This is a genomic window from Pseudochrobactrum kiredjianiae, from assembly GCF_030362795.1.
Taxonomy (GTDB): domain Bacteria; phylum Pseudomonadota; class Alphaproteobacteria; order Rhizobiales; family Rhizobiaceae; genus Pseudochrobactrum; species Pseudochrobactrum kiredjianiae.
This window is the reverse complement of sequence record NZ_JAUCBM010000002.1, coordinates 171,932-229,602: the sequence shown is the minus strand read 5'-3', so window position 1 is coordinate 229,602 and position 57,671 is coordinate 171,932. Positions and strand designations below refer to the sequence as shown.

Sequence of the window (57,671 nt, the reverse complement as noted above, 5' to 3'; positions counted from 1 at the left end):
TGCGCAGTTTAAAGACGAAACCGGCCATGATGTATGGATGGTTGGTCCAAGTCAGGCCGATGCGGCCGCTCAGGTGCAGATTGTTGAAAATCTGATCGCACAGGGCGTTGACGCAATCACCATCGTGCCGTTCTCCGTGGAAGCGGTTGAACCGGTTCTGAAAAAAGCACGCGAACGCGGTATCGTGGTTATCTCCCACGAAGCTTCAAACATCAAAAACGTCGATTATGATATCGAAGCTTTTGACAACAAGGCTTACGGCGCCAATCTGATGAAGCAGCTTGGTGAATATATGGGCGGCAAAGGCAAATATGTTGCCACCGTCGGCAGTCTGACTTCCAAGTCCCAGATGGACTGGGTTGATGGCGCAATTGAATATCAGAAAGCCAATTTCCCGGAAATGGCGCAGGCTACCGAGCGTCTGGAAACCTATGACGACGCCAATACCGACTATACCAAGCTGAAGGAAGCGATGACCACCTATCCGGATATTACCGGTATTCTGGGTGCGCCGATGCCGACGTCTGCCGGTGCCGGTCGTCTGATCGCTGAAGGTGGCCTGAAAGGTAAAGTCTTCTTCGCAGGTACAGGTCTGCCATCGGTTGCCGGTGAATATCTCAAGAACGACGATATCCAGTATATCCAGTTCTGGGATCCTGCCGTTGCCGGTTATGCCATGAATATGCTGGCCGTTGCCGCTCTGGAAAAGAAAAACGACCAGATTAAAGCTGGTCTTGACCTCGGCCTTGCCGGTTACAATGCGCTGCTCGCACCGGATGCAGCACAGCCAAACCTGCTCTATGGCGCAGGCTGGGTTGGTGTAACCAAAGACAACATGGCTGAATACGACTTCTAATCAAGTCACGCGCCGGAGGCGGTCGCAACCTTGTTGCCGCCTCTGTTTTTACCAGCTCTGCGGGAACATATCCGTTCTGTCACAGGCAGGAATAATATGACTGAAAATCTGATAGAACTGCGCAATATTGGCATGCGCTTCGGGGGCGTCAAAGCCCTTGACGATGTGTCGCTGACCATCCGCCGCGGTGAAATCCATTGCCTTGCCGGTGAAAACGGTTCTGGAAAATCAACGATCATCAAAGTCATGTCCGGTGTTTATAATCCACAGGACGGTGAAATTCTGATCGACGGCAAGCCTGCCGGCAAACTCAATCCTGTCAAATCTGTACATCACGGTGTGCAGGTGATTTATCAGGACTTTTCTCTGTTCGGAAACCTGACGGTAGCCGAAAATCTCGCGCTCAATACGTTTCTGATTGAGGGGCGCAAAACCGTTAACTGGAAACAGGTGCGAGACCTGGCACAAAAGGCGCTTGATCGTCTTGGTGTGAGCATTAATCTTGACGCCACAGTTGATACTTTGCCAACTTCCGGCAAACAAATTGTTGCCATTGCCCGCGCAGTCATGGCCGATGCGCGCCTCATTATCATGGATGAGCCGACAACAGCGCTGACCCGCCATGAGGTGGATGCGCTGTTCAAAATCGTGCGCGATATTCAGGCACAGGGCATTGCTGTGCTGTTTGTCAGCCACAAAATGCGCGAAATGCTTGAAATCAGCGAACGCCTCACCGTTTTCCGTAACGGCAAAAAAGTGGCCGAAGGTCCGATTGTCGATTTTGACGAACCAGCCATTACCCGCGCGATGACCGGCCTTGATCTGAAACCGGACAGCTATGTGTGGCAGGCAAAAGACCAGAGCGCACAGCCGGTGCTTAAAGTCGAGAATCTGAAAGCTAAAGATCGTGCGACCGGCAATGTGCTGCTCGACGGGGTAAACCTGTCACTTCAGGCCGGTGAGATTGTCGGCATTTCCGGCCTGATTGGTTCCGGCCGTACAGAGCTTGCGTTGTCGCTATTTGGTATGCTGCCGCAATGCACAGGAACAATGCAGCTCAATGGTAAAACCATCCACCCAAAATCGGTGCGTGAAGCCATTGATCTCGGTATTGCCTATGTGCCGGAAGACCGCCTCACGGAAGGTCTGTTCCTCACTCAGTCGATTGAGCGCAATATCATTGTGACCTCGCTGGACAAGATGGTGAGCGGCTTGTTCATCAACCGAAAAAAGGTCGATCAGGTCACGCAACAAATGTTCGGTGCCATGCAGATTGCAGCACCGGGTCCGCATACGCCGGTCAATCATTTATCCGGTGGCAATGCACAGCGTGTGGTGCTTGCCCGCTGGCTGCTGACTGGCGCGAAAGTGCTGATCCTCAACGGCCCGACGGTCGGTGTGGATGTCGGCTCCAAGGCGCAAATTCATGCGATTATCCGCAAACTTGCGACTGATAACGGTCTTGCTGTGCTGATGATCTCCGATGATGTGCCGGAACTGGTGCAGAATTGCAATCGTGTTGTCGTGATGCATCGCGGCAAGCTGGTGGATGAATTGTCCGGCAGCATCATGACTGAAGATGCCGTCAATGACCGGCTGAAAACACTGAATTGAGGAACCGGTCATGAAATTCTATCAAACAACAGAATTTATCATCGCCTGCGTTCTGCTGCTGGCTATGATTACGATCGGCTTTATCAATCCGGCCTTCTGGTCGCTGGATAATATGTTCGGCCTGCTGCGCTCCAATGTCGTGATCGGTATTATGGCGCTCGGCGTGCTACTGGTGATGATCTCCGGTGGCATTGACGTGTCTTTCACCGCCTTTGCAATTGCCGCAATGTATCTGACGGTTAAAGCCATGGTAGCCATCGGTTATGATGGTGTGGTCATCCCGTTCATTGCGGCAACATTAATCGGCTTGATCCTCGGCGCTTTCAATGCGGCCATCATTTATAAATTTCGCATGATCCCGCTGATCGTGACACTCGGCACCGGCTCCATCGTGCGCGGCTTGGTGCTGGGTCTCGTCGGCACCAGTATTGTCAATATCAACAAGATGCCGAAAGAGCTGATCGAATTCGGCAAGACTGATATTGTCTCGATGACATCAGCAACCGGAACCAATTTCGGCCTCACAGCGATGGTGCTGGTTTATCTGGGCATTGCGCTGCTCATCCACCTGATGCTGAAATATACCATGACCGGCCGCTCAATTTATGCCTATGGCGGCTCGCCGGAAGCTGCAAAACGCGTTGGTTTCAGTACGGCCAAAACTATTTTCGTTGTCTATTGTGTGGCTGGTGCATTGGCCGGATTTGCAGGTCTGCTGCATTCCTCAATGATCTGGCTCGCCAATCCGCGTGACTTTACCGGCCTTGAGCTGGAAGTCATTGCGGCAGTTGTGCTGGGCGGCGCGTCGATCTTCGGCGGACGCGGCTCGGTGCTTGGTACATTGTTCGGCGTTTTCATGCTGGTGATGGTCAAGAACTCGCTGATTATCATGAAAGTCGACACCACATGGCAAAAAGTTGTCGTTGGTCTCATCATTATCATCGCCACGGCAATTACCGCATGGCGTGACCGGAAAAATCTGGTGTGAGCGGCGGGGATAAAGATATGAAAAAAAATATTGATACGCGCCGCTTCCTCAGCCCAGCCAATATGGATCGCAATATCCTGCAGCTGGTGATTATCACCGTGCTGGTTTTTGCGGCGATGAGCTGGCTCAATCCAGATAAATTTCTGCGCTATTACAATTTTGAATCCATCAGCTACATCATGCCGGAACTCGGCATTCTGTCGATTGCCATGATGATTGCCATGCTGACCGGCGGTATTGATCTGTCGGTTGTCGGCATTGCCAATCTTTCCGGTATTCTCGCCGGTGTCTACTTCCACTCTACCATGGTGCAGGCTGCCCAATCCTCCGACAGCAATATGCTGCTTTATACGGTGATCGGTGTGGTACTCGCTTTGCTGGTGGGGCTGGTGGCAGGGTTGGTCAACGGAATATTGATCGCTAAATTGCGCATCACGCCCATTCTTGCTACGCTCGGCACCGGTCAGGTGTTTATGGGCTTGGCACTGGTGCTCACCGGCGGCCCTGCAATTGTTGGCTTTCCTGATGCATGGAACATGATCGGTAACGGCAAAATCTTTGGTGTTGCCACCCCTTTCATCATTTTTGTCGGGGTGTCCGGCCTTGTTGCGCTGCTGCTCAGCCGTACCACGCTCGGCCTCAATCTGATGCTGATCGGCACTAATCCCAAGGCGGCCGTTTTCGCAGGTCTGAAAAAGGATCGCATGATCCTCTATTCCTACATGCTCACAGGTATGCTCGCCTCGCTGGCCGGTATCATCCTGTCCGGCCGTACCAATGCTGCAAAATCTGATTACGGTGCATCCTATCTGCTGCAGGCCGTGCTGATTGCTGTGCTCGGCGGCACCAATCCGGCAGGCGGCAAAGGACGCGTACTCGGTGTGGGCATTGCACTTGTGGCACTAATGCTGCTGTCATCCGGCTTCCAGATGCTGCGTTTCTCCAATCATCTGATTGATTTCATCTGGGGGGCATTCCTCATTCTGGTGATTGCAATCAATGCCTTCCGCAATTCAGACAGGTAGTGCCATGCAAGATATTTCCATTCAGCTGCGCCGTCAGGATTTCACAGACAAACCGCATGAAATTGCATCCTCCGACGGTCTGACCGTCACTGCATTCCGCTATGCCACCGGCGTTGAAGCACTGATAATTGAAAATCAGCGCGGCCATCTGATCGTGCTACCCTATATGGGGCAGATGATCTGGGGTGCGGAATTTGACGGCGTTGATCTGACGATGGGCAACAGCTTTGCTATGCCGCGCCCTGCCAAAACGATTGCCGAGACCTATGGCTGTTTTGCTTTCCATTCCGGCCTGCTGCGCAATGGTGTGCCTTCTGCACAGGATACTCATGCGGCGCATGGTGAAATGCCTTGTGCCAATATGGACAGTGCCGGTCTGATTTTCGGTGAAGACGAACAAGGTGCTTATGTCGAAGTGACTGGCGAATATGAATATGTGATGGGTTTCGGCGCGCATTATCTGGCACGGCCGAGCGTGCGCCTTTATGCGGATGACACATTATTCGACATCGAAATGGACGTTGAGAACCTCTCCTATGCCCCGATGGAGCTGATGTATATGTGCCATGTCAATTTCGCATATAATGAAGATGCACGTATTGTTCAGCCAACTTCCTTCTCGCCGGAAGATACCAAAGTGCGCACTGCCGTGCCCGCGCATGTAACACCAAATCCTGACTATCTGGCACTGATTGATGAGCTGGCTAAAAATCCAGCTGCCATGGAAGTGCTAGATGATCCAGATCGTTATGATCCTGAGCAAGTCTTCTATTTGCGCAATCTGAAGCAGGACGACAATGGCATCATTCACCAGATGATGAAACTGGAACAGGGCGAGGCTTTTGCCATTTCCTATCCGGCAGCAGATTTCCCGAAATGTGTGCGTTGGGTTCTGGTCAATGGCGATGCACAGGTTGCAGCTTTTGCGCTGCCATCGACCTGCGAACCGGAGGGCTATCTGGCAGAGAAGGCCAAAGGCAATGTGCGCCTGCTGGCTCCGGGGGAACGTGCAAGCTTCCCTGTCCGCCTCGGCTATCTGGCACCTGCAGAAGCCGACGAATTTGAACAGATGATTACCGCACTTTAAGGCTCTTCCCCGAACGGTTTGCGCCAATCGGAGCAAGATAAAGAAAAGCAGAGAGATAGAGTATTTTCGATGTCGAAAAAAATCGCTGTTGTCGGTTCTAACATGGTCGATCTGGTTACCTATATGGATCGTATGCCTTTCTTGGGCGAAACGCTGGAAGCCCCTTTGTTTGAAATGGGCTGCGGTGGCAAGGGTGCCAATCAGGCATTTGCCGCAGCACGCCTTGGTGCCGATGTGATGATGGTGACCAAAGTCGGCGATGATATTTTCGGTGACAATACTATTTTCAATCTGCAAAAAGCGGGTATCGACACCAAACATGTCGGTGTCATCAAAGGCAAATCCAGCGGTGTCGCACCAATTTTTGTCGATAAGAGCGGTGAAAATTCCATCCTCATCGTGAAAGGTGCCAATGCCGATCTGTTGCCACAGGATGTGGATGACGCTGCCGAAGATCTGAAACAATGCGGCCTGATCCTGATGCAGATGGAAGTGCCGGTCGAGACGGTCTACCACACCATCGCTTTTGCAGCGGCAAACGGCATTGAAACCATTCTCAATCCGGCACCTGCTGCGGCTGATCTTGATCCAGAGCGCATCCGTCAGGTATCGTTCCTTGTACCGAATGAGACGGAACTGGCTCTGCTTTCCGGCATGCCCGTTTCAACCGATGATGAGACCACTGCTGCTGCCCGCTCACTGATTGCCAAAGGCATCCGCACGGTCATCGTGACGCTCGGTGGTCGTGGTGCGCGTTTGATAACCGCTGATAATGTGGTCAGTATCGCACCCGTCACAGTCACGCCGAAAGATACAACAGGCGCGGGTGATGCCTTTATCGGCTCTTTCGCTCGGTTCTATGCCGAACACGGCAACGTGGCGGAGGCTCTTAAAAGCGCCAGCCTCTATGCTGCCGACAGCATCACCAAAACAGGTACGCAGAAATCCTATGCGTCTCTCGAGGAATTTGCAGAATTCTGTAAAAACCATAGCTGAACCTCAATCTGCTGCACCCACAGATATGGTGGTGCATTAATTTAACCGGTGCAATCATCGGATCAGACAGGTTCCCGGCTTCCCCCGTAGGCGGGAACCTGTCAGAAAACGGTTTTATGATTAAAACCGCCGATTGCACCCAAACTATACGGATATACGATGAGCCCTTCTCATACACGTAACGCCGGAACACCGCTCAAAACAGAGTGGTTTGACGATATCAACGTCAACCGTTCAGCACTTGAGCGCCGTGCCGCGACACTTCCCGCCCGCCGCTCGGTGAAAAAGGAATATCAGGCCGCGTGGTTGGTACGTGCCGTTCAGTGTATCGACCTGACAACGCTGGCCGGTGACGACACGGCAGGTCGTGTGCGCCGCCTTTGCGCAAAAGCGAAAAACCCGATCCGTGCGGATATTCTGGAAGCACTGGGGCTGAGTGATGCCAATATCACCACCGGTGCAGTCTGCGTTTATCCGACCATGGTACCGCACGCGGTTAAGGCACTGGAAGGCAGCAATATTCCGGTTGCTTCCGTTGCGACTGGTTTTCCGGCGGGCCTTATCCCGCTGCCGCTGCGTCTGGCAGAAATCCGCTATGCGGTTGAAGAAGGCGCAAAGGAAATTGATATTGTCATCACCCGCGAGCATGTTCTGACCCAAAACTGGCAGGCGCTCTATGATGAAATGGCTGCCATGCGCGAGGCCTGCGGTGAAGCGCATATGAAAGCCATTCTCGCCACCGGCGATCTGCAAACCCTGACCAATGTCTACAAGGCATCTATGGTTGCAATGCAGGCTGGTTCCGATTTCATCAAAACCTCAACCGGCAAAGAAGACGTCAATGCAACCTTGCCGGTCAGCCTGACAATGGTGCGCGCACTGCGCGATTATGGTGAGCGCACAGACCAGATCATTGGCTTCAAGCCTGCCGGTGGCTTGCGTACTGCCAAGGAAGCCCTCGTCTGGCTGTCGATGATGAAGGAAGAACTGGGGCATGACTGGTTGCAGCCGGATTTATTTCGCATCGGCGCATCCTCATTGCTCGGTGATATTGAGCGCCAGCTCGAACATTATATGACCGGCCGTTATGCCGACCTCTCCCGTCACGCTGCGGCATAAGGAATTTACGACTATGGCACAGATCAAGGATATTCTGAATACAATGGAATATGGCCCGTCTCCCGAAGCCAATGGCGATGTAGTTGCATGGCTGAAAAATCATTCCGCTCCGTTCGGTCATTTCATCAATGGCCGCTTTACCGATGCAGGCAGCGAGCAAATTATTGACGTAATCAACCCGGCAACCGAACAGCGCTTAGCGGGTATTGCCAAAGGTACCGCGGAAGATGTTGATATGGCTGTCAAAGCCGCCCGCGCCGCGTTCGGCAAATGGTCGAAACTCTCCGGCCATGAACGCGCCAAATATCTCTATGCGATTGCCCGTCATTTGCAGAAACGCGAGCGTTTCTTCTCCGTGCTGGAGAGCATGGATAACGGCAAACCGATCCGCGAAAGCCGTGATATTGACGTGCCGCTGGCTGTCCGCCATTTCTATCATCATGCCGGTTGGGCTGAGATGGTGGAGGATGAGTTCCGTGGCTTCTCACCTCTCGGTGTCTGCGGTCAGGTCATCCCGTGGAACTTCCCGCTCTTGATGCTGGCATGGAAAATCGCGCCTGCGCTCGCTGCCGGTAATACGGTTGTGCTGAAGCCTGCCGATCTCACGCCACTGACTGCTATTGCCTTTGCGGAAATCTGCCATGAAGTCGGCCTGCCTGCCGGTGTGGTCAATATTGTGCAAGGCGACGGTGAAACCGGTGCATTGATTTGTGGGCATGAGGATGTGAACAAGGTCGCCTTTACCGGCTCAACCAATGTCGGCCGCATTATCCGCGAGCAGATTGCCGGTTCCGGCAAGAAACTGTCACTGGAGCTCGGCGGCAAGTCGCCATTCATCGTTTTCGAAGATGCCGACCTCGACAGCGCTGTTGAAGGCGTTGTCGATGCGATCTGGTTCAATCAGGGTGAAGTGTGCTGTGCAGGCTCGCGCCTTCTGGTGCAGGAAGGCATTGCGGAACGCTTCTATGCCAAGCTGCGCAAGCGCCTTGAAACCATTCGCGTTGGTGATCCGCTGGACAAATCCACCGATGTCGGTGCCATCGTTTCACCAACGCAGGTCAAACGTATTTCCGCGCTGATCGCCAAAGGCGTAGAAGAAGGCGGCGCGCTGTGGCAAACGCCAAATGCCCTGCCCACAAAAGGCAATTTCATCGCGCCGGGCTTCTTCACCGAAGTTGATCAGGCTTCAACCGTTTGTCAGGTCGAGATTTTCGGCCCGATTGCAGCCGTAACAACTTTCCGCACACCTGCTGAAGCAATTGCACTGGCTAATAACACTGCATACGGGCTGGCTGCTTCCATCTGGTCGGAGAATATCAACACGGCTCTGGATATTGCAGCTTCCGTTAAAGCCGGTGTTGTCTGGATCAACTGCACCAATATGCTTGATGCCGGTGCCAGTTTCGGCGGTTATCGTGAAAGTGGTTTCGGTCGTGAAGGTGCGCGCGAAGGGCTTTATGAATATCTGGTCAGCGACTGGGAAAAAGCTCTGCCGCTCGCTGAAGAAACCGAAAGCGTTTCTTTCTCCGCTCTGCCTGTGGCCGGTGAAAAAGTGGCTGCCGGTTCCATCGACCGCACGATGAAAAACTATGTCAGCGGCAAGCAGGCACGCCCTGATGGCGGTGCAAGTTATGCTGTCTACGGCAAAGGCAATATCGTTATCGGTGAGGCACCACTCAGCAACCGCAAAGATATCCGCAATGCCGTAGAGGCAGCAGCAAAAGCAGGTTCATGGGGTGGCGCGACCGCGCATAACCGTGCGCAGGTGCTGTATTATTTGGGCGAAAATCTCGAGCAGCGCCGTGCTGAGTTCATTAAACTGCTGGTGAAAAGCACCGGCGTTACGGACAAGAAAGCAGAAGAAGAGTTCGACGCTTCAATCCGTCGTATTTTCTACTATGCTGCACAGGCCGATAAGTTTGACGGCGCCGTTCATTCGACCAAGTCGCGTCATGTCACACTGGCAATGAACGAACCATGGGGTGTCACCGGTATTGTCTGCCCAGATGAACTGCCGTTGCTCTCGATGATCTCGCTGATCTTACCCGCAATCGCTATGGGCAATCGTGCTATGGTTGTGCCGTCCAGCCGTCACCCATTGATTGCCGGTGCCTTCTATCAGGTGTTGGATACATCAGATGTACCGGCAGGTGTTGTCAATCTCATCACTGGCGAGCGTGATGTGCTGGCCAAAACACTGGCAGAACACGATGCTGTGTCCGCGCTCTGGTATGTCGGGTCCCAGGCAGGCAGTGCCATGGTTGAGAAGGCCTCTGCCGGCAACCTCAAAGCCACATGGGTCAATAATGGCCGTCAGCGTAACTGGCTGGATACAGCACAAGGTCAGGGACGTGATTATCTGCGCCGTGCTGTGCAAGTTAAAAACATCTGGGTACCTTATGGTGCATAATCCGAATACGCACTGAATAAAAAAGCCGCCATTTGGCTCCAAATGGCGGCTTTTCCAATGACGTTCTATACTAACTAAGTTTAGCCACCCTGCTTCTGCTGTTCATAAGTGAAACTGCCATCCGGCATTTTCTTCCACTCATACATCACATAACCCGGCAATTTGGCATCGCCTTTTTCGTCAAAAGCCAGATCACCCAAAGCGGTTTTGAACGGACCTTTTTCCTTCATCGCCTTGGCGACTTCCTGCGGATCATTAGAACCGGCAGCTTTGGCAGCTGCTGCCAAAGACTGTGCTGCCGCATAGGAATAAAGTGTATAGGCTTCCGGTTCGAAACCGCTGTCGCGGAACTTCTTCACCAGTTCGGCATTGGCCGGATCAACACGCGGATCTGGTCCAAATGTGTTGAGCGTACCGACAACCGCATCACGGGCAATAGAAGCCAGCTCGTTGTTAACAATCGCATCACCGGAAATGAACGTGACCTTCAGCCCCTGATCTGCAAGCTGACGGATAATCAAGCCGCCCTCAGTATGCACGCCGCCCCAATAGAGAACATCAATACCGGCCGCTTTGGCCTTGGTAATCAGTGCCGAGAAATCCTTCTCGCCGGTGTTCACACCTTCATACATGACCTCTTTCACGCCGAGTTCATTAAAGGTCTTTTTGGTGGCATCGGCTAGTCCCTGACCATAAGGGGTCTTATCGTGAATGACCGCGATTTTTTTATCTTTGAAATGATCGTTGATGTAATTACCAGCAACAATGCCCTGCTGGTCATCACGTCCGCAGGTACGGAACGTATTCCAAAGACCTTTTTCCGTATAAGCTGGATTAGTAGCACCCGGGCTAATCATCAGGATGCCATTTTCGGCATAGACATCTGATGCCGGAATAGTCACGCCGGAATTATAGTGGCCGATGACGAATTTTACGCCATCCGCAGCGAATTTATTGGCAACAGAAATCCCCTGTTTCGGGTCAGAAACGTCGTCCCCAATGACGATTTTCACCTGTTCACCGTTAATACCGCCATTGGCGTTAATTTCAGCAATTGCAGCTTCTGCTCCCTTCAGAATCTGCTGCCCGTAAGTGGCATTCGGGCCGGTCATCGGTGCTCCCACACCCATAAGTAGCTCTGCCTGCGCGGTTGCTGTCCAGGCTAAAACGGCTGCAACTGCAACACCGGACAAGAATTTCAAGCGCATAAAATATTCCTCCCACTTAAACTCAATATATTCTAAATCATGTTATTCCCGTATGCTGTATGCTCAGATATTTACGTTTCATAAATATCTGTATTCATTGTCATTTTTAATAAAATAGTACAGATATGAATATCAAATACTACAAGGATAAGAGTATATTTAAATTTTCACAATATAACTCTTATTACGGCATCTTCGCCATGATACAGGTCGCTGTCAACTTACTTTCCAAACACTGACACTTTGCCTCACTGATCCCAGAAAGTGGGAAACTGAGACCAGCAAACCAAGGCAGCATTACAGGACTTTATTCGCGTCATGCTTCATCTCAGGATTTTTTACCAACCCGAACCCGTTTACGCCGCAGCTCTCCCGGCGTTATCATCCGACATTTTTTCAGAGCCGTTGTCATATGGCTCTGACTGGAAAAGCCTGCCCTGTCAGCAATTTCAGCCAATGAAATATCCGTATTCGTCAACATATCCTCAGCCGCACTTAAACGAAGCGCCAGCAAAAACTGATGTGGTGTCTGCCCAAAGCTCTCGCGAAATGATGTCAGAAAATGTCCGCCAGAAACACCCAATATATTGGCCATTTTGGAGATAGACAGTTTGCGCATATAGTTTTCACGCAAATATGCTTCTATTCGGCGCGATGCCTGATAGGAGAGCCCACCGTTTTCCTGCTTAGCCCCGGATGTTCTGAGAAATGAATGGTTTTGCACCAATTGAACGATCAAAACGGCAAGCAGCGCCTGAAGATAACCGGCACTCACCGGCGCATTTTTTAACAATTCGGCACGCAACAAGTTGGCAATCAGCAAGGCTTTGGGATTAGGCAACCTTGAGGGGTGCGGAAACAGTTCCGAGAGTGACAAACCACCACTGATATCCCTCAAATCACGTAGCAAATTATTATCAAGGGCAATCTGGAGATAATCGGTTTCTATCGGCCATTGCAGGGTATATTCAGTGCAAGCCGGTATAATCAGCACGGTACCCGCAGGCGCATCAAAACTCTCACCGAATTTGCCTTGCAGCGACCAGTGCAGATCCTTGATTGCTGCGAGAACGATGATTGCGGTGCAATGATCGTGGCGATAACTGAATTTACCGCGATGACTAACAATATAAGCGATTTTATTTTGATGATGAACTAAGTTTTTGAATGTATCTGAAATACCTTCATTCAAATTTTCTACAGTTTCGTGAAATAAAAACCCTTGTTGATGCGCAACGGAATTAGCATCTGTATTTAAGTTTAAATTATTCATTTCTCACCCCAAATGATTAGTTCTTATTTATTTTTAAAATCAAAAATGGCTGCCGCCACAACGTCCTGCTCTGTCACCCCGAGAGCACTCAACAACACAACCTTACACCTGCTATCATGCAAAATAACTACCATAGGTTGTATTTTTATTGCAACCAAAATTTACTGGAAATGATATTTTTTAACTTCGAGATGTTGTTTTTATTAATCCATTGATTAAACTACAAATTTATAGCCAAAATAAATTCATCTCAACGCCAAAAACAGATATTTTTAACTTATAAGCAAAGCTGACTATAAAGATCGAAGCAATCATAGGTTGCAATTTAATCGCTTTCCTAACTGAGAGCGCACAGGATTAAACTGTGAAATCCCACCTCCCACCTCATTCACGGACTTACAGCCGTTAGAGCGCTTCCAGTTAATCAGTCAGCCTTGAGCCGCTCTCTCCATTTGTTTTACGAAAATCTTGTTCCGAAAAGTCTTTTACGCCGTTCGGGATGCACTCTAATTTCAAATTTTGCTATCTCAGCACAGCTGGTCTATGAAATGTCCTGCTCAAATTCATCTCCCACAAAACCGGTATTCTGTTCAAATAAGAACTCCTAATGATTAAAAGGGTAGCAGGCCTATGGTTGCACAGACTGTCATCACCGACTTGCTGAACGGACAAGAATTGCGGGCTGCCGGTTTCATCGTCACGGTCTACGGCGATATTGTTCTGCCCCGAGGCGGTATTCTCTGGACAGGCTCGCTGATTGAAATTTGTAACCGCGCAGGTTTGAGTGAATCCGTGGTCAGAACCGCTGTTTCTCGCCTAGTCACCGCCCAGCGCCTGAAAGGCGAACGCAACGGTCGGCGCAGCTATTACAATCTTGATGCTTCTGCGCAGCAGGAATTCGATCAGGCAGCAAAACTGCTTTATCAACCCGATACGGTCATCAATGGCTGGCAAATCATTTTTGCCCCTGACTTGCCTGATGCAGCAGCCTTGCGCCTGCGCATGGGACGCATGGGGTCTTCCGTCTTTATCCGGCCGGATCGCGGACAGGCTTTGCCGGAAGGCGCACAGCTTTTGCGGGCTGTTGATCCCGATGATATGAACTGGCTTGCGCAGTTCTGGGATCTCTCCATCCTGCATCAACGCTATTGTGATCTGCTGACACGGTTTGAACCGCTGTATAGCAAAATCCCGCAGCTCTCCGCAGAAGACGCGGTGATGGCGCGACTTTTGCTGGTACATGCCTATCGCAGCGTCTTATTACGCGACCCGCGTCTGCCAGCCGAGGCTCTGCCTGATGACTGGCAGGGGCACAATGCTCGTGATCTGTTTCGCAGTCTGTATCAGGCACTATCGCCTAAATCTGAGGTGTGGATTGCCTCACAATGCGAAGGTGTGGATGGCCTCTTGCCCGCAAAAACCCAGCAAACGGCCGCCCGTCAACACGGACTTTCCTTGTCAGAACAAGGGTAAAATTTGTTTTACCTCAAAACATTACAATAATTCTAAAAAATCACTTGCGCTGTAATGTTTAATGGCCGTATAATCCTGACCAAGCGGTCGATGAATGAGGAGTTCACTCGGCTTTCTCAGGGTAGGAAAGGACAAGGCAATGCAAGATGCCTTTATCTGCGATGCAGTACGTACACCAATTGGCCGGTATGGCGGGGCATTAGCTTCGGTACGTGCAGATGACCTTGCAGCATTGCCTCTCAAAGCCCTCATTGAAAGAAATCCGGGTGTAGACTGGTCTGCCGTTGATGATCTCATCTATGGTTGCGCCAATCAGGCCGGTGAAGACAACCGCAATGTCGGCCGTATGGCTGTGTTGCTGGCAGGTCTGCCGATCAGCGTTCCCGGCACCACCGTCAACCGGCTTTGCGGTTCCGGTATGGATGCCATTGGCATGGCCGCACGCGCTATCCGCTCCGGCGATTGCGACTTCGTTATCGCGGGCGGCGTTGAGAGCATGACACGCGCGCCCTTTGTGATGCCGAAAGCTGACAGCGCCTTCTCTCGCAATAATGCGGTTTATGACACCACCATCGGCTGGCGCTTTATCAATCCGGCGATGAAGGCAAAATTCGGCGTCGATACAATGCCGGAAACCGCTGACAATGTGGCCGCTGACTTTCATATCTCCCGTGAAGATCAGGATGCATTTGCAGCACGCAGTCAGGCGCGCTGGGCAAAAGCACAGGCTTCAGGCCTTTTTAAAGATGAGATCGCTCCGGTTACAATTACACCCCGCCGTGGCGACCCGATAATCTTTGCCGAAGACGAACATCCCCGCCCAAGCACGACCGCAGATGCACTCTCCAAACTGAAAGCCATTAACGGCGTTGATCTGACCGTGACCGCAGGCAATGCCTCCGGCGTCAATGACGGTGCGGCAGCGCTGACTATTCTTTCAGGACAAGCCGCAAAAGCGCAAGGACTGACACCAAAAGCGCGAATTGTGGCCATGGTCGCAGCTGGTGTTGAGCCGCGCATTATGGGTATCGGCCCATCGCCCGCAGCCAAAAAAGTTCTGGCGCGCGCCGGCCTGACCATCGATCAGATGGATGTGATTGAACTGAATGAGGCTTTTGCCAGTCAGGCATTAGCCACACTGCGTGATCTGGGTCTGCCGGATGATGCTGAGCATGTAAACCCGAATGGCGGAGCCATCGCCATCGGTCATCCTTTGGGCATGTCCGGTGCGCGTTTGGTCTCAACAGCGATGTATCAGCTGCATCGCACCGGCGGCCGCTATGCCTTGTGCACAATGTGCATCGGTGTTGGTCAGGGTATCGCCATGATTATCGAACGCGTCTGACCGGAAAGGACAGCCAGCTATGTATGCACAGCTTGTAACGTCTGAAGGTGCAAAAAACCGCGCCGAGATGAGCCCGCAGGAAATCGCTTTTCAGGAGCGTATCGACCGCGGTGAAAAGATCGAGCCGAAAGAATGGATGCCGGACGGCTATCGTAAGACGCTGATCCGCCAGATCGGCCAGCATGCCCATAGTGAAATTGTCGGACAGCTGCCTGAGGGCAACTGGATCACCCGCGCGCCGACACTGGAACGCAAAGCGATCCTGCTTGCCAAGGTTCAGGATGAAGCCGGTCACGGCCTCTACCTCTATTCTGCCGCTGAAACTCTGGGCGTCTCACGCGATGATCTGCTTGAACGCCTGCACGAAGGCCGGATGAAATATTCCTCAATTTTCAACTATCCGACACTGACATGGGCCGATATGGGCGCGGTTGGCTGGCTGGTTGACGGCGCGGCGATTATGAATCAGGTGCCGTTGCAGCGTACATCCTACGGCCCTTACAGCCGTGCGATGATCCGCATCTGTAAAGAGGAATCCTTCCACCAGCGTCAGGGCTATGCCGTGATGATGAAAATGGCTTCCGGCACACCTGCACAAAAACGTATGGCTCAGGATGCGCTGAACCGCATGTGGTATCCGTCATTGATGATGTTCGGCCCGTCCGACAAGGATTCCGTGCACTCTGTCCAGTCTATGGCCTGGAAGATCAAGATGAATACCAATGACGAACTGCGTCAGAAATTTGTCGATCAGACAGTTCCGCAGGCTGAATATCTTGGTCTGACAGTTCCCGATCCTGATCTGAAATGGAATGAAGAAAAAGGCGGTTACGACTTTACCGAGCCGGACTGGACTGAATTCTTCGATGTCATCAGTGGTAACGGCCCTTGCAATACGGATCGCCTCGGCGCCCGTGTCAAAGCATGGGACGATGGCGCCTGGTTCCGCGAAGCACTGGTTGCGCATGCCGACAAGGCTGCCAGTCGTTCTGCCCGCGTTGCAGCCGAATAACAGCCCTCAAGATAAGGAAGAATAGCATGTCCAAAGAATGGCCGCTCTGGGAGATCTTTATCCGTGGTCAGCACGGGCTGAACCATCGTCATGTCGGCAGCCTGCATGCACCCGATGCTGCAATGGCGATCAATAATGCGCGTGATGTCTATACCCGCCGTAATGAAGGCGTTTCCATCTGGGCGGTACGCTCGGATGATATCGTCGCCTCCAGCCCGTCGGAAAAAGGCCCGCTTTTCGAACCTTCCAACAGCAAAGTGTATCGTCATCCGACATTCTTCGACATTCCAGAAGAAGTAGGGAGCATGTGATGAGCGCTGCCCACGGTAAAACAGCGCCGGTACTGGATCGCGCTAGACAGGAAGAAATCGTACGCAATGTGCGTCCTCCTGCGGAAGACAAGAGCACACGTAATGTGGCTTTTGAAACCCTGCTCCGTATTGGTGATAATACTCTGATCCTCGGTCATCGCGTGTCCGAATGGTGCGGGCATTCCCCTGCATTGGAAGAAGATATCGCGCTGGCCAATGTGTCCCTCGACCTGATCGGTCAGACCCAGCTCTGGCTCGGTCTTGCCGGTGAAGTGGAAGACAAAGGCCGCTCGGCGGATGATCTGGCTTTCCTGCGTGACGCCTGGGATTTCAAAAATCTCCTCATCACCGAACGCCCGAATGATGATTTCGGCTATACGCTGATGCGTCAGTTCCTGTTTGACGCCTTTCATCTGGAACTCATGAAAGCGCTGAAAAAATCGTCTGATCAGCGCATTGCAGATATTGCAGAGAAATCTGCTAAGGAAGTTGCTTATCATCTGGAGCGCTCCTCCGATCTGGTCATTCGTCTGGGTGACGGTACTGACGAAAGTCATCGCCGTATGCAGAAGGCTCTGGATGCCTTGTGGCCATATACCGGCGAAATGTTCCTGTCTGACGAGATCGACAAGGCTGCAGCGGAACAGGGTATTGCACCCGATCCGGCAGAGTTACGCCCGATCTGGGAAAGCACAATCCGTGCGGTTCTTCATGAGGCGACGCTGCATATTCCGGACAGCACCTTTGCCCATAAAGGCGGCCGTCAGGGCATGCATACCGAACATCTGGGGCATATGCTGACACAGTTGCAGTGGTTGCAGCGCGCCTATCCCGGTGCGAGCTGGTAATCGCCATGGAGAACACTGCCCGTCCCTCTCTCGATCAAATCTGGGGCTGGCTTGCCGAGGTTCCCGATCCGGAAATCCCGGTTATCAGCCTGACTGATCTCGGCATCATCCGTGATGTTGCATGGCAGGAAGATGAGCTCGTTGTCACGGTTACACCGACCTATAGCGGTTGTCCGGCCACCAGCATCATCAATCTCGATATTGAAACGGCACTGCGCTCCAAAGGGATTGAACAACTCCGTCTGGAACGCAGGCTCTCTCCTGCATGGACGACTGACTGGCTGAGTGCAGAAGGCCGCGAAAAGCTGCGCGTCTATGGCATTACGCCGCCTGTTGACGGTACTGCCGCAAATGGTGTGCTGCTTGACCGTGCCCGCAGCCTTTCAGGTGGCAATATAACCATCACCTGTCCGCGCTGCTCCTCCGCCAATACGGAAAAGATCAGCCAGTTCGGATCGACGCCCTGTAAGGCCAGCTATCGCTGCAAAGATTGTCTGGAGCCTTTTGACTATTTCAAATGCATCTGAGGATGCGCCAGTTCTAGAGCGGTTTACGTTCATGTTGAATCGCAGTGCTCGCTCTAGATTCTTTTGTTTGTCGCATTATCCCAGACTGTCCAAGTTGATCCAACTTGACTGTGAAATGCTCTAGGCCGGTTTTAAGAAAGATACCCAATGGCACGCTTTCATACCCTTAAAGTCACCGATATTCAGCGCGATACCCGCGATGCTGTCGTTCTGACATTGACCCCGCGGGATGAAGACCGCGAACAGTTCAACTTCACACAAGGTCAGTATCTGACCTTCCGCCGTGCATTCGACGGTGAAGAACTGCGCCGCAGCTATTCCATCTGCGCGGGGCTGGATGACGGCTTGTTGCAGGTCGGGATCAAACGCGTTGACGGTGGTGCATTCAGCACATGGGCGAATGAAAATCTGTGCCTTGGCGATGAAATTGAAGCCATGTCGCCAATGGGGCGCTTCTTTACGCCGATCACAGCGGATGGTGAAAAACAATATCTGGGCTTTGCGGGCGGTTCCGGCATTACCCCGTTGCTATCGATCATCAAAACCACATTGGCACGCGAGCCGAAATCCCGCTTCACATTGATTTATGCTAATCGCCAGATCAGCTCAATCATATTCCGCGAAGTGCTGGAAGACCTGAAAAACACCTATCTTGGCCGTTTTTCTGTCATTCACGTGCTGCAGCAGGAAGGTCAGGAAATTGATCTTTTTACAGGCCGTATTGATGAAGCCAAGCTGAAGGATATGTTCCGTATCTGGATTGATCCGACATCCATTGACACTGCTTTCATCTGCGGCCCCGAGCCGATGATGCTGAGCATCGCCGCCAGCCTGCGTGAACACGGTTTGAAAGACGAGCAGATCAAATTCGAACTCTTCGCCTCCGGTCAGCCAGGACGTGCCAAGCAGCGTCCTGTTTCCAAACAGGCCGCAACAGCCGGTGCCGGTGTGCAGGCCATGATGACACTGGATGGCACGACCCGCAGCTTTACAATGGAACGCAACGGCCAGACAATTCTGGAAGCTGCCCTCGCAAACAATCTTGATGCACCTTACTCCTGTAAAGCCGGTGTCTGCTCGACCTGCCGCTGTAAAGTGCTCGAGGGCGAAGTCGAAATGGCCGTCAACCACGCGCTGGAAGATTACGAAGTCCGCGCCGGTTACGTCCTGTCCTGTCAGGCATCTGTGCTGAGCGACCGCGTTGTCGTCAGCTATGATGAATAAGGGGAAATGCCATGTCTGATATGATGAATATTGAAGAATATCTGGCAAAAGGCGGCGTTCTCTCCGCTCCGAATAATGTACCTGCACGCTATCGCGGCGAGCTGATGCGGATGATGTCGAGCTTTGTCGACAGTGAACTGGCGGCCTCTGCGGGTTTTGCATCCTCAATTAATTTCGCGCCCGCTATTAAAGAGCGTATTGCGGCCAGCCGTATCACGCTGGAAAAAGCCGATCATGCCGAGCGTGTTCTCAATATTATGGGTGATTTCGGCACCGATAAACGCCGTTACCAGTCCCAATATGATTGGGCAGCACGTGCACCGCGCGACAGCGACCTCGGCACCACCCGTAAAGAAGGTGATATGCGGGTTTCGGTGTTTCACTACCCGATTATCAGCTGGACAGATGCCGTGGTGATGAATGTCCTGCAAGGTCTTGCCACCGGCATTTTGATGACCGAGTTTACGCGCATTTCCTACGCCCCGCTGGCCGAGGTCTTCCGTGAAATTGCACCGCGTGAAACCCGCCATATGCAGCTTGGTCTGGAAGGACTAACAAGCATTGTCCGCACAGATGCCGGTCGGAAAGAAGCCGCAGCCAGTATCGATTATTGGCGCCCGCGTGTTGCTGCCGGTTTTGGCGATCCGCAATCCGGTCGTTTTGAAATTCTGGCGCGTTTTGGTCTGCGCCATAGCCCCAACAGCGCCTTACTCAGCCGCTGGCAGAGTGAATGTAGCACGATTTTGAGCCCGCTTGGTCTTTGATATTGACCATCCCATAGCGCCCTGCCCCCGATGAAGAATTTGGAAGGAAATGCAATGAGCCATATGGCTGTTCAACCACGCCGCCTTGAAAGCTATGTCTATGGAAGCTGGGTCGCCGGCACCAAACAAGGACAGACGCTTTTGGATGCAGCCACCGGTGAACCGGTAGCGCTTATTGATTCAACAGGCGTGAATTTCGCTGATACGCTGGATTATGGCCGCAAAATTGCAGGCCCAAAACTGCGGAATATGACCTTTCATGAGCGTGCCCAACTTTTAAAAGAGCTGGGTCTGGCGCTGATGGCACAGAAAGAGGAATTCTATACGGAAAGCCTGCGTACCGGTGCCACCCGCAGTGACGGCTGGGTCGATATTGAAGGCGGCATCGGCACTATGCTCGCTTATTCGTCCAAAGGACGGCGCGAATTGCCGAATGCCCGTGTTCTGGCTGAAGGTGATATTGAGCAACTTTCCCGTGACGGCAGCTTTATCGGTCAGCATATCCTCACCCCTATGGAAGGCGTTGCAGTGCATATCAACGCCTACAACTTTCCGATCTGGGGTATGCTGGAAAAAATCGCACCGACACTGATTGCCGGTGTGCCTTGTGTTGTCAAACCGGCCAGCCAGACCGCTTATCTGACTGAACTGATGGTACGTCGTATCATTGAAACCGGCATTCTGCCGGAAGGTGCATTGCAGCTGATCTGCGGCTCGGTCGGCGATCTGCTCGACCATGTGACAGAGCAGGACGTGGTAACATTCACCGGCTCGGCCAGCACCGGCCGTATGCTGAAAAACCATTCAGCTATTGTTGCTAATTCCGTTCGCTTCACCATGGAGGCAGACAGTCTCAATGCGGCAATTCTTGCTCCTGATGCCAAAGCAGGCACAGAAGAGTTTGACCTGTTTGTCAAAGAAGCCTGCCGCGAAATGACCTCTAAGGCCGGTCAGAAATGTACAGCGATCCGCCGTGTGATTGCGCCTCGCTCTGAGGTTGATGCTCTGATCGCTGCCCTGCGCGAACGTCTTGGTAAAACAGCGGTCGGCCTGCCTCAGGATGAGGGTATCCGTATGGGTGCATTGGCGAGCCTTGATCAGCGCGTGGAAGTCCGTGACCGTATTCGCACGTTGCAGAAAGGTGCTGAAATCGTTGCCGGTGATCCGGATGTGATCAATATTGCCTCCGGCGATGCGGAAAAAGGTGCATTCCTCAATCCGGTTTTGCTTTATGCAGACAAACCGTTTGAGGCCGAAGCCATTCATGATGTGGAAGCTTTCGGCCCTGTCTCAACTGTTATGGCCTATGATGATCTGGATGAAGCCATTGCGCTTGCCCGTAAAGGTAAAGGCTCGCTGGTCTCTTCGGTCTTTACCAATGATCCGGCAACCGCAGAAAAAACCGTGCTTGGCGTTGCGCCATGGCATGGCCGTGTGCTGATCGGCAACCGTGAAACCGCAAAGACCTCAACCGGTCATGGCTCCCCTCTGGCCGGTCTGATCCATGGTGGTCCGGGTCGCGCAGGTGGCGGCGAAGAAATGGGCGGTATTCGCGGCGTCAAACATTTCATGCAGCGTACAGCCGTTCAGGGTTCACCGACACTGCTTTCCGCTGTTACTGGCCGCTGGATTGAAGGTGCACCGGCAAAACAGGACGAGCATCCGTTCCGTAAATCGCTCGCAGAGCTTAAAATCGGCGATCAGCTGATTACAGATAAGCGTACCATCACTCTGGAAGATGTTGAGCATTTTGCTCATTTCACCGGTGATACCTTCTACGCTCATATGGACAGTGAAGCAGCGAAAGCCAATCCGTTCTTTGAGGACCGTGTGGCGCATGGCTATCTGATTGCAAGTTTTGCGGCAGGTCTTTTTGTTCATCCGGATGCAGGGCCGGTTCTGGCCAATTACGGCGTGGATAATCTGCGCTTCCTCGTGCCGGTTTATTTCGGCGATACATTGCAGGTACGCCTCACCTGTAAAGAGATCAATCCGCGCCTCAATGCACAGCATGGCGAAGTGCGTTGGGATTGCTGTGTCACCAACCAGCGCGGTGACGTTGTTGCACAATATGATGTGCTGACCATGGTTGCAAAATCATGGCCTCTGCCTGAAGTGGCAGAATGAGCCGTGTTTACACCTGAGACGGGATTATTCCCGTGATTGATCCTGCTGCCTTCACTCAACCGAAGGCAGTGGTGACCGGTTATCCATATCGGCCCGACAGCCTATGTCGGGCCCGAATGTATACCGCGCGGGGATTTCGGTATTTATTTTAAATTATATGCCGCTTCTGCCGGAACGCAGAAACTTTAACGAACAGCCTTGATGCCTTCGAGGATCAGCGTTGTGGCAACGTCAGCATAATCTTCGCGGGTAATTTTACCGCCATCTTTGAACCACATATAGACCCAGTTGATCATGCCAAACAGGGACATGGTTACAGGGGTCAGCAGCGGCCGCTCGGCATTATCCAGCTCCGGATTAATCTCGCGCAGCACACGCGAGAACCGCTTAACAATCCGTCGCTCAATAGCATAAATCTGCTGACGCTGTTCATCCGGCAGAGCCCATGCGGCATTCAGCTGAACTTTGTGTTCATTATCCGCGCCTTTATAGCATTCAAGCACAGTGCCAACCAACTGGCGCAGGCGTATGCGCGGATCAAGCGTTTCATCATCAGCCGCTTCAATCGCCGCAACCAGATCTTCCAGATGCGTGGTGATAATCGCGAAAATCAACTCATCTTTGCTCGGATAATAATGATAAAGCAGTGATTTCGACACTTTGGCATGATTGGCAATCAATGACATTGATGCTTTTTCCATACCCAAATCGGCAAAAACTTCTGCAGCGCTGATCAGCAAACCGCGTTGTTTCTCTTCAAAATCAGTGGCTCTGGTTCGAGACATCGTGCCCTCTTATTACCGTATAAATCATGCCTCACCGGCAAAAGATCAGGGGGCAATAAGGCCCCCTGATATGAAAATTACTTTTTAAATCGCGTCGTAGTGTAAACAACACTTACTCAACAGGGCGGTCATCGACAACCCTCTTGGCTTTGCCTTCAGACCGCACCATTGAATTCGGATCTTTGATAACAATCTGAGCCGAAACGCCGACAATGCTCTTGATATGATGTGACAACTCGCGTGAAGATTTAGCGCGTGCCGCATCATCTGTCATCTCCGGTGTACATTCAACATGCACGGTCATACAATCCATACGGCCTGTACGGGTCAGCTGAATCTGGAAATGCGGTGCGAGACCAGCGCATTTCAGAACCTGTTCTTCAATCTGTGTCGGGAAAACATTAACCCCGCGCAAGATGATCATATCATCACTACGGCCGGTAATTTTCTCGATACGACGCATGGAACGCGCTGTGCCCGGAAGGATACGTGTCAGATCGCGTGTGCGATAACGTACCATCGGCAGCGCTTCTTTGGTCAGGGTTGTGAAGACCAGCTCTCCCATCTGACCATCCGGCAGAACCTCACAGGTCACAGGATCAATAATTTCCGGATAGAAATGATCTTCCCAGACATGCAGACCATCTTTGGTCTCAACACATTCCATCGCCACGCCCGGCCCCATCACTTCAGACAGGCCGTAAATATCGACAGCATGCATATCAAAGGCATTTTCGATTTCTTCACGCATGGCATTGGTCCATGGCTCCGCACCGAAAATACCGATCTCCAGCGAGCTCTGGCGCGGATCAAGACCCTGCCTGCGGAACTCATCAAGAATCGACAACATATAGCTCGGTGTTACCGTGATAATGCGCGGGCGGAAATCATTAATCAGTGTAACCTGACGCTCCGTTTGCCCGCCGGACATCGGAATAACCGTACAGCCCAGACGCTCAGCACCATAATGCGCACCGATACCGCCGGTAAATAACCCGTAGCCATAGGCGTTGTGCAACATATCGCCGGAGCGGCCACCCGCAGCGCGGATTGAACGCGCGATCAGATTGGCCCAATTATCAATATCGGACTGGGAATAGCCGACAACGGTCGGCTTGCCGGTCGTGCCGGAAGATCCGTGGATCCGCACAACCTTGTTCTGCGGAACGGCGAACATGCCGAACGGATAGGTATCGCGCAAATCCTGCTTGTAGGTGAAAGGGAACTTGGCAATATCCGCCAGTGTTTTCAGCTCTTCAGGATGAACATCCGCTTCAATAAAGCGTTTGCGATAAAAAGATGAATTTTCGTAGCAATGCTTTAACGAACGCTTCATGCGATGGAACTGCAACGCTTCGATTTCATCGCGCGAAGCAGTTTCAATCGGATCGAGGATCTTTGGATCCGGTGGCAGCGCTTTCATAGGAACCTCCCTGGTCTTATATACGGCAAATCAGTCCGGCACATGCGTTCCCTTGACGCTGCGCGACAGGCCGCGAAATTCTGCAATATGGTCATTGTCCTGATTGACGACACGAATATCGTAAATACCGGAGCGCCCGCGACGGGACACCTCACGGGCATGTGCCGTCAAACGGTCACCGATCTTGCCCGCATTGATGTAACTCACCGAGCATTGCTGGGCGACAGTCAACTGATTGTAACTGTTACAGGCAAAAGCAAAGGCACTATCCGCCAGTGTAAAAATATACCCGCCATGGCAATTGCCGTGCCCATTGGCCATAAAATCCGCAATCGTCATCGACAATGTGGCTTCGCCGGGAGCGACATGCTCCAGCTTCATGCCAAGCTTCTGGCTGGCATGATCTCCGTCCCACATAGCCTTGGCAGAAGCTTCTGCCAGCTCCTGCGGCGTCATTTCTGAAGCACTTTTCATCGGCCTTTAAACTCCGCCTGACGCTTTTCAAGAAAAGCGGTCACGCCTTCCGCATAATCAGCGCTTTTGCCTGCTTTTTGTTGTGCGTCTTTTTCTGCATCAAGCTGCTGGTCAAGTGTGTTGGTTGCCGCTTCCTGAATTAGGCGCTTGGTCAGCCCAAGTCCGAATGTTGCACCTGATGCCAGTTTACGTGCTGCTACCATTGCCTCAGCCTGCAAGGTCTCATCATCAACAGCCTTCCAGATCAGTCCCCAATCCATTGCATCCTGCGCAGATAATGGTTCTGCCAGCATGGTCAGTGCCTTGGCTCGCGGCTCACCCAGAATACGGCTCAGGTTAAATGTACCACCTGCATCGGGAATCAGTCCGATTTTTGAGAAGGCCTGAATAAAGCGGGCAGATTTTGCAGCAAAAACAATATCACATGCGATAGCAATATTCGCACCCGCACCGGCTGCAACACCATTGACCGCGCAAATAACCGGCTTATCTAATGAGCGGATCAGACGCAGCGTCGGATTATAAAACGTCTCAAGGGTTTTGCCCAGATCAGGTGCCGCGCCACCCTTGCGCGGATCGCGATCGCCGAGATCCTGACCAGCGCAAAAACCACGGCCGCTCCCCGTTAAAAACACCGCCCGTACCGCATTATCATCATGTGCGCGCTGAATAGCTGCGCGCAAAGCAATATGCATTTCCTCGTTAAATGAATTCAGCTTTTCAGGGCGGTTCAAAGTCAAAGACAGAACGCCGTCAGCCAGATCCACCAGAACAGTATCCGACATAATTTCACTCCCTGCTCCGGCATATTTTCGGAGCTCTCTCTTTTTTTGTTGCATAAACCGACCGGACGGTCAATAATAATATCAACAATAACGAGGGATGATATCACGATGTTTTGGGACCGCCATTTTCCAGTGCTTGAGTCTGCTTTGGCAGCACTGCATAAGCGTGAATTCTGGACACCCTATCCTGAAATCCCTTCAGGCAAGATCTATGGCGAAACCGCAAAACAAGACGGGCTCAACGCCTATGAAAGCCTGCTGAACAAACCTTTTATTCTTGCAGATCATCCTGAAAACACCCGCTTTGGTGCTGAGACCTCTCCTTATGGCACAGCCTTGGGAATCACTTATCCTGCAGCAACTGTTGAACAACTGATGGATGCAGCCAATGCTGCCGCCGATGAATTTGCCCAAACAGATACTAAAGCCCGCATTGGTGCTTTGCTTGAAGTTTTAGCACGCCTCAACCGCGAAAGTTTCCTGATGGGCAATGCTGTCATGCATACCACAGGTCAGGCTTTTGCCATGGCTTTTCAGGCCGGTGGCCCGCATGCGCAGGACCGCGCCTTGGAAGCGGTGGCAATGGCATGGGAAGAGATGAACCGCTTTGCCGATCATGCCACTTGGGAAAAACCACAGGGCAAAAATCCGCCATTGCGGATTGAAAAACACTGGTCATTGGTGCCTGAAGGTATTGCATTGGCCATCGGCTGCAACACCTTCCCGACATGGAATTCATTTCCTGGGATTTTTGCCAGTCTTGCCACCGGCAATCCGACAATTGTTAAACCGCATCCGTCAGCAGTGCTGCCTTTGGCGATTGCGATCAAGGTCATCCGTGAAGTTTTTGCGGAAACCGGTCTGCCGGTTGATGCGATTTTGCTCGCCATTGACAGTGCAGAGGCACCAATTGCCGATAAACTCGCAGTTCATAGCGATATTCGCCTCATCGATTATACCGGTTCCAGCGCTTTTGGCGGCTGGTTGCGCGATCATGCCCGTCAGGCACAGCTTTTTACCGAAGAAGCGGGTGTGAATACGGTTACCATTGCCGCCACCGATAATTTCAAAGCCATGACCGATAATCTGGCCTTTTCCTTTGCGCTCTATTCCGGTCAGATGTGCACCTCACCGCAGAATGTTTACATTCCGGCAGACGGCATCGAAACTGATGAAGGTCATAAGAGCTTTGAACAAGTTGCACAGGGACTGAGCGATGCGATTGATCGCCTGCTCAATGATCCTGACCGCGCTGCAGGTATTTGCGGCGCGATTGCCAATCCGGCAACGCTCGAGCGTGTGCAGACTGCCCGCAAACTTGGCCGCATCATCCGCGACTCCGCATCTTTGCCTGTAGCGCGCAGCGCCACACCTTTGATCCTTGCCATGCAGGAGAACGACAAGGTGACCGAGGATGAGTGGTTCGGTCCGATCATTTTCGTCATTCCGGCAAAGGATGCCACCAGCGCAATTCAAACCGCATCCGCTCTGGCTCGTCGTAAAGGTGCGATCACCGCAGCACTCTATGACACGGATGAAACCCGCATTCAGCAAGCTGCCATCGCCTTTGCGCGGGGCGGTGTGAATCTGTCGGTCAATCTGACAGGAAATATTTTCGTCAACCAATCTGCCGCTTTCAGTGATTTCCACGTTACCGGTGCAAATCCTGCGGGCAATGCTTGTCTGACTGATACCGCTTTTGTGGCCAGCCGTTTCCGCCGCGCAATGTGGCGCAGACCAGCCACAAATTAATAACACTCTGGGAGGAGACTAACGTGATTAAATTTTTAAAAACAACGGTTCCTGCAACCATTCTGGCGCTCGGTCTTGCAGGTGGCTGGTCCGCTGCTCAGGCAGAAATCCGCCTTGGCGCTTCTATTTCAGCAACCGGCCCTGCTGCGTTTTTGGGCGATCCGGAAGCCAAAACGCTGGAAATGCTGATTGCTGAGCTGAATGAAAAAGGCGGCATCAATGGCGAGCAGATTAAGCTGGTCATGTATGATGACGGCGGCGATGCCAATAAAGCACGCACTTTCGCAACCCGTCTGATTGAAGATGATGAGGTTGTGGCAATTATCGGCGGCACCACCACCGGTACTGCGATGTCGATCCTGTCGGTGGCCGAAGATGCTGAAATTCCATTCATCGCCCTTGCCGGTGCGATTGAAATTATCAAGCCGGTGCGCGCTTATACATTCAAAACCCCGCATACTGACCGCATGGCCTGCCAGAAAATCTATGAAGATATGGGCAAGCGCGGCATCAGCAAAATCGGTCTGATTTCCGGCACCGACGGCTTTGGCGCGTCAATGGAAGCGCAGTGTAAAGACGTTGCCAAAGACTATAAAATCGAGATCATTGTCGATGAGACCTATGATCCGAAAGATGCGGATATGACAGCGCAGCTGACAAAAATCCGCAATACCGGCGGCATTCAGGCTGTGCTCAATCCGGGTTTTGGTCAGGGACCGTCGATTGTAACCCGCAACTATCATCAGCTTGGCATTGAACTGCCGCTGTATCAGTCGCATGGCGTTGCCTCTTCCGGCTTTATTGAGCTGGCTGGTAAGCAGGCCGCAGATGGCGTGCGCCTGCCAGGCACTGCATTGCTGGTTGCAGATCTTCTCAGCAAGGACGATCCGCAGCAGCCACTGGTTACCGCTTATAAAACCAAATTTGAAGACCGTTTTAAAATGCCGGTCGGCACATTTGGCGGCTATGCGCATGATGCGCTGCTCATCATCACCGATGCTGTAACCCGTGCCGGTTCCGCCGAGCCACAAGCCATTCGTGATGCCATTGAAAAGACTAGCGGTCTTGCCGGTGCCACAGGTATCTACACCTTCTCGCCGGAAGATCATCTGGGTCTCGACCTGTCCGCGTTCCGTATGCTGGAAATTAAGGACGGCGGCTGGACACTGGCTGAATAAGCTCTGCCCCCGCTCCCGCCTGTCAACCACAGGCGGGAAAGAATCTAGAGCGGTTCTGATGAACACGGAATCGGAGAACCGCTCTCAGTCTTTGTTTTGTCGCATTATCCGACGCAAAACCGTTTCACACTTTTGCCGGAAATGCTCTGATATCCACCATCCCAGACAGACGCCGGAGAGCTTATGTCCGAATTTATGCAATTCCTTTCTTCAGGGGTAACAGTCGGCGCAGTTTATGCGCTGGTCGCCCTTGGTTTCACGATCATCTATAATGCTTCAGACGTGGTGAATTTCGCACAAGGCGAATTTGTCATGCTGGGCGGTATGATCACATGGGCAGCCTATGCCGCCGGTTTACCTTTGCCGCTGGCTGCGCTGATTGCCATTATTCTGACAGCAGCTCTGGGTGTTGCGATCAATAAATTCGCCATTGAACCGGCACGCGGTGCGCCGGTTGTGTCCCTGATTATCATCACCATCGGTGCATCGGTATTTATTCAGGGTGGTGCGCAAATCATTTTTGACAAGCAAATCCATAGTTTTCCGGCCTTTTCCGGTGACACACCGCTGAATATTCTCGGCGCGACTATTCAGACACAGAGCCTGTGGGTCATTGGCGGCGCTTTGGTGGTCTTTATCGGTCTGTGGCTGTTTTTCACCCGCACCCTGCTTGGCCGTGCGGTGCTTGCCACATCCAATAATCGTCAGGCGGCACAGCTGGTCGGGATCAATACGACCTTTATCATGACGCTGTCTTTCGCACTTTCAGCCGGTATCGGCGCATTGGCCGGTGTGCTGGCAACGCCGATCACTCTGGTCGCCTATAATGTCGGCATTGGTTTTGCGCTGAAAGGCTTTGCCGGTGCAATGCTCGGCGGCATGGGTAACCCGAAAGGTGCGCTTGCAGGCGGCTTCCTGATTGGTCTGATCGAAGCCATGACCGCAGGCTATCTGTCTTCAACCTATAAAGAAGCAGCCGCTTTTATCGTTATTCTTCTGGTGCTGTTTTTCATGCCGCAAGGTCTGTTTGGCAACAAAACCACGGAGCGTGTCTGATGCCCCGTATTTCTGCTAAACTACTGACCCTGCTGGTTTTGGCTGCGATCATCGCTTTATCGCCGTTGTTCTTCCCGTCAGGCTTTTATTTCCGCATCGGCGCTCTGGTTTTCGTCAACGGGCTGGCTGTTCTGGGTCTTGTCATTCTCACAGGCTATGCCGGACAAATCAGCCTTGGTCATGCAGGCTTTGCCGGTATCGGCGGCTATGCCTGTGCGCTTGCACCTGTGCATCTGGGTATCCATCCGGGGCTGGCTGTGGTTTTGGGAGCAATTGTTTCCGCTATACTGGCCTATCTGGTCGGTCGCCCTATCCTGCGCCTGAAAGGCTATTATCTCGGCGTGGCAACGCTGGGCTTTGGTATTCTTGTCTCTATGGTACTGAGCAATGAACGCGATCTCACCGGCGGGCCGGATGGTATGTCTGTGCCGGAACTGGGTTTGCGCGGCTGGCTGAAAACCATTGGTCTGAACTTGAGCAATGGCGAATTCTGGTACTATTTCTGCGGTATCGTGCTGCTGATCGGTGCATGGGTTGTGCTAAACCTGCACAACAGCCCGATGGGGCGTGCTTTGCGCGCACTCCACGGATCAGAAATTGCAGCCCGAACTGTCGGTATTGATATTGCCCGCTATAAACTGATGGCTTTCGTCATCTCCGCAGTCTTTGCCTCAGTAGCAGGCTCGCTGATTGCTTTGCAAAACAAATTCATTACCCCTGACATTGCCGGTTTCATGCACTCGATTGAAATGGTGACAATGGCCGTTCTCGGCGGTGCAGCCTCTGTTCTCGGTGCAATTCTGGGTGCTGCCATTCTGACAATTCTGCCGCAGGTGCTGACGGTTTTTGCCGAATATGAGCAGCTTATCCTTGGTCTTGTCATGATGCTGGTGATGATCTTCTTACGTGAAGGCCTGCTGCCTTCCATACTGCGCAAATTCAGGGGGACCGGCGAATGACCCTGCTCTCTATTGAAAATTTAGGCATCAGCTTTGGTGGCCTGAAAGCCGTTGATAATGTCAGCTTTCAGGTTAAACAGGGTGAAATTACATCCGTCATCGGCCCCAATGGTGCCGGTAAAACCACCTTATTCAATATGATTTCCGGTATTTATCAGCCTTCACATGGACGCGTGCTCTTAAAAGGTGAAGATATTACCGGTATGCGCCCCGATCTGCTGGCGCGCCGTGGTATGTCACGCACATTCCAAAACCTGCAGATCTTCCAGAATATGTCGGTGATTGAAAACGCCATTGCAGGATTTCACTTAAGCGAGCGCGGCTCGGTTATCAGCGATTTGCTGTCTCTGCCAGATTCACGACGCAGAGCAGCCAAAGCCCGTGACAATGCCATGCAGCTTCTGGAAAAAGTCGGTCTTGAACGCGCGGCCGAGCGTGAAGCAAGCAGCTTGTCTTATGGCTCGCTGAAACGGCTGGAAATTGCCCGCGCTCTGGCTTTGCAACCTTCAGTGCTGTTGCTAGATGAGCCTGCGGCCGGTTGCAATGCCGTGGAAACTGATGAAATTGACCGGCTGATTGCCGAGGTTGCCGCCTCCGGCGTAGCGATTTTGCTGGTTGAGCATGACATGAAAATGGTGATGCGCATCTCCAATCATATAGTGGTTCTCGATCACGGACAAAAACTGACGGAAGGCCTGCCAGCCGAGGTCAGTCAAAATCCGGCAGTGATTGCGGCTTATCTGGGTGCAGATTACAGCGAGGAGAACGCGCATGCTGACAGTTGAGGGACTGCGCTCGCGTTACGGGCGTATTGAAGTGTTGCACGGGATTGATCTGACGGTCGATTCCGGTGAAATCGTTACGGTTGTCGGCGCCAATGGCGCCGGAAAAACCACCCTGCTGCGTTGTCTTTCCGGCTTGCAGCCGGTTTCAGGCGGCAGCATTAATTTTCGTGGTGAGGTGATCACCACGCTTTCAGCCTATCGCCGTCCGTCGCGCGGATTAACCCAGTCGCCGGAAGGGCGTCAGATTTTCACGAACCTGACAGTCGAGGAAAACTTACGTCTTGGCGCGTTTTTATTTCGCGACAGCCGCGTTGAGAAGGATATGGAAGATGCTTTTTCCATGTTCCCGATCCTGAAAGAAAAACGCAATCTGCCTGCCGGTGGCCTTTCGGGCGGCCAGCAACAAATGCTGGCAATGGCACGCGCTCTGATGGGGCGGCCAGCCTGCTTACTACTGGATGAGCCATCGATGGGGCTGGCGCCGATTATTGTTCAGCAGATTTTTGATGTAGTCAGCAGTCTGAAGTCCTTAGGCGTTACTATTCTTCTCGTCGAGCAGAATGCCTATGGCGCTCTGAAAGTTGCCGACAGAGGTTATGTGATGGAAACCGGTAACATCACAATGCAAGGTTCCGCTGAGGAACTGATTGCAGATCCTAAAATCCGTGAAGCCTATCTGGGAATTTGATATGTCAGTTACCATCACCCGTGAAGGTGAAATCGCTCTCGTTACAGTTGATAATCCGCCTGTGAATGCCCTTGGTCAGGCACTGCGTCAGGGATTGTGGGATGCTGTCTCCACCCTTGATGCCGACGATCAGGTCAAAGCTGTCGTACTGATTTGCGCAGGGCGTACCTTTATTGCGGGCGCAGATGTACGCGAATTCGGCCAGACACCTCAGCCGCCGCATTTACCTGATCTGGTAACAAAAATCGAAGCTGCAAAGAAACCGTGGGTGGCTGCAATTCATGGCTCTGCGCTTGGCGGCGGGCTTGAAGTGGCGCTGGGTTGCCGTTTCCGTGTCGCCGTTGAAAGCGCATCGCTCGGGCTGCCGGAAGTCACATTAGGTGTTATTCCGGGTGCATCCGGAACTGTGCGGACACCACGCCTGATCGGCCTCGAAAAAGCGATTGCCATGATCACATCCGGCAAGCCGGTTCGTGCAAAACAGGCACTCGCATACGGGATGGTTGATGCTCTGATCGAAGGTGACCTGAAAGACGACGCACTGGCATTTGCCCGCAATGCCATGCTACAATCGCTGCCACAGCCAATCTCCTTACGTCCTGCTCATCAAGCCGATGAAGCATTCTGGCAGACGCAGCAGGAAAATGTCCGCAAAGCTGCACGTGGTGCCAGCGCTCCGCTCATGGCTTTGGAATCTGTTCGTCAGAGTTCACTCCTGCCATTTGATGAAGCTATGGCCTTTGAACGCCACACATTTCTTGAACGCCGCGACTCCCGCGAAGCCGCAGCCCTGCGCCGGATTTTCTTTGCAGAGCGTGGTGCGACCAGACCTGTCGCATTGCAGGATATCACTCCGGTAACCCTCAAAACCATTGGCGTTATCGGCGGCGGTACCATGGGCGCGGGCATTGCTGCTGCTTTGCGCGAGGCGGGTTATCCGGTTATCCTCACCGAGCAGGATGAAGCCGCAGTGGAGCGAGGTCTTGCCAATATCCGCAAAATTTTCGACGACAGTGTCAAACGTGGCCGCCTGAGTAAAGCCCAGGCTCAGGAGCGCTTTGCTGGGGTCACAGGTACCTGTAATTATGCGGATCTCGCTGATGCAGATCTGGTGATTGAAGCGGTTTTTGAAGAGATCAGCGTTAAACGCGCTGTGTTCGAAAAGCTCGGACAGGTCTGCCGTTCAGATGCAATTTTGGCAACCAACACATCCTATATTGACCCGCGTGCCATCGCTGAAGGAGTGCCACATCCTGAGCGTTTTATTGGCCTGCATTTCTTCAGCCCCGCACACATTATGAAGCTGCTGGAAATTGTTCCGGTTCCACAAACATCAGACACAGTTTTGGCCACCGGTTTCAGCCTCGCTGCCAAATTGAAAAAAATGCCTGTACGTGCCGGTATTTGTGAAGGTTTCATCGGCAACCGCATTCTGAAGCGCTACCGCGCTGCGGCAGAAAATTTGCTGCGCAAAGGCAATAATATTGCCGATATTGATGCCTCTATGCGTGGCTACGGATTGGCCATGGGGCCGTTTGAAGCACAGGATCTGGGCGGGCTGGATATCGCTTATCTGCAGCGTGAAGGTGCTCGCGCCGCAGGGCAGACTATCCCGCAAACATTGGGTGACATTCTGGTTGAAGCAGGGCGCAAAGGACAGAAAACCGGCGGCGGTTGGTATGATTATACTGACGGCAGCCGCAAAGGACAGCCTTCCGCTGAGGTCACAGCGCTTTTAAAAGCACATGTCACGAGCAGTACTCCTCTGTCATCCCAAAAGATTGCCGAAACGCTTGTGGGCGAGATGGCAGCAGAAGGGCAGGTCATTCTTGATGAAGGCATTGCCACGGATGCTGTAGATATTGATCTGGTAAAAATTCACGGCTACGGCTTTCCGCGCTGGCGTGGCGGGCCAATGTTTGCCAGTGATAGAGCCTGAGTAGCTTTAGACTAGCCACGCATACAACTCGGCTTGAGCCCTACCGCCTCATCGCGGTCAACCGCAATCACATTTTACGATGTTATATAGTTGATTATCATAAGCCCGCTTTATGCGGGTTTTCATATCTGAGTTTAATCTCAGATGCACAGCAAAATTGTGACTTTTATGACTGATGTAAATCAAGTCAAAATTCTCTAAAGGTAAATGATGCGTATTTTAATGATTTAGAGTGGTGCCCGGAGACGGATTTGAACCGCCGACACGCGGATTTTCAATCCGCTGCTCTACCAACTGAGCTATCCGGGCATCCCTGCAAGCCTGCTTGGCTAGCGTGACGGTGTTGGTGTCCGTCTGATGTGAGCGCTTTATAGCATTAAATTTTCAGCTGTCCAGCACCCAAAATAGAAATTATGGCGCGAGCAGCCAATTATTTTCAAAAACCCCCGTTTTCCTTGATTTTTAAGGGATAATTTCTTTCAGCCCAGCGCTTTTTGCATGTGGAAATGTGCAAAACCTCCACACCCAAGCAGCATTTTTTTACAAAACACCCGAATCCGCTGCATACAGTTTCCCTATCGGCATCAGTTCCGTCAGAAAAATCTCAGGCGTCTTATATTTTGCATTCTGTGTCGCCGCTGAAACCGTCTTTTTAAAAGACGCGACATTCAATCGCTACCAAACTGTGCTCCCTTAAAATAATTCCAGATGACTTCACCTCCATGCTGCGATAAAAGGCAGGCATGTCGAGGAGAGGACAATGTCCTGATTCCTGTTTGTCTGCGGGAGAGAGCCGGAAACGGCCACCGAAGGGGAAATCGCCCGAAATCTCTCAGGTACCAAGAACCGCAGATCAGCAAGGCAACTCTGGAAAGTCGGGGGAAACTCCGCGCCGAAGGTGTAAGTAAGTCTCTACGGGCTTGCGAGTCTCTCAGGCTTCCGACAGAGGGGTACATCATGGCTTTCCGCTTTTGCGGAAGGCGTACGTGTGTCTCTGGAGTGAAAAATGGGCGATACAACTTCTTTAAAAACGCTTCCGCTGGAAGAATTACATACCGCATCCGGCGCACGCTTCGGCGGTTTTGCCGGTTGGAACATGCCGCTGACTTATCCGCTCGGCGTGATGAAAGAGCATGTTCATACACGTGAACAGGCTGGTCTGTTTGACATCTCGCATATGAAACTCATTGAAGTTTCCGGCAGCGATGCCGCAGCGCTGTTTGCAAAGCTGTGCCCGATTGATGTCACCAAACTCAATGAAGGCCAGTCGAAATATACATTCCTGATGAATGATGATGCAGGTATCATTGATGACCTGATCGTAACCCGTCTGGGTGACGAGCGCTTCATGATTGTCGCCAATGCCGGTAATGCAGATGTTGATATTGCGCATTTCCAGAAAGCAGCAAGCGCACTGAACTGCACTGTTTCGCCGCTTGACCGCGTTTTGCTGGCCATTCAGGGCCCTCAGGCTGCGGATGTGATGAAGAGCCTCGCTGCTGATCTCGGTTTCAGCGTTGATGAGCTGAAATTCATGCACGGTTTTGAGCCAAAACAAGGCTGGTTCGTTACCCGCTCCGGCTATACCGGTGAAGACGGCTTTGAAATTGCTGCCCCGCTTGGCGATGCACAGTTTCTGGCAAAAGCGCTGCTGGGCGATGCCCGCGTTGCATGGATTGGCTTGGCTGCGCGCGATAGCTTGCGTCTTGAAGCCGGTCTCTGCCTGCATGGTCAGGACATTACTGAGAGCATTGATCCGGTTTCCGCCGGTTTGACATGGGCAATCACCAAAGCCGTGCGTGAAACAGCCGCTTTCCCTGCCGCTGCTAAAGTGTTGGAACTGATTGCCAATGGCCCTGAAAAGCGCCGCGTCGGCATCAAGCCGGAAGGCCGTCAGCCGGTTCGCGCCGGTACAAAGCTGTTTGATGAAGCCGGCAGCGAAATCGGTGAAATCACTTCCGGCGGCTTCGGCCCTTCAGCCGGTTTCCCTGTTGCCATGGGTTATGTCAGAGCCGATCTGAAAGAACCGGGCGCGCGTCTTTTTGCGGAAGTCCGCGGCAATAAAGTGCCTGTAGACGTCCATACACTTCCATTTACTCAACCTCGCTATCACAAAGGATAATCGCATGCCTAAAATCTTTTTTACCGAAGATCATGAATGGCTCAGCGTTGAAGGTGGCATTGCAACTGTCGGCATCACCAACCACGCTCAGGAACAGCTCGGCGATCTCGTATTCGTAGAATTGCCTGAAGTTGAACGCGTTGTTGAAAAAGGCGAAGCCATTGTTGTGGTTGAGTCCGTTAAAGCTGCATCCGATGTATATGCGCCGCTCAACGGTGAAGTCATTGAAATCAACGAAGAGCTCAATGGCAATCCTGCACTCGTTAACAGCGCGGCAGAAGGTGAAGGCTGGTTGTGGAAGATGAAAGTCTCCGATGAAAGCCAGCTGGAAGGCCTGCTTGACGCTGCCGGTTATCAGGCACTGGTTGGCTAAATCATGGCATCATCATCACTTCCTTTTGTAGAGCGCCATATCGGCCCTCGCGCCAGTGAACAGCAGGAAATGCTGTCGGCGCTTGGTCTGCCGTCACTGGATACGCTCATCAGTCAGGCTGTGCCGCAGTCAATTCGTCTTGACCGCGCGCTCAACCTGCCTGCTCCGCTCGATGAAGCCGCAGCTCTCAATGAACTGTCCGGCATCATGGGTCGCAACGTGGTCGCCAAAAGCTTCTACGGTGCGGGCTATCACGGCACCCATGTGCCGCCGGTCATTCAGCGCAACCTGTTTGAAAATCCGGCATGGTACACAGCCTATACACCGTATCAGGCTGAAATCAGTCAGGGTCGCCTTGAGCTGCTGTTCAACTTCCAGACACTGGTAACAGAGCTGACCGGCCTGCCGGTTGCCTGTGCATCGCTGCTGGATGAAGCAACTGCTGTTGCTGAAGCTGTTGGCATTGCCTATCGCCACCACCGCGAAAAGCGTCCGAAAATGGTGATTGCCGGTGAATTGCACCCGCAGACACTGGACGTTTTGAACACCCGTGCAGAACCGCATGGCATGATCATTGAAGTTGGCGGCGAAGTGGATACCACAACCGCTGCTGTGATCATTCCTTGGCCGGATACACGCGGCGTTTACGGTGATTTCACCCGTATTATCGCCAGCGCCAAACAGACCGGCGCTCTGGTTGTGGCCGTTGCCGATCCTCTGGCACTGACCATCACCCAGTCTCCGGGCTCATGGGGTGCCGATATTGCTGTCGGTTCGATGCAGCGCTACGGCGTGCCAATGGGCAATGGTGGTCCTCACGCTGCTTATCTCGGCGTGAAAGAAAACCTCACCCGTATCATTCCGGGTCGTATCGTTGGTCAGTCGCTCGATGCACATGGTCGTCCAGCCTATCGTCTGGCGCTGCAGACCCGCGAACAGCATATTCGTCGTGACAAAGCGACATCGAATATCTGTACCGCTCAGGCACTGCTGGCCAACATGGCTGCATCTTATGCAATCTGGCACGGTCCTAAAGGCCTGCAGGCTATTGCTGATGCCGTTCATGCGATCACTGCCCGCTTTGCAGCCTCGCTGAAAGCTGCCGGTTATGAACTGGCCGGTGAGCAGCTGTTTGATACAGTGACTGTAACTGTTAAAGGCAAAGCACAGGATTATGCTGACAAGGCTCTGGCAGGCGACCGCCTGATCCGCGTCATTGATGCTGATACTGTGTCTGTCACTTTTGATGAAACCTCGCTGGAAGATGATTATCTGGCTCTGGTTGCATTGTTTGGTGCGAAGCCTGTTGAAAAAGCTGCCCGTCTGTTGCCGGATGCGCCACGTGACGAGCATTTCCTGACACAGGCTGCATTCCACAGCTATCGTTCAGAAACCGAAATGATGCGTTTCCTGCGCAAGCTGGCAGACAAGGATCTGGCGCTTGACCGTGCGATGATCCCGCTCGGTTCCTGCACCATGAAGCTGAATGCTGCCGCTGAAATGATGCCGGTCTCATGGCCGACAGTTGGTGGTCTGCATCCTTTTGCACCTCAGGCGCATCTGGAAGGCTACAAGGTTCTGACCGACAATCTCGAAGCATGGCTTTGTGAAGTGACCGGTTTTGACGCTGTATCCCTGCAGCCGAATGCCGGTAGTCAGGGCGAATATGCCGGTCTTCTGGCAATCCGCCGCTATCACCGCGCCAATGGCGATGAGAACCGCAATATCTGCCTTATCCCGTCTTCCGCACACGGTACCAATCCGGCCAGTGCGCAGATGGCAGGCATGAAAGTGGTTGTCGTCAACTGTCTCGAAGACGGTGACATTGATGTGGCTGATCTGAAAGCCAAGGCAGAACAGTATCGCGATACGCTGTCAGCTCTGATGATCACCTACCCGTCCACCCACGGTGTGTTTGAAGAAACCATCCGTGAAATCTGCACAATCATTCACGCGAATGGCGGTCAGGTTTACTTCGACGGTGCGAACCTCAATGCGCTGGTTGGTCTGGCACGTCCGGCCGATATCGGTGCTGACGTTTGCCACATGAACCTGCATAAAACGTTCTGCATTCCGCATGGCGGCGGCGGCCCGGGCATTGGTCCAATCGGTGTCGGTGCACATCTGGCACCATTCCTGCCGGGTCATGTGAATGCAGGCAGCGACAATGCGGTTTCCGCAGCACCATTCGGCAGTGCGTCTATCCTCGTTATCACATGGATGTATATCCGTATGATGGGTGGCGCCGGTCTGAAAAATGCAACGGAAGTGGCCATTCTCAATGCCAACTACATTGCTGAGCGCCTGAAGGATCATTATCCGATCCTTTATACCGGTGCGAACAGTCGCGTTGCGCATGAATGCATCGTTGATACCCGCGTGTTGAAAGACAAAGCTGGCGTCACCGTTGAAGATGTTGCCAAGCGTTTGATCGACTATGGTTTCCACGCACCGACCATGTCATGGCCGGTTGCTGGTACACTGATGGTTGAACCGACTGAATCCGAATCCAAGGCTGAAATCGACCGTCTGTGCGACGCGATGATTTCAATTGCCAAGGAAGCGGCTAAGGTTGAAGCCGGTGAGTGGCCGCAGGATGATAATCCGCTGGCAAATGCACCGCACACCGTTGCAGACACCATGCTCGATGACTGGAAACATCCGTATACCCGTAAGGAAGCGGCCTTCCCTGCGAAGACGATGGATCCGGCTTCCAAATATTGGGCTCCGGTATCGCGCATCGACAATGTGGGCGGCGATCGCAATCTGGTCTGCTCCTGCCCGCCAATGGATGCTTATACAGACTAAATAATAACTAAGGCCCTGATTTTCATCAGGGCCTTAACCATTGAAGGCCGGAGCATCATAGCAGATGTTCCGGCCTTTTTGTCATTGTTGTCACAAAATGCAATGGCAGGTGTAAAGCGATTGAGCCCATCGGAGCCTGAACGTTCGTTCGTTAAAAAGCATTATTCTTTGCATCATCAGAGACTAAGTCGCACAGTTTTCAGTTGTGTAAGAACGACCTTAATTCTGGACGTGGCCATTTCAAGCAAAGGTGCTTGACGCTTAACACCGTTGCTTTTGCATAACTCAGAGATCTTTGACGAGCCGCAGAGCATCATAAATCGCCGCATGAGTATTACGTGCCGCAACGGCATCACCGATGCGGAACAATTGATATTTACCCTGCCCGTTTACATTAACCTGCTGCACACGCCCTTCAATCAGATCATCATAATTGACAGCGCCGAGATTTTTAGACTGCGGCTTCAGCTCAAAATAGAGATCATCCAGCGGCCTTGTGCCATGATTAATGACAATCTGATCGTGATCCTGTTGTTTATCCACCCCGCCATAATCACTGCCGATATATGCGGTGAGTTTATTGCCATTTTGTCTAACCTTATCAAGTAGATAGGTTACTGTGAACGTCACACCTTCTTTTTGTAAGCTCCGCATGTAAGGCACAAGATTCATTGCCATGATTTCCGGTGAAAAACTGCGATCCGGCGTCATAATTTCGACCTTGGCACCGGCTTTGAGAAGCATTTCTGCCGCCTGCAAGGCAGAATGATCGCCCGCATCATCATAAATCAGCACATTTTGTCCGGCCTTAACGTCACCTGACAGAATATCCCATGCGGAAACAACCAGATCATTGCCCTCAGTCAGAACTTCCGTATGCGGAAAACCGCCGGTCGCAATAATCACCACATCAGGGTTTTCTGCATCAATATCAGCCTGCTCTGCCCATGTGTTGAAGCGGAATTCAACACCCAGCCTCTCACATTGTGCCATGCGCCAATCAATAATGCTGATCATTTCACGACGGCGTGGCGATTGTGCCGTCAGACGGATTTGCCCCCCTGCCCGATCAGCCGCTTCAAAAACGACAACCTGATGGCCGCGCTCGCCTGCAACACGCGCTGCTTCCATTCCAGCAGGGCCTGCGCCAACGATAACAATTTTCTTCTTATCCTGAGCCTTACTGATTGTGTGCGGCATGGTCAGCTCACGCCCTGTTACGGGATTATGAATACAATAGGCTGCGCCGCCCTGATAAATCCGGTCGAGACAATAATTTGCTCCGACACACGGCCGGATATCCTCTTCCCTGCCCTCAATGATTTTGCGCACAATATGCGGGTCAGTCATATGCGCACGGGTCATACCCACCATGTCCAGTTTACCCGAAGCAATGGCGTGACGTGCAGTCGCCACATCAGGGATTTTAGCTGCATGAAATGTCGGGAAATTCGTCGCTGCACGAATTTCTCCTGCAAAATCAAGGTGCGGAGATCCCGCCATCCCTTGTATAGGAATGAGATCAGTCATCGCCGGATCAGTATCAATATGACCACGCACGACATTGAGAAAATCAATCATTCCACAGTCTTTGAGGCGACGGGAAATTTCAATCCCCTCCTCAACCCCGTGACCATCTGTCAGCATTTCATCGCCGGTATAGCGTATGCCAACGATAAATTCTGACCCCACGCGTTTGCGAATTTCGCTGAGCACATCAAAAGTAAAGCGCAACCGGTTATCAAGCGATCCGCCATAGGCATTGGTCAGGTCATTGGTTGTCGGTGACCAGAATTGCTGCAGCAAATGGCCATAAGCCTGCAACTCAATACCATCAAGACCAGCAGCTTGCATACGCTCTGCCGCATCACCAAAGTCTTTGATAATTCGCTCAATATCCCAGTCTTCCAGCCGCTTCGGAAATGCCCGATGCGCTCTTTCCCGTTCATGAGACGAGGTGACAGCTGTCAACCAATCGCCTTTATCCCAACGGGTACGCCGGCCAAGATGGGTCAGCTGGATCATGACCGCAGCGCCATGATCGTGACATTCATCAGCCAGCGCCTTCATCCACGGCACAACCTCATCCTTATAGGCCAGCACATTATTGAAGACCGGCGGACTGTCACGGGACACCGTTGCCGAGCCTGCTGTCATTGTCAGGGCCACACCGGCCTTGGCTCGCTCCACATGATAAGCGCGATAAGCATCTTTCGGCATACCATCTTCCGGATAAGCAGGCTCATGCGATGTGGTGATAATTCGATTTCGTAATGTGAGATGTTTCAGATGATAGGGCTGTAAAAGTGGATCATTTTGCATGGTCGTTCCCCTTATTTTGGAGAAAGCCTATGCAAAATGTACACAGCTGTCAATTTTATATACAGCAGTGTACATTTTACCGCAGTTGTACTAATCTTATCAGGCGTGCGCAGTATAAGTTATTGATAAATATATGTATAATTGAGAGTTAGGTGGATGACTGTAGTCACTGAAGAACAGGAAAGCGGTTGGCGCGGTTCAAAAGAGCTATGGCTTGAAGCCGCTTATCAGCTACTCGTTGAAGGTGGAATCGACAATGTTCGTATCCTGTCTCTGGCCAAAATGCTGAAACTTTCCCGCACCAGTTTCTATTGGTTTTTTAAAGATCGTAAGGCTCTGCTCGACGCCCTGCTCCTGCTCTGGCAGGAAAAGAATACCAGCGCCTTGCTCGGCCAATCTCAACTCCATGCCGCTAGCCTTGCAGAAGCAACGCTCAATCTTTTTGACTGCTGGCTGAACAACAATCTCTTCGACAGCCAGTTGGAGCACGCTATCCGCAGCTGGGGCGTACAATCCCCCACTGTCGCTCAGGCACTCACTGAAGCCGACACAATGCGGATGGAAGCGATTAAACACATGTTTATTCGCCATGGCAGTGAGCCGCTGGTTGCTGATGTTCGCTCCCGTGCGCTCTATCTGACCCAGATCGGTTATATCAGCATGAACACGCAAGAGGATACCGCAACGCGGCTTTTACGTGTTCCCTCCTATGTGGCTATTTTTTCCGGTGCCCTGCCCTCTCAGCAAGAATTAGAAAGTTTTCAGCACCGTCATAATCATTGACAATGGCTCCATCTGATTTTGCTCTCTCCGCTTTATCTGCTATCAGGGCGCATAAACATCTTATGTCCCCATAGTCATAATCCGCAGAAATTGAGTTGCCATGTTTAACTTGAGCCAGAGAGAGGTTTTTGAGCAGGAAATTAAAAGGAGCCGCTTTTTGGCCATTGCTTTCCCCGTTGCGGATGAAGAAGCGGCCAAAGATTTCATCGCTCGCGAATCTTACAGTGATGCCAATCACAATTGCTGGGCATGGCGCATCGGACAGAACTATCGTTTCAATGATGATGGTGAACCAAGCGGAACTGCCGGCAAGCCAATCCTGCAAGCAATTGATGGACTGGAACTCGACAACGTTGTCGTCGTTGTGACGCGCTGGTTCGGTGGTACGCTACTTGGTAGCGGCGGGTTAATCCGTGCCTATGGCGGCACCGCTGCTTTATGTTTGCGGGCAGCAGAACTTATTGAACTCATCCCGACAGAAACAATTTATATTCGTACGCATTTCTCAGAATTGGCTTTAATCAAAGCCCGACTAGCAGCAACCGAGCACCTCACCATTAGTTCCGAAACATTTCACAATACCGGCGCTGACCTTCGTCTGGAAATTCCTGTGATTCACAAAGACAATGTCCTACGCATGTTGACGGATGTAACTGCCGGTCGCGTTCAGATTTCGGACAAAGCCGAAGATTTGAGTTTTTAAAAACGACCTGCTGTTGACAGCTGTCAACATTACAACATGACAACCGCATCATGCGGGCTCACACATCTTTCACTCAGCCTAAATAGCAACGTTGTATTTGCACTCATCTGGCTCAGCGCTATTATCAGATAGCATCAGCGCGCCAACAGCATGTCTGGCTCAAATGGGTGCATTTGAGCTAATGCGAACATGCGACAATTAAAAGAATCTAGAGCGAGTGCTGTGTGTCTGGTTAAGTGCTATACACTCTAGTGATCGAATACCATAAATCGTTTCGCAACTGAAACGCCGGTTAGACTTAACGCGACCTTGGGCATAGCTTTCATATAAAGACGAATGAACCCTGCACTGATGTTGCATAAAGGTTAATATTCATTAACCATAAATAATTTGACTTTCAACGCAGGATTCTCAATCCTGTAACGAATAAATGCGCATATTCTTCGCTTTACCGTTACTCGGCCACACTGCTGTTATTTGCGTTTTCCAGTGTTGTTTTAGACACTTGCGTTAACAGATTAGTAATTTTCTCCGAATCGTAGCATGTTAGGCACAGAATAAGCGACGGAATGCGTATTACCGTAACCGGTGCATATAAGGGCCAGAGAAATTGACAACAAATTGGGCAGATATTGTTGCTGATGCACAGCAGCATATGGCAGTGACAAATACGGGCAATGAAGCGCCTTTGGCTGCTGATCGGGCGATCGCAGCGGACGCTGAACTTTTGTCTGCCCAGTTGCAGGCAATGCGCGAACGCTTGTTTGCGCCAACCTCCAATAAAACCTTGCGTAAATTCAGCAGTAGTGAAGCAGCAAAGCTGATCGGCGTATCCGATAGTTATCTTCGCCAGCTATCAATCGCAGGGGAAGGCCCGCAACCGGAAACCGGCTCAGGCGGCCGTCGCCTCTATACGCTTGAGGACATTAATGCCCTTCGCCATTTACTGACCGAACAGAATGCCAATAAGAACCGCAATTATCTGCCATGGCGCGATGAAGAACGCGGTGAGCATTTACAGGTAATTGCAGTCACCAATTTTAAAGGCGGCTCCGGCAAAACAACAACGACAACGCATCTCGCACAGCATCTCGCTTTGTCAGGTCTGCGCGTTCTCGCTGTTGATCTCGATCCGCAGGCATCAATGTCTGCATTGTTTGGCTATCAGCCGGAACTCGATCTCAGCGGCAATGATACGCTCTATGGTGCAATCCGCTATGATGAAGCGCAGCGTCCGTTACGCGATATTATCCGCAAAACTTATTTCGATGGTTTGGATCTTATACCGGGCAATCTGGAATTGCAGGAATTTGAGCATACGACACCGCGCGTTCTTGCTGAGCGCCGTGGTCCGGCGACTGACATGTTCTTCACCCGCGTACAGGCGGCATTGCAGTCTGTAGCCGATGATTATGATGTTGTAGTTATCGACTGCCCGCCACAGCTCGGCTTTTTGACGTTGTCGGCACTATGTGCCGCAACCTCAGTCATTGTCACCGTACACCCGCAAATGCTCGATGTTGCGTCTATGAGCCAGTTTTTGTTCATGACATCGGATTTGCTTTCTGTTGTACGCGAAGCCGGTGGCTCGTTGAACTTTGACTTCCTACGCTATCTGATTACCCGCTACGAGCCAAATGATGGCCCGCAGGCGCAGATTGCTGGCTTCCTGCGCGCCCAGTTCGGCGATCGGGTTCTGACAGCCCCTATGGTCAAGTCGACAGCCGTGTCTGATGCCGGCCTCACCAAACAAACACTTTATGAAGTCGGTCGGGAAAATTTCAGTCGCGTCACTTATGATCGTGCGATGGAATCGTTGACAGCTGTCAACGCTGAAATTGAAGCTTTGATCCATTCAGCCTGGAACCGCCAGGCGAGAGGAGGGAAGGCATGAACAGCTCAAGCCGTAAAAACCAACTGAAAGCCTTGTTCGGCGCTCCTTTGCCTGTTGCTGCTGAAGTCAGTGACGTTGCTACGCCCGCTCAGCCAACTGAAGCATTACCAGTTCACGACAAGGCCCCAGACAATCTCGTACGCTCCTCAGCAAGCCGTTCCGGCGCTGTGAAGGCTATGGGCCTGTCACTTGCGGATATGTCGCGTGAATTGGAAAGCGCAAAACAGCTCTCTGAAAGCCTTGCCAAAGGTGATCAGGTGGTTGAGCTTGATGCATCTCTGATTGACGGTTCTTTTATAGAAGATCGGCTAACCCGTCAGGAAACCGACGATCCCGAATTTTTGTCGCTCATCCAGAGCCTCCATCAGCATGGCCAGCAAGTTCCTATTCTGGTGCGTCCGCATCCAGATAAAGCAGGCCGCTTTCAAGCCGCTTATGGTCATCGCCGCATGCGAGCCGCAGCTCGTCTTGGTATGCCGGTCAAAGCCCTGATTAAACCACTTTCCGATGCCGAGTTGGTTCTTGCACAAGGTAAAGAAAATAGCGAACGTCGCGATCTTTCCTTCATCGAACGTGCTTTGTTTGCTCAAGCCTTGATTGAACGCGGCTTTGAGCGCTCAACAGTTCAGGATGCATTGTCCTTACACAAAGCAGAAATGACACGCTTCTTACAGGTGGCAACAGCCATTCCTGAGCAGATTATTCGTGCAATTGGTCCTGCACCCAAAGTCGGACGTCCGCGTTGGATGCAGCTAGCCGATACACTGAGAGATACAGGCCTTCTGAAACAAGCTCAGCGTATTATCACTGAGCATGAGTTTATCGATGCAGAAACAGACCTGCGTTTTCAGCATCTATTACAAAAACTGACACGGGTTGAAAAAGCGGAAACATCCAAACCTGCGGAACAGAAACTGAAAACTGTAAATGGTGAAAGCCTTGGGCTGTTACGTTTGCAACAGGGCAGGGCGCAATTTGATCTGCAGCGCCATGATGCAGAGGGCTTTGCTGAATATCTCGCAAGAGAGATGTCAGAGCTCTATGAAAAATATCGGCAAGAGAAAAACGGATAAATCTATCCCCGTCTTTTGCCCATGCGTTTAGTATGTGTATCAAGCGTTTTCAGTCTCAAAGGCTGAAGCACAATGAGATTAATGAGGAATAGTCACAGCTATAAAGTAAGAAAGATACTGACTATGTCAGACACTGCGAACTTCATAGCCAATTTGAACAGATAGGAAAAAACGGCAAAAAAAAGGCCCCCTGAACGTTACCGAACCGGAAGCCCTCTTTCAATGTAGCAATTAGAGAGAATCACTTTCGAGATCAAAAGTCAAGAGTCGGCAGTGTTCCGGCAGTCTTTTTGCTTGCCTCTATGAGGTAATAAATGACTGAGCATTTTGCGACGTCCCCATTTGGCGGACGAATGATGAATGCTGCGCATTTTTTGAGTTACGAAAAACTTCGTCAACAAAAACAAAATTTGCGTCAGAACTCTCTTCTAACTGAAGATAATTCAGAACAACGAATTGTGCCTGTTGATCGCTGGAAGCTGTTACGTGCTTTAACCGAAGCGCGTGAAGCCTATCAACTATCTCCGCGTACCATTGCCGTTCTTGAAGTTTTATTGAGCTTTTATCCTGATAAAATGCTCGATGGCAGTGCTCCGTTGATTGTATTTCCATCCAATCAAGAATTGTCGATGCGTTTGCGTGGCATGTCTGCGCCAACCATTCGTCGTCATCTTGCTACGCTGGTCGATGCCGGATTTATCCTCCGGCGTGATAGTCCCAACGGAAAGCGCTTTGTTCGCCGTGACAGCAATGGTGAAATTGCCATGGCTTTTGGCTTTGATCTTGCTCCTCTCACATTCAGAGCAGATGAGATTGAAACGCAGGCCGAGAAAATTCGTGACCAAAATCGGATCCGCCAGCAATTGCGTTTCAGCATTACCATTCATCTGCGTGATATTTCCAAAACCATTCTTGCTGCCCTCAACGAGAGCAGAGAAGGCGACTGGGAAGCGCTCTATGCTCAGTTACAGGCTCTTTCAGGCCGTGTGGAACGCAATGGCACAGTGTCCAATCTCAGTATCCGTGAACGTGCTTTGAGTATTTTACGCTCTCAGGTGGAAAATCTTTATCTTTCAAATGTTTCAGAGCCAAAAATGAGCGGCAATGAGCGTGAAAATGAGCACCACATTCAGAATTCAAATATAGAATCTTTTGATAATACAAATGCTGCAAAAACGGAAAATCCTGAAACGAAAACAAAACGCCAAACATCAGCACCAGATATTCAAAACAAGACACCACATCTCAGTGAGATTTTGAAGACTTGTCCGCAAATCAAGCACTATGCAATGAGCGGTATCCAAAACTGGAAAGATCTGATCATAACTGCTGGGCATATACGCCCCATGCTCGGGATTACCCCATCAGCATGGCGGGAAGCGTGTGAAATTATGGGAGAGATCAATGCTGCCGTGACAATTGCAACAATGCTTGAGCGATCAGATAAAATTCACTCAGCCGGTGGATATTTACGAAAGCTCACGCAACGCGCCGAAAATGGCCAATATTGCGTGCAACCTGTCTTAAGAGCGCTTTCACACACAAAGCATTAAAGCTTCTAATGTCGCAAAGTCTGAACTATTGAAAACTTTGAACGAACATATTCAAAACACTGTGTGACAACCGATTTCTGTTGGTTTGAACAGAGTTCCAGCATAACTAAGCCATATCAAACAAATGGCACTTAAGGATAAATTATGACTGATAATCAGACATCATCGGTGAAAACCAGGCGCGGCAAAATTATGCTGGTCGCTGTCATCGCTGGTCTGCTCGTCAGTGGTTTGACAGCCCTTGGAAGCTGGCAAATTCAGCGCCTTGGCTGGAAACATGATCTGATTGCACGGGTAGAGCAAAATATTCATGCAACCCCAATCGCAGCGCCGGATCTGAGCAACTGGCAACAGGCAGACAAAAAAGCATTGGAATATCGCGCTGTCAGTGTCACAGGGCATTATCTCAATGATAAAGAAACCGCCGTTGCAGCTCTGACAGAAAGAGGTTCAGGTTACTGGATTGTAACGCCGTTTCAGCGTGATAGCGGGGAGGTTATCTATATCAATCGTGGCTATGTACCATCAGCAAAGCGAGCTCCAGAGAACCGCGCTGGCGGGCAGATTGATGGTGAAACATCCGTAACCGGTCTTTTGAGACTGACTGAGCCTAAAGGGTTCTTTTTGCGTCAGAATGATCCGGAAAAGAACATCTGGCACGCGCGTGACATTGAGGTTTTTGCTGAACGGGCAAAACTAAAAAATGTGCCTGACTACTTTATTGATGCCAATGCTGAACAAAATACTGCTGATCGCCCTGAAGGCGGACTGACTGTGGTTAAATTTGCAGATAACCATCTGGTTTATGCGCTGACCTGGTTTGTACTAGCGCTTATGGTTTTAGCAATGGCAGTGTTTTTTATTCGCCATGAAATGAAAAACAAAAATAATATAATAATATCAATAAGTTAAAATTTTAATTTCGAACAAACAGAATTACAGATGTTGGCATAAAGATTAAGAAGGAACTTAAAAACCCTTACACAGACCGCCCGTATTCTCTCCGCTATAACTTAACAATCATACTATTTGTGTTGCTCTCCTGATTTTTGTCTGGTGTTCAACATAAAAGGTATCGATTTATGAGGTTTCTGCATTGCCTCGCATTTGCCGTTTCGTTTTTATTTCTGCCAGAACAGGTCTCTGCGGAAGCTCTGGTGCCTGCCCGCACTGTTTCAACTATAATTGCTCAGAAGAAAACGGTTGAGTGGAAACTGACCTTTAACGGGCTGTTTGCCCCGCGAGAAGAAGTGGCTGTTGGTACAAGTTTACAGGATCAGCGCATTGCAGCTGTCGAGGTTGAGGTTGGGGATCATGTTCGCGCAGGGCAGGTGCTGTTGCGGCTTGATACAATAAAGCTGGATATTAAACTCAAAGAGCATGAAGGGCGTGTAGCCCGTGCCAGTGCAGCCTTGGCGCAGCAACAAGCCACACAGGCGCAGGCACAGTCTAATCTGGATCGCACAAAGCGCTTGCGTGGTAATGGGGCTGTCAGTGAGCAGTCTTATGATGATAAACTATCGGCATTCCGTATTGCCGAGCAGGGAACTGCGGTCACGGCTGCCGAGCTGGCACAAGCTGAAGCGCAACTGGCGGAAGCAAAAAGCGAGCGCGAACGGGCCGTGCTCTACGCGCCTGTCAGCGGAATTGTATCGGAGCGCAATGCCCGTACCGGAGCGCTTGCCGGAAATAATGCGCTCGTGAATCTGATCCGTGATGGTGAAATTGAATTTGCTGCAGAAGTGCCGGAAAGTGAATTGCGCTTTCTGAAAACAGGCCAAAGCGCACAATTGAGTTTGCCGGACGGAACACTTGCAAAAGGACATATCCGTTTAATTTCCCCCAAAATTGACCGGCAAACACGGTTAGGCAGTATTTATATTACTGTGAGTGGAGAAAACGCGTCTCTTTTTTCCGGCAGTTTCGGCAAAGCCGAGGTGGTTATCGCTCAAAACCAGGCCATTCTGGTTAAGGATTCAGCCATTTTACATGGTTCTGCCGTTTCAGACGCCGCAGTCTTTATCATCAGCCATGGCAAAGCAGTAAAGCGTAAAGTAGCGCTCGGCTTGTACAAAAATGGCGAGGTTGAAATCCGCTCCGGCCTGCAGACCGGTGATCAGATTATTGAAAAAGCAGGGCCTTTGCTACGTGACGGTGAAACTGTAACAGCGGCACCAGACCGGATATTGTGAGAGATTTCCAATGACCAGTAATATTTCTGCCTGGGCAATCCGCAAGCTGGTGCCGGTTCTTGTGTTGTTTATTGTGCTGACATTGACTGGCTGGATGGCGTTTAATAAGTTGCCGATCAACGCCAATCCGAATGTGTCCTTTCCGGTGGTCAATGTCACGGTGACACAGGCGAGTGCCGCGCCATCCGAGATGGAAACACAGGTGACACGACGTATTGAAGGCGCTGTTTCCGGCATTGCAGGTGTGAAACATATCCGCTCGACTATCGCTGACGGTGTGTCGAACACCGTGATTGATTTCCGCCTTGGCATCGACCCTGATCGCGCGACCAATGATGTGCGTGAAGCTGTTGCGCAGATCAGGACGGATTTACCCCAGACCATTCAGGATCCTGTTGTTACCCGCATCGATGTCGAAGGCGGTGCGTTCCTTTATTATATGATTTCTGCTCCGCAAAAATCTGACGTGGATATGTCGTGGTTTGTGGATGATACGATTACCCGTGAATTGCTGACGGTTACCGGTGTGCAGAAAGTGCAGCGGCTGGGCGGTGTGAATCGTGAAATCCGGATTGTTCTGAAGCCGGAGCGGCTGCAGGCGCTGGGCGTTTCTGCGGATCAGGTCAATAGCGCGTTACGCGAACTCAATGTCAATGTTCCGAGCGGCCGTGGTAATATTGGCGACAGAGAGCAAACTGTACGTACCCTTGCGAGTGCGAGAAATGTTGAGGAATTATCGCGTTTGACGATTGCTCTTCCGGGCAACCGCTGGATACCGCTGCGTGAAATTGCAACACTGGAAGATGGTGCTTCTGAAGCGCGCAGTTTCTCACATCTTGATGGTAAGCCGGTGGTTGGCTTCTCCGTGTCACGCGCCAAAGGCTATAGTGATACAGTTGTTGCTGAGCGGGTTAAAGAGCATCTGAAACAGATCCGTCAGCAATATCCGGAAACGGAGATTAAAGAGCTGAGCTCAAGCGTTGAATATACGTTGCAAAGCTATAATAATGCGATCACCGCACTGATTGAAGGCGCATTGCTGACCATTGTTGTGGTCTTTCTGTTTTTGCGGAACTGGCGCGCAACGCTGATCGCGGCCGTCGCGATGCCTTTATCCATTCTGCCGACTTTTGCCGCTATGTATTGGCTGGATTTCACGCTCAACAGCATCAGTTTACTGGCACTGACGCTGGTCATCGGCATTCTTGTTGATGATGCGATTGTCGAGATCGAGAATATCGAGCGTCACGTGCATATGGGAAGACGGCCTTATATTGCAGCTCTTGAGGCATCGGATGCAATCGGATTAGCGGTCGTTGCTACCACGCTGACTATTGTTGCCATTTTCGCGCCGGTGAGCTTTATCGGCGGTGCCGTCGGGCAATATTTCAAGCAATTCGGGCTGACTGTGGCCATTGCCGTGCTGGTTTCACTGGCGGTTGCCCGCCTGTTAACCCCGCTAATGGCGGCCTATTTGCTACAACCGCATAAAGCTGTGCTTGAACCGGCCGAACCGTCATGGCTGAGCCGTTTTTATTTGCAGCTACTGGGCTGGACACTCAAGCAACGCAAAACGACTTTTGCTCTTGTTGCGATGATTTTTGCCGGTTCTGTCTATCTGCTTTCCCTGCTGCCAACGGGTTTTATGCCGCAAAGCGATACCAATGCCTCACAGGTCAAGATTACGCTGGCACCGGGCTCCAGACTGGAAGAGACAGCCCGGGTTGCGGATATGATGACCGCGCAGTTGCTGAAACGGCCTGAGGTTAAGGACGTTCTGGCCACCGCATCGGATAGTGTCAGCGATTTTTCGCTGCTGATTAATCTGAAGCCGCGTGAAGAGCGTGGAATAAGTCAGAAAGAGTTTGAAGCAGCAGTGCGTCCGCTCATTGCTGCAGTGCCGGATATTCAGTTCACTTTCACTAATGACAGCGGCAAAGAAGTCTCGGTCGCCCTTGTTGGCAATGATGGTGAAGCGCTGACCCGCGCTGCACGGGCGCTGGAGGCACAAATGCGGACATTGCCGCAGCTTGCCAGTGTTGTCTCGTCTGAGCCGCTGCCGGCACCGGAATTGCACGTTATACCGCGTCTTGATGAGGCTGCACGTCTGGGGGTGTCTCCGGCGGCAATCGGGCTTGTGTCCCGTATTGCGACTTTGGGTGAAACAGATTCCAATTCGGCGCAGTTCAATCTCGGCGACCGGCAGATACCGATCCGCGTCTTGCTGGAAGGGTCTGCCCGTCGTGATCTGGATATGTTGCGCAGTTTGAAAGTGGCAACGGCAAGCGGAACGCCGGTTCCTTTAAGCTCTGTTGCAGATATTACATTCGGTTCTGCCGAGAGCCGTGTGGAGCGGCTTGATCGTAAGCGTTTGATTGAAGTAGAGGCTAATCTCAATAATGGTGCGACATTGGGCACGGCTCTGGATGCGATTGCACAGCTGAGCGCCTATAAAGAACTACCTGAAGGTGTGAGCCAGATTGAATATGGCAATGCTGAATATATGACGGAGATGTTCAGTAATTTCGGGCTGGCTTTGCTGACCGGTATTTTGATGGTTACAGCCGTTCTGGTCCTGTTGTTTAAGGATTTTCTGCAGCCTTTAACAATCCTGATTGCATTGCCGCTATCCATCGGCGGTGCAGCGCTCGGCTTGCTGCTCTATGGCGCGGCGCTTGATCTGCCATCAGTTATCGGCATTTTGATGCTGATGGGCATTGTCTGCAAAAACTCGATTTTGCTGGTGGATTTTGCAATTGAATGCCGCAAGGAAGGACTGGATCGCCATGCCGCATTGCTGAAAGCAGGTATGACGCGTGCGCGGCCGATTATCATGACCACCATTGCGATGGTGGCGGGTATGGTTCCGGCTGCGATTGGGATTGGCGGAGATGCAGGTTTCCGTGCGCCGATGGCGATTGCGGTGATCGGTGGGCTAATTACTTCCACTGCACTCAGCCTGATTTTTGTGCCGGTGATGTTTACCGCCATGGATGATCTGAAGCTCTGGCTGAGCAGAAGGTTAGGCAGCCTGACATCTGTAACGGACGATGATCGTTTGCAAGGCGACGTAATGTTAAGTACTCAGGATAATACGGTGCTAAACAGCAAGACGATATGAAGACAGAAGAGTGAAACGCATGAAGAGTGACAAGTTGTATCATGATCCGGAACTGGCACAGTTCTACGATCTTGAAAATGAATGGAGCCCAGCTTGTGCGTTTTTACTGAAGCTTGCGGCGGATGCCCGTTCTGTTCTGGATATTGGCTGCGGCACCGGACTGCTGGCTGCCACCATTGCTGCTGACGGTACAAAACGCGTAACCGGTGCAGATCCGGCACAGCCGATGCTTGATATTGCAAGACAACGGCAGGGCGGTGATCAGGTCACATGGGTGCAGAGTGATGCGGCAAGTCTGAATCTGAATGAGAAGTTTGATCTCATCCTGTTGAGCGGCCATGCTTTTCAGGTGTTTTTGACTGCACAAGACCAGCTGGCATTGCTCAAAACAATTGAGCGGCATCTGGCGGAAGGCGGCAAATTCATTTTCGACAGCCGCAACCCGAAGATTAAAGAATGGCAGGAGTGGAACCCGCAAGAATCCGGCCGCACCATTGAGCATCCGGATTTTGGTGCTGTAAATGCTTGGAATGACTATAGTTTTTATCCGCAGCAGATGATTGTCGAATACGGCACTTATTATGAGGTCATAGCGGATGGACGGATCTGTTCATCGAAATCGCGGATTGCTTTTCCCACACAAGAACAGATTGCAGCGCTGGTCGCGCAGGCGAAGCTTCACGTGAATCATTGGTTTGGTGATTGGCAGGGCAATCCTTATCATGGGGATGCCGTTGAAATTATCCCCTTAGGGTCTTGGAAAGCAGGCCTATGACAGATCATCTTCAAAACTGCCGGTTCCACAGCTGTATCGGAGCTCGCGGCAAAGCCGGTGATTGAACTTCAAAAAGAATTCATTTGTATAGGCAGGGAAGCTGATTTTATGTCTCGTCGTTGAGTGCTCTGATTTGGGGCGAGATAGAGATTGTGCGGGGAGGGGAGAAAAATGGAAGTTTTACGGATCGCGGCTTTTTCCGAGGGCAATGATGGCGGCAACCCTGCCGGTGTAGTGATTGCTGAAACATTGCCGGAAGCGCAAATCATGCAGCAGGTGGCGGCAGAGGTCGGCTTTTCTGAAACTGTTTTTGCGGCACGCACAGAAGATGGCTGGCGTACGCGCTATTTTGCACCGGCTTTTGAAGTCCCGTTTTGCGGGCATGCCACGATTGCTTTAGGGGCTGCACTTGCAATGCGCGAGGGAGACGGCATTTTTCCGCTTATTCTCAATCAAAGCCGGATTACGGTTGAAGGGAGCAGTCAAGGCGATGTCCTGAAAGCCGCCCTGCAATCGCCGCCAACTTTCAGCAAACCGGCTTCACCGAAGCAGATTGCAGAGGCGTTGGATTTGCTTGGGCTGACGGAACGTGATCTCAATCCTGATTTGCCGCCCGCTTTGATCCATGGTGGTGCGGACCATGTTTCCCTGACGCTCAATGCACGTGAAACTTTGAGTGCAATGCATTACGATTTTGATAGTGGTCGCGCATTGATGCTGAAAAACGGCTGGGTCACAATTGTGCTGAGCTATGCCGAGACACCACAATTGTTTCATACACGCAATATTTTTGCAGCGGGCGGCGTTTATGAAGACCCTGCGACAGGTGCAGCCACCGCCGCGCTTGCAGGCTATTTACGTGATGTGAACTGGCCGCATCATGGTGCGATTGACATTATTCAGGGTGAGGATATGGGCATGCGTTCAAGACTGCACGCGGATATCCTCACACCAAAGGGTGGTTCTATCCGTGTCTCCGGCATGGCAAGGCTGATGCCCTGAGCATTGTGTGACAATGAAATTTGATGCCGGTTCAGAGGGACAACCGGATAATGGGAGAGTTCAGTGTAATGCGTTTAAAAACAGATGAGCTGACAATCAGGCGCGCAAGTGCAGCCGATGCACCTGCGGTTTTACGTATTTTCGATGAGGTGATTGCATGGTTTGTCAGTATCGGCAATGAAGGTCAGTGGGGTAGTGAACCATGGTCAATTTCTCCGGAGCGGGTGCAGCGCATAACGGATGCCTGCTCTCTGCCCGGTGCATGGGTTGCTGAAGATGCGGAACTGGGCATTTGCGGGTCTGTTGTGCTGGGCGATGCCATGCCCTATGTGGCGGCGGCAACACGACCTGAAAATTATGTATTATTGCTGATCGCTTCCCGCGATCCGCAGGTGCGTGGTATCGGACGGCGTTTAATGGCTTTTGCCGAAGAGCAGACACGCGCAGCAGGGTTGAACTATATACGGGTGGATTGCTATGGCGGCGGTGACGGCTCTTTAGTGCGCTTTTACGAAAGCTGCGGCTATACACGGCTTTCAACCTTTGATGTTGAGGGCTGGCCGGGACAATTGTTGGAACGCCATCTGTAATTGCAATTGATTGGCGGATGAGTAAAGGTCTTTTCTCTCCGCATCAGAAAGCCTTCTCACCTGGGGAGTTTCCTCAGGTGAGAAGGTCGCAGTTTTACAACCCACGAAATGATTGCTCCGGTCGGTTTTATTTGCGGGCGACTTGTTTTGTGGTTGCAGTGATGGGTTTAGTCATCGTCACTTTTAGCAGCGGATAGGCAAATTCATGCTTCTTTTCGTCTGTTGCGGCATGAATCATGGCAACAAGTACAACACCAGCCAGACCGCCGCCGCTGGCACTGCTCATGCGTTGCTCTCCGGTTTTATTATAGGCTTTGATGCTTTCAAATCCGGTTTTATAACCGGGGGCATTGCATCGGGCGGAAATCAGCCTTGATGCATAGCCGTAATTCGGCACGCGCACTTCTGCCGGTGTTTTAACGCTGGCCTTATAGCCGTCGCTTTCAATCTCGCAGGTAACGCCCTCTATTTCCGTGAGGGTGGCGAACTGAACGTCAGGTTTTTTAATACTCTCATAAGTGCGGATGGTGACCATTTCCTGCCCGCGCAGCTGCGGAATATCCTGACCGGATGCACGTTGCGGGGCAAGCATATCACCGTTTTTAATACCGGAAGCTGTCGGAGTGGCATTAACAGACATCGCAATCGGTTTTGTTGTCTGACAAGCGGTGAGCAGCAAAGCCAGCACAGGTATACATAGAATAAAGTATGGCGAACGCATACTTCCCCCCTCGAAATATCTCATTTGATTATATCTATTGAATGTTGATTTATGCTTTCGTATTTCTTGAGAGAAACACAATTAAATTTATCTTATTCGAATAAAAATTAGAATTTTGATGATAAATTTAAAAACGAGAACAAATATAGTTTAATATTCGATTTTCAATCACTATTTTATGTCAATAATACAAAGTGATGATCTGGATATTTTGAGAGAATTTTTTTGCTATTCATTTAGAATTCAAATGCTTGGCTTGTGGATAATTGTTTTCAATATTATAATAATAAAATCAGCTTAATTTAAATAAAAATCATTTTGCAAGGGCAACTCTCTTGCAAAATGATTCCCGTGAAACACTGGCCTGAATTTTTCTTCAGGCCAGTGCGTTGGATGTCGGTTTTATAGTGTCAGCGCGTACTAATAACGCTTGCTGTGATGACCAGTGCAATGCCTGTAACCTGCACAAGGGACAGAGCCTGATGCAGCATAAGGAAGCCGACCGTTGCACCGATTGCAGGTTCAAGGCTGACGAGAATGCCAAAGGCTGATGGTTTCAAATTACGTAATGCGATAAATTCAAACGCATAGGGAATAAGCGGCGTCAACAGCGCCAGTAAACCGGCCATAATAAAGGCTTCGGTGCTGAAATTTGTATAGAGCTGTCCGGTGCCGACCGGTAATGCCACAAGAGCGGCAAACATCATGGAGACTGCAAGCCCCTCCAATCCCTGAAACTTCTCGCCCGCACGTTTTGTCAGGATAATATAGGCACCCCAGCCGATTGCGGCACAGAAGGCAAAGAGCATGCCGGTCATATCATTGCCCCACAGGCTGCTGCCGGATGTGAGACAGATAATTCCTGCTGCGGCGATCATCGGGCAGATGAGGCGAAATCTGCCGCTGCCATAGAGTGTAGCGACCAGCAAAGGTCCCATGAACTCAATAGCGACGGCGAGGCCAAGCGGAATAGTTTCGATGGCTGCAAAAAAGCACATGGTCATAAAAGCCATGGATGCGCCGAGTGAGAAAGCGGAGAGCCATTGCGAGCGATTGTAACTATGGAAGGACGGACGTATCCAGATCAGGAGAATGATTGCGGCAAAAGACAGACGGACAAAGGTGGTGCCGAAGGTGCCTAATTGCTGCATAATTGGTTTGGAGATAGCGGCACCCAGCTGAATGCTGATCATTGCTGCCAGTGTCAGCCCGATCGCTGTGAATGTTTGTTTGCTTTCGCTGCTCCGTTCAATGTGAACCGCGTCCATACTATGCCTGCACTTTCATAAACGTCCCGCGAGCGCGCGCTCAGAGACGGGAAACGCTGTCCTTACGTCTGTCTTTGATAAATTTCAACTCGTTGTTGAGATCAGAAGATTGTGGATTGTAGTTGTAATTTTTATATCCGCTTCAGCAGCTCTTATGAGAGCTTGATGATTGTTTTATCACCATTATTGTTTCTCGCCGGAGTTTCTTGACGAAGCACTATGACTGCTTTAGCGCGAGATTGTTGACGCACGTGAAAAAGTGCATGCATGGGCTGAGACGGAGGGCAAGCGGGGGCTATACCAATGCAAATCTCCATCATATATAAATAAGATATTACAA

General features: G+C 51.4%; 47 protein-coding genes, 1 tRNA gene and 1 riboswitch (1 of these 49 cut by a window edge). Of the genes, 38 read left to right on the top strand and 10 right to left on the bottom strand.

Translation table 11 applies throughout. The features are described from left to right. From QUF18_RS07085 to QUF18_RS07050, 8 genes are all read left to right on the top strand, one after another. A protein-coding gene (locus QUF18_RS07085) for an autoinducer 2 ABC transporter substrate-binding protein (RefSeq protein WP_289386395.1) crosses the window boundary here: on the top strand, window positions 1-856 show its 3' portion. Its footprint begins 191 nt before the window's first position; only the last 856 of its 1,047 coding nucleotides appear in the window; its start codon lies off the left edge, out of view; its stop codon occupies window positions 854-856. A 96-nt stretch (window positions 857-952) separates the two neighbouring features. Beyond that, a complete protein-coding gene (locus QUF18_RS07080; RefSeq protein WP_289386394.1) occupies window positions 953-2,470 on the top strand; it encodes a sugar ABC transporter ATP-binding protein in 1,518 nt (505 codons plus the stop codon). A 10-nt stretch (window positions 2,471-2,480) separates the two neighbouring features. Continuing rightward, a complete protein-coding gene (locus QUF18_RS07075) occupies window positions 2,481-3,458 on the top strand; it encodes an ABC transporter permease (RefSeq protein WP_289386393.1) in 978 nt (325 codons plus the stop codon). A gap of 17 nt (window positions 3,459-3,475) precedes the next feature. Beyond that, window positions 3,476-4,483 carry an ABC transporter permease gene (locus QUF18_RS07070; RefSeq protein ID WP_289386392.1) on the top strand — a complete coding sequence of 336 codons (1,008 nt, stop codon included), beginning with the start codon at window positions 3,476-3,478 and terminating at the stop codon, window positions 4,481-4,483. Between the two features lie 4 nt (window positions 4,484-4,487). Further along, complete coding sequence (locus QUF18_RS07065; protein WP_289386391.1) at window positions 4,488-5,570, top strand: aldose 1-epimerase family protein; 1,083 nt, start codon at window positions 4,488-4,490, stop codon at window positions 5,568-5,570. A 69-nt stretch (window positions 5,571-5,639) separates the two neighbouring features. After that, the gene (rbsK, locus tag QUF18_RS07060) at window positions 5,640-6,566 is read left to right on the top strand and encodes a ribokinase (protein ID WP_289386390.1); all 927 of its coding nucleotides are present in this window, start codon (window positions 5,640-5,642) and stop codon (window positions 6,564-6,566) included. 159 nt (window positions 6,567-6,725) lie between these two features. Continuing rightward, window positions 6,726-7,685 carry a deoxyribose-phosphate aldolase gene (gene deoC / locus QUF18_RS07055; RefSeq protein ID WP_289386389.1) on the top strand — a complete coding sequence of 320 codons (960 nt, stop codon included), beginning with the start codon at window positions 6,726-6,728 and terminating at the stop codon, window positions 7,683-7,685. A gap of 13 nt (window positions 7,686-7,698) precedes the next feature. After that, window positions 7,699-10,095, top strand: coding sequence for an aldehyde dehydrogenase family protein (locus tag QUF18_RS07050; protein ID WP_289386388.1), 2,397 nt, complete (start codon window positions 7,699-7,701; stop codon window positions 10,093-10,095). Window positions 10,096-10,175: 80 nt separating this feature from the next. Here QUF18_RS07050 and QUF18_RS07045 read toward each other — a convergent pair whose 3' ends face one another. Together QUF18_RS07045 and QUF18_RS07040 are read right to left on the bottom strand one after the other, a co-directional pair. Continuing rightward, window positions 10,176-11,303 (bottom strand): branched-chain amino acid ABC transporter substrate-binding protein, encoded by a 1,128-nt coding sequence (locus QUF18_RS07045; RefSeq protein WP_289386387.1) that lies wholly within the window; start codon window positions 11,301-11,303, stop codon window positions 10,176-10,178. A 328-nt stretch (window positions 11,304-11,631) separates the two neighbouring features. Then, complete coding sequence (locus QUF18_RS07040) at window positions 11,632-12,576, bottom strand: helix-turn-helix domain-containing protein (RefSeq protein WP_289386386.1); 945 nt, start codon at window positions 12,574-12,576, stop codon at window positions 11,632-11,634. 630 nt (window positions 12,577-13,206) lie between these two features. On the opposite strand from QUF18_RS07040, the gene QUF18_RS07035 reads away from it, so the two are divergent. The 9 genes from QUF18_RS07035 to paaZ all read left to right on the top strand — a co-directional run bounded on the left by QUF18_RS07035 (window position 13,207) and on the right by paaZ (window position 22,207). Next, a complete protein-coding gene (locus QUF18_RS07035; protein WP_289386384.1) occupies window positions 13,207-14,049 on the top strand; it encodes a PaaX family transcriptional regulator C-terminal domain-containing protein in 843 nt (280 codons plus the stop codon). 139 nt (window positions 14,050-14,188) lie between these two features. Next, window positions 14,189-15,394 (top strand): 3-oxoadipyl-CoA thiolase, encoded by a 1,206-nt coding sequence (gene pcaF, locus QUF18_RS07030; RefSeq protein WP_289386382.1) that lies wholly within the window; start codon window positions 14,189-14,191, stop codon window positions 15,392-15,394. Window positions 15,395-15,413: 19 nt separating this feature from the next. Then, window positions 15,414-16,406, top strand: a complete 993-nt coding sequence (gene paaA, locus QUF18_RS07025) for a 1,2-phenylacetyl-CoA epoxidase subunit PaaA (RefSeq protein ID WP_113945504.1) — start codon at window positions 15,414-15,416, stop codon at window positions 16,404-16,406. 26 nt (window positions 16,407-16,432) lie between these two features. After that, a complete protein-coding gene (gene paaB / locus QUF18_RS07020; RefSeq protein ID WP_289386379.1) occupies window positions 16,433-16,717 on the top strand; it encodes a 1,2-phenylacetyl-CoA epoxidase subunit PaaB in 285 nt (94 codons plus the stop codon). Continuing rightward, window positions 16,717-17,565, top strand: coding sequence for a 1,2-phenylacetyl-CoA epoxidase subunit PaaC (paaC, locus tag QUF18_RS07015; protein WP_289386377.1), 849 nt, complete (start codon window positions 16,717-16,719; stop codon window positions 17,563-17,565). The genes paaB and paaC overlap by 1 nt, the downstream gene beginning before the upstream one ends. A 5-nt stretch (window positions 17,566-17,570) precedes the next feature. Then, complete coding sequence (paaD, locus tag QUF18_RS07010; protein ID WP_289386375.1) at window positions 17,571-18,092, top strand: 1,2-phenylacetyl-CoA epoxidase subunit PaaD; 522 nt, start codon at window positions 17,571-17,573, stop codon at window positions 18,090-18,092. A gap of 147 nt (window positions 18,093-18,239) precedes the next feature. After that, a complete protein-coding gene (locus QUF18_RS07005) occupies window positions 18,240-19,316 on the top strand; it encodes a 2Fe-2S iron-sulfur cluster-binding protein (protein WP_289386374.1) in 1,077 nt (358 codons plus the stop codon). A gap of 11 nt (window positions 19,317-19,327) precedes the next feature. Beyond that, window positions 19,328-20,080 (top strand): Phenylacetic acid catabolic protein, encoded by a 753-nt coding sequence (locus QUF18_RS07000; RefSeq protein ID WP_289386373.1) that lies wholly within the window; start codon window positions 19,328-19,330, stop codon window positions 20,078-20,080. Between the two features lie 54 nt (window positions 20,081-20,134). Beyond that, window positions 20,135-22,207: a phenylacetic acid degradation bifunctional protein PaaZ gene (paaZ, locus tag QUF18_RS06995; RefSeq protein WP_289386372.1), complete on the top strand. Its 2,073-nt coding sequence runs from the start codon at window positions 20,135-20,137 to the stop codon at window positions 22,205-22,207. A gap of 185 nt (window positions 22,208-22,392) precedes the next feature. On the opposite strand, the gene QUF18_RS06990 is transcribed toward paaZ, so the two are convergent. The 4 genes from QUF18_RS06990 to paaG form a co-directional block, all read right to left on the bottom strand. Continuing rightward, window positions 22,393-22,992 (bottom strand): TetR/AcrR family transcriptional regulator, encoded by a 600-nt coding sequence (locus QUF18_RS06990; RefSeq protein ID WP_289386371.1) that lies wholly within the window; start codon window positions 22,990-22,992, stop codon window positions 22,393-22,395. Between the two features lie 112 nt (window positions 22,993-23,104). Continuing rightward, complete coding sequence (gene paaK, locus QUF18_RS06985) at window positions 23,105-24,415, bottom strand: phenylacetate--CoA ligase PaaK (RefSeq protein WP_289386370.1); 1,311 nt, start codon at window positions 24,413-24,415, stop codon at window positions 23,105-23,107. Window positions 24,416-24,445: 30 nt separating this feature from the next. Further along, window positions 24,446-24,889, bottom strand: coding sequence for a hydroxyphenylacetyl-CoA thioesterase PaaI (paaI, locus tag QUF18_RS06980; RefSeq protein WP_289386369.1), 444 nt, complete (start codon window positions 24,887-24,889; stop codon window positions 24,446-24,448). Beyond that, window positions 24,886-25,674, bottom strand: coding sequence for a 2-(1,2-epoxy-1,2-dihydrophenyl)acetyl-CoA isomerase PaaG (gene paaG / locus QUF18_RS06975; RefSeq protein ID WP_289386367.1), 789 nt, complete (start codon window positions 25,672-25,674; stop codon window positions 24,886-24,888). The genes paaI and paaG overlap by 4 nt, the downstream gene beginning before the upstream one ends. 108 nt (window positions 25,675-25,782) lie before the next feature. Here paaG and paaN point away from each other — a divergent pair, with 108 nt between their 5' ends. The 7 genes from paaN (at window position 25,783) to QUF18_RS06940 (ending at window position 34,031) form a co-directional block, all read left to right on the top strand. Further along, window positions 25,783-27,426 carry a phenylacetic acid degradation protein PaaN gene (gene paaN / locus QUF18_RS06970; protein ID WP_289386366.1) on the top strand — a complete coding sequence of 548 codons (1,644 nt, stop codon included), beginning with the start codon at window positions 25,783-25,785 and terminating at the stop codon, window positions 27,424-27,426. Window positions 27,427-27,452: 26 nt separating this feature from the next. After that, window positions 27,453-28,604 carry an ABC transporter substrate-binding protein gene (locus QUF18_RS06965; RefSeq protein ID WP_374807051.1) on the top strand — a complete coding sequence of 384 codons (1,152 nt, stop codon included), beginning with the start codon at window positions 27,453-27,455 and terminating at the stop codon, window positions 28,602-28,604. 183 nt (window positions 28,605-28,787) lie between these two features. Further along, window positions 28,788-29,660 carry a branched-chain amino acid ABC transporter permease gene (locus QUF18_RS06960; protein WP_289386365.1) on the top strand — a complete coding sequence of 291 codons (873 nt, stop codon included), beginning with the start codon at window positions 28,788-28,790 and terminating at the stop codon, window positions 29,658-29,660. Beyond that, on the top strand, window positions 29,660-30,619 hold the full coding sequence (locus tag QUF18_RS06955) for a branched-chain amino acid ABC transporter permease (RefSeq protein ID WP_289386364.1): 960 nt from the start codon (window positions 29,660-29,662) through the stop codon (window positions 30,617-30,619). Before QUF18_RS06960 ends, QUF18_RS06955 begins: the two co-directional genes overlap by 1 nt. After that, window positions 30,616-31,404 (top strand): ABC transporter ATP-binding protein, encoded by a 789-nt coding sequence (locus QUF18_RS06950; protein ID WP_289386363.1) that lies wholly within the window; start codon window positions 30,616-30,618, stop codon window positions 31,402-31,404. The genes QUF18_RS06955 and QUF18_RS06950 overlap by 4 nt, the downstream gene beginning before the upstream one ends. After that, window positions 31,391-32,092 carry an ABC transporter ATP-binding protein gene (locus QUF18_RS06945; protein WP_113945488.1) on the top strand — a complete coding sequence of 234 codons (702 nt, stop codon included), beginning with the start codon at window positions 31,391-31,393 and terminating at the stop codon, window positions 32,090-32,092. The genes QUF18_RS06950 and QUF18_RS06945 overlap by 14 nt, the downstream gene beginning before the upstream one ends. 1 nt (window position 32,093) lies before the next feature. After that, window positions 32,094-34,031, top strand: coding sequence for a 3-hydroxyacyl-CoA dehydrogenase NAD-binding domain-containing protein (locus QUF18_RS06940; protein WP_289386362.1), 1,938 nt, complete (start codon window positions 32,094-32,096; stop codon window positions 34,029-34,031). Window positions 34,032-34,264: 233 nt separating this feature from the next. On the opposite strand, the gene QUF18_RS06935 is transcribed toward QUF18_RS06940, so the two are convergent. Continuing rightward, window positions 34,265-34,340 (bottom strand) — tRNA-Phe (locus QUF18_RS06935). A 464-nt stretch (window positions 34,341-34,804) separates the two neighbouring features. Further along, window positions 34,805-34,890: riboswitch (glycine riboswitch) on the top strand. Window positions 34,891-35,037: 147 nt separating this feature from the next. On the opposite strand from QUF18_RS06935, the gene gcvT reads away from it, so the two are divergent. Genes gcvT through gcvP form a run of 3 tightly spaced genes read left to right on the top strand, consistent with a single transcriptional unit; the run spans window position 35,038 to window position 39,334 of the window. Then, window positions 35,038-36,153, top strand: coding sequence for a glycine cleavage system aminomethyltransferase GcvT (gcvT, locus tag QUF18_RS06930; protein ID WP_289386360.1), 1,116 nt, complete (start codon window positions 35,038-35,040; stop codon window positions 36,151-36,153). Window positions 36,154-36,157: 4 nt separating this feature from the next. Then, entirely contained in the window at window positions 36,158-36,526 is a 369-nt protein-coding gene (gene gcvH, locus QUF18_RS06925) for a glycine cleavage system protein GcvH (RefSeq protein ID WP_289386359.1), read from the top strand. Between the two features lie 3 nt (window positions 36,527-36,529). Next, window positions 36,530-39,334, top strand: coding sequence for an aminomethyl-transferring glycine dehydrogenase (gene gcvP / locus QUF18_RS06920; RefSeq protein ID WP_289386358.1), 2,805 nt, complete (start codon window positions 36,530-36,532; stop codon window positions 39,332-39,334). Window positions 39,335-39,619: 285 nt separating this feature from the next. Here gcvP and QUF18_RS06915 read toward each other — a convergent pair whose 3' ends face one another. Then, on the bottom strand, window positions 39,620-41,656 hold the full coding sequence (locus tag QUF18_RS06915; RefSeq protein WP_289386357.1) for an NADH:flavin oxidoreductase: 2,037 nt from the start codon (window positions 41,654-41,656) through the stop codon (window positions 39,620-39,622). Window positions 41,657-41,812: 156 nt separating this feature from the next. Here QUF18_RS06915 and QUF18_RS06910 point away from each other — a divergent pair, with 156 nt between their 5' ends. The 11 genes from QUF18_RS06910 to QUF18_RS06860 all read left to right on the top strand — a co-directional run bounded on the left by QUF18_RS06910 (window position 41,813) and on the right by QUF18_RS06860 (window position 55,342). Continuing rightward, the gene (locus QUF18_RS06910; protein WP_289386355.1) at window positions 41,813-42,439 is read left to right on the top strand and encodes a TetR/AcrR family transcriptional regulator; all 627 of its coding nucleotides are present in this window, start codon (window positions 41,813-41,815) and stop codon (window positions 42,437-42,439) included. 100 nt (window positions 42,440-42,539) lie between these two features. Then, window positions 42,540-43,142, top strand: a complete 603-nt coding sequence (locus QUF18_RS06905; protein WP_289386354.1) for an IMPACT family protein — start codon at window positions 42,540-42,542, stop codon at window positions 43,140-43,142. A gap of 655 nt (window positions 43,143-43,797) precedes the next feature. Further along, entirely contained in the window at window positions 43,798-45,036 is a 1,239-nt protein-coding gene (repA, locus tag QUF18_RS06900; protein WP_289386492.1) for a plasmid partitioning protein RepA, read from the top strand. Further along, entirely contained in the window at window positions 45,033-46,109 is a 1,077-nt protein-coding gene (repB, locus tag QUF18_RS06895) for a plasmid partitioning protein RepB (protein ID WP_289386353.1), read from the top strand. Before repA ends, repB begins: the two co-directional genes overlap by 4 nt. A 314-nt stretch (window positions 46,110-46,423) precedes the next feature. Next, window positions 46,424-47,662 (top strand): plasmid replication protein RepC, encoded by a 1,239-nt coding sequence (gene repC / locus QUF18_RS06890; RefSeq protein ID WP_289386351.1) that lies wholly within the window; start codon window positions 46,424-46,426, stop codon window positions 47,660-47,662. Window positions 47,663-47,806: 144 nt separating this feature from the next. Further along, window positions 47,807-48,574 carry an SURF1 family protein gene (locus tag QUF18_RS06885; protein WP_289386349.1) on the top strand — a complete coding sequence of 256 codons (768 nt, stop codon included), beginning with the start codon at window positions 47,807-47,809 and terminating at the stop codon, window positions 48,572-48,574. A 170-nt stretch (window positions 48,575-48,744) separates the two neighbouring features. Further along, complete coding sequence (locus QUF18_RS06880; RefSeq protein WP_289386348.1) at window positions 48,745-49,854, top strand: efflux RND transporter periplasmic adaptor subunit; 1,110 nt, start codon at window positions 48,745-48,747, stop codon at window positions 49,852-49,854. A 10-nt stretch (window positions 49,855-49,864) separates the two neighbouring features. Next, window positions 49,865-52,975, top strand: a complete 3,111-nt coding sequence (locus tag QUF18_RS06875; protein WP_289386347.1) for an efflux RND transporter permease subunit — start codon at window positions 49,865-49,867, stop codon at window positions 52,973-52,975. Window positions 52,976-52,994: 19 nt separating this feature from the next. Beyond that, window positions 52,995-53,750, top strand: coding sequence for a class I SAM-dependent methyltransferase (locus QUF18_RS06870; protein WP_289386346.1), 756 nt, complete (start codon window positions 52,995-52,997; stop codon window positions 53,748-53,750). Between the two features lie 171 nt (window positions 53,751-53,921). Next, window positions 53,922-54,752, top strand: a complete 831-nt coding sequence (locus tag QUF18_RS06865; RefSeq protein ID WP_289386344.1) for a PhzF family phenazine biosynthesis protein — start codon at window positions 53,922-53,924, stop codon at window positions 54,750-54,752. A gap of 68 nt (window positions 54,753-54,820) precedes the next feature. Further along, window positions 54,821-55,342, top strand: coding sequence for a GNAT family N-acetyltransferase (locus QUF18_RS06860; protein ID WP_289386343.1), 522 nt, complete (start codon window positions 54,821-54,823; stop codon window positions 55,340-55,342). Window positions 55,343-55,469: 127 nt separating this feature from the next. Here the strand turns inward: QUF18_RS06860 and QUF18_RS06855 are convergent, their stop codons facing one another. Then, entirely contained in the window at window positions 55,470-56,063 is a 594-nt protein-coding gene (locus tag QUF18_RS06855) for a hypothetical protein (RefSeq protein WP_289386342.1), read from the bottom strand. 410 nt (window positions 56,064-56,473) lie between these two features. After that, on the bottom strand, window positions 56,474-57,331 hold the full coding sequence (locus tag QUF18_RS06850; protein ID WP_289386341.1) for an EamA family transporter: 858 nt from the start codon (window positions 57,329-57,331) through the stop codon (window positions 56,474-56,476). Window positions 57,332-57,671 lie beyond the last annotated feature (340 nt).

Bases quoted from the DNA above. Each gene is read 5' to 3' on its own strand.
- QUF18_RS07080 (WP_289386394.1), top strand. From the start codon at position 953: ATGACTGAAAATCTGATAGAACTGCGCAATATTGGCATGCGCTTCGGG.
- QUF18_RS07075 (WP_289386393.1), top strand. From the start codon at position 2,481: ATGAAATTCTATCAAACAACAGAATTTATCATCGCCTGCGTTCTGCTG.
- QUF18_RS07070 (WP_289386392.1), top strand. From the start codon at position 3,476: ATGAAAAAAAATATTGATACGCGCCGCTTCCTCAGCCCAGCCAATATG.
- QUF18_RS07065 (WP_289386391.1), top strand. From the start codon at position 4,488: ATGCAAGATATTTCCATTCAGCTGCGCCGTCAGGATTTCACAGACAAA.
- rbsK (WP_289386390.1), top strand. From the start codon at position 5,640: ATGTCGAAAAAAATCGCTGTTGTCGGTTCTAACATGGTCGATCTGGTT.
- deoC (WP_289386389.1), top strand. From the start codon at position 6,726: ATGAGCCCTTCTCATACACGTAACGCCGGAACACCGCTCAAAACAGAG.
- QUF18_RS07050 (WP_289386388.1), top strand. From the start codon at position 7,699: ATGGCACAGATCAAGGATATTCTGAATACAATGGAATATGGCCCGTCT.
- QUF18_RS07045 (WP_289386387.1), bottom strand. From the start codon at position 11,303: ATGCGCTTGAAATTCTTGTCCGGTGTTGCAGTTGCAGCCGTTTTAGCC.
- QUF18_RS07040 (WP_289386386.1), bottom strand. From the start codon at position 12,576: ATGAATAATTTAAACTTAAATACAGATGCTAATTCCGTTGCGCATCAA.
- QUF18_RS07035 (WP_289386384.1), top strand. From the start codon at position 13,207: ATGGTTGCACAGACTGTCATCACCGACTTGCTGAACGGACAAGAATTG.
- pcaF (WP_289386382.1), top strand. From the start codon at position 14,189: ATGCAAGATGCCTTTATCTGCGATGCAGTACGTACACCAATTGGCCGG.
- paaA (WP_113945504.1), top strand. From the start codon at position 15,414: ATGTATGCACAGCTTGTAACGTCTGAAGGTGCAAAAAACCGCGCCGAG.
- paaB (WP_289386379.1), top strand. From the start codon at position 16,433: ATGTCCAAAGAATGGCCGCTCTGGGAGATCTTTATCCGTGGTCAGCAC.
- paaC (WP_289386377.1), top strand. From the start codon at position 16,717: ATGAGCGCTGCCCACGGTAAAACAGCGCCGGTACTGGATCGCGCTAGA.
- paaD (WP_289386375.1), top strand. From the start codon at position 17,571: ATGGAGAACACTGCCCGTCCCTCTCTCGATCAAATCTGGGGCTGGCTT.
- QUF18_RS07005 (WP_289386374.1), top strand. From the start codon at position 18,240: ATGGCACGCTTTCATACCCTTAAAGTCACCGATATTCAGCGCGATACC.
- QUF18_RS07000 (WP_289386373.1), top strand. From the start codon at position 19,328: ATGTCTGATATGATGAATATTGAAGAATATCTGGCAAAAGGCGGCGTT.
- paaZ (WP_289386372.1), top strand. From the start codon at position 20,135: ATGAGCCATATGGCTGTTCAACCACGCCGCCTTGAAAGCTATGTCTAT.
- QUF18_RS06990 (WP_289386371.1), bottom strand. From the start codon at position 22,992: ATGTCTCGAACCAGAGCCACTGATTTTGAAGAGAAACAACGCGGTTTG.
- paaK (WP_289386370.1), bottom strand. From the start codon at position 24,415: ATGAAAGCGCTGCCACCGGATCCAAAGATCCTCGATCCGATTGAAACT.
- paaI (WP_289386369.1), bottom strand. From the start codon at position 24,889: ATGAAAAGTGCTTCAGAAATGACGCCGCAGGAGCTGGCAGAAGCTTCT.
- paaG (WP_289386367.1), bottom strand. From the start codon at position 25,674: ATGTCGGATACTGTTCTGGTGGATCTGGCTGACGGCGTTCTGTCTTTG.
- paaN (WP_289386366.1), top strand. From the start codon at position 25,783: ATGTTTTGGGACCGCCATTTTCCAGTGCTTGAGTCTGCTTTGGCAGCA.
- QUF18_RS06960 (WP_289386365.1), top strand. From the start codon at position 28,788: ATGTCCGAATTTATGCAATTCCTTTCTTCAGGGGTAACAGTCGGCGCA.
- QUF18_RS06955 (WP_289386364.1), top strand. From the start codon at position 29,660: ATGCCCCGTATTTCTGCTAAACTACTGACCCTGCTGGTTTTGGCTGCG.
- QUF18_RS06950 (WP_289386363.1), top strand. From the start codon at position 30,616: ATGACCCTGCTCTCTATTGAAAATTTAGGCATCAGCTTTGGTGGCCTG.
- QUF18_RS06945 (WP_113945488.1), top strand. From the start codon at position 31,391: ATGCTGACAGTTGAGGGACTGCGCTCGCGTTACGGGCGTATTGAAGTG.
- QUF18_RS06940 (WP_289386362.1), top strand. From the start codon at position 32,094: ATGTCAGTTACCATCACCCGTGAAGGTGAAATCGCTCTCGTTACAGTT.
- gcvT (WP_289386360.1), top strand. From the start codon at position 35,038: ATGGGCGATACAACTTCTTTAAAAACGCTTCCGCTGGAAGAATTACAT.
- gcvH (WP_289386359.1), top strand. From the start codon at position 36,158: ATGCCTAAAATCTTTTTTACCGAAGATCATGAATGGCTCAGCGTTGAA.
- gcvP (WP_289386358.1), top strand. From the start codon at position 36,530: ATGGCATCATCATCACTTCCTTTTGTAGAGCGCCATATCGGCCCTCGC.
- QUF18_RS06915 (WP_289386357.1), bottom strand. From the start codon at position 41,656: ATGCAAAATGATCCACTTTTACAGCCCTATCATCTGAAACATCTCACA.
- QUF18_RS06910 (WP_289386355.1), top strand. From the start codon at position 41,813: ATGACTGTAGTCACTGAAGAACAGGAAAGCGGTTGGCGCGGTTCAAAA.
- QUF18_RS06905 (WP_289386354.1), top strand. From the start codon at position 42,540: ATGTTTAACTTGAGCCAGAGAGAGGTTTTTGAGCAGGAAATTAAAAGG.
- repA (WP_289386492.1), top strand. From the start codon at position 43,798: ATGGCAGTGACAAATACGGGCAATGAAGCGCCTTTGGCTGCTGATCGG.
- repB (WP_289386353.1), top strand. From the start codon at position 45,033: ATGAACAGCTCAAGCCGTAAAAACCAACTGAAAGCCTTGTTCGGCGCT.
- repC (WP_289386351.1), top strand. From the start codon at position 46,424: ATGACTGAGCATTTTGCGACGTCCCCATTTGGCGGACGAATGATGAAT.
- QUF18_RS06885 (WP_289386349.1), top strand. From the start codon at position 47,807: ATGACTGATAATCAGACATCATCGGTGAAAACCAGGCGCGGCAAAATT.
- QUF18_RS06880 (WP_289386348.1), top strand. From the start codon at position 48,745: ATGAGGTTTCTGCATTGCCTCGCATTTGCCGTTTCGTTTTTATTTCTG.
- QUF18_RS06875 (WP_289386347.1), top strand. From the start codon at position 49,865: ATGACCAGTAATATTTCTGCCTGGGCAATCCGCAAGCTGGTGCCGGTT.
- QUF18_RS06870 (WP_289386346.1), top strand. From the start codon at position 52,995: ATGAAGAGTGACAAGTTGTATCATGATCCGGAACTGGCACAGTTCTAC.
- QUF18_RS06865 (WP_289386344.1), top strand. From the start codon at position 53,922: ATGGAAGTTTTACGGATCGCGGCTTTTTCCGAGGGCAATGATGGCGGC.
- QUF18_RS06860 (WP_289386343.1), top strand. From the start codon at position 54,821: ATGCGTTTAAAAACAGATGAGCTGACAATCAGGCGCGCAAGTGCAGCC.
- QUF18_RS06855 (WP_289386342.1), bottom strand. From the start codon at position 56,063: ATGCGTTCGCCATACTTTATTCTATGTATACCTGTGCTGGCTTTGCTG.
- QUF18_RS06850 (WP_289386341.1), bottom strand. From the start codon at position 57,331: ATGGACGCGGTTCACATTGAACGGAGCAGCGAAAGCAAACAAACATTC.